51 protein-coding genes, 4 tRNA genes and 1 pseudogene (2 of these 56 only partly in view) are annotated in these 57,671 nt (G+C 62.9%); 30 read left to right on the top strand and 26 right to left on the bottom strand.

Translation table 11 applies throughout. The features are described 5' to 3' along the window. The 14 genes from nuoF to DV027_RS03205 all read left to right on the top strand — a co-directional run. Positions 1-1,143: the 3' portion of an NADH-quinone oxidoreductase subunit NuoF gene (gene nuoF / locus DV027_RS03270; RefSeq protein WP_130730518.1), read on the top strand. Its footprint begins 183 nt before the window's first position; only the last 1,143 of its 1,326 coding nucleotides appear in the window; its start codon lies beyond the left edge, outside the window; it ends in the stop codon at positions 1,141-1,143. A 5-nt stretch (positions 1,144-1,148) separates the two neighbouring features. Then, a complete protein-coding gene (gene nuoG, locus DV027_RS03265) occupies positions 1,149-3,215 on the top strand; it encodes an NADH-quinone oxidoreductase subunit NuoG (RefSeq protein ID WP_130730517.1) in 2,067 nt (688 codons plus the stop codon). Positions 3,216-3,219: 4 nt separating this feature from the next. Next, positions 3,220-4,242 (top strand): NADH-quinone oxidoreductase subunit NuoH, encoded by a 1,023-nt coding sequence (gene nuoH / locus DV027_RS03260; RefSeq protein ID WP_061272199.1) that lies wholly within the window; start codon positions 3,220-3,222, stop codon positions 4,240-4,242. Continuing rightward, positions 4,242-4,730, top strand: coding sequence for an NADH-quinone oxidoreductase subunit NuoI (nuoI, locus tag DV027_RS03255; RefSeq protein ID WP_061272200.1), 489 nt, complete (start codon positions 4,242-4,244; stop codon positions 4,728-4,730). Before nuoH ends, nuoI begins: the two co-directional genes overlap by 1 nt. A 78-nt stretch (positions 4,731-4,808) precedes the next feature. After that, complete coding sequence (locus DV027_RS03250) at positions 4,809-5,582, top strand: NADH-quinone oxidoreductase subunit J (RefSeq protein WP_130730516.1); 774 nt, start codon at positions 4,809-4,811, stop codon at positions 5,580-5,582. Beyond that, entirely contained in the window at positions 5,575-5,898 is a 324-nt protein-coding gene (gene nuoK, locus DV027_RS03245) for an NADH-quinone oxidoreductase subunit NuoK (RefSeq protein WP_078524400.1), read from the top strand. Before DV027_RS03250 ends, nuoK begins: the two co-directional genes overlap by 8 nt. 5 nt (positions 5,899-5,903) lie before the next feature. After that, complete coding sequence (gene nuoL, locus DV027_RS03240) at positions 5,904-7,841, top strand: NADH-quinone oxidoreductase subunit L (protein WP_130730515.1); 1,938 nt, start codon at positions 5,904-5,906, stop codon at positions 7,839-7,841. A 25-nt stretch (positions 7,842-7,866) separates the two neighbouring features. Then, positions 7,867-9,291, top strand: coding sequence for an NADH-quinone oxidoreductase subunit NuoN (gene nuoN / locus DV027_RS03235; protein ID WP_130730514.1), 1,425 nt, complete (start codon positions 7,867-7,869; stop codon positions 9,289-9,291). Positions 9,292-9,294: 3 nt separating this feature from the next. Further along, a complete protein-coding gene (locus DV027_RS03230) occupies positions 9,295-10,086 on the top strand; it encodes a biotin--[acetyl-CoA-carboxylase] ligase (protein ID WP_130730513.1) in 792 nt (263 codons plus the stop codon). 297 nt (positions 10,087-10,383) lie between these two features. Continuing rightward, the gene (locus DV027_RS03225) at positions 10,384-12,027 is read left to right on the top strand and encodes a ribonuclease J (protein ID WP_130730512.1); all 1,644 of its coding nucleotides are present in this window, start codon (positions 10,384-10,386) and stop codon (positions 12,025-12,027) included. A 462-nt stretch (positions 12,028-12,489) separates the two neighbouring features. Further along, positions 12,490-13,812: a proline--tRNA ligase gene (gene proS / locus DV027_RS03220; RefSeq protein ID WP_130730511.1), complete on the top strand. Its 1,323-nt coding sequence runs from the start codon at positions 12,490-12,492 to the stop codon at positions 13,810-13,812. Positions 13,813-13,814: 2 nt separating this feature from the next. After that, complete coding sequence (locus DV027_RS03215) at positions 13,815-15,059, top strand: lipoprotein-releasing ABC transporter permease subunit (RefSeq protein ID WP_130730510.1); 1,245 nt, start codon at positions 13,815-13,817, stop codon at positions 15,057-15,059. Beyond that, the gene (locus DV027_RS03210) at positions 15,052-15,753 is read left to right on the top strand and encodes an ABC transporter ATP-binding protein (protein WP_130730509.1); all 702 of its coding nucleotides are present in this window, start codon (positions 15,052-15,054) and stop codon (positions 15,751-15,753) included. The genes DV027_RS03215 and DV027_RS03210 overlap by 8 nt, the downstream gene beginning before the upstream one ends. Next, positions 15,750-16,349 carry a hypothetical protein gene (locus DV027_RS03205; RefSeq protein ID WP_130730508.1) on the top strand — a complete coding sequence of 200 codons (600 nt, stop codon included), beginning with the start codon at positions 15,750-15,752 and terminating at the stop codon, positions 16,347-16,349. Before DV027_RS03210 ends, DV027_RS03205 begins: the two co-directional genes overlap by 4 nt. 20 nt (positions 16,350-16,369) lie before the next feature. Here DV027_RS03205 and DV027_RS03200 read toward each other — a convergent pair whose 3' ends face one another. The 3 genes from DV027_RS03200 to DV027_RS03190 form a co-directional block, all read right to left on the bottom strand. Then, positions 16,370-16,627, bottom strand: coding sequence for a hypothetical protein (locus DV027_RS03200; RefSeq protein WP_130730507.1), 258 nt, complete (start codon positions 16,625-16,627; stop codon positions 16,370-16,372). Positions 16,628-16,673: 46 nt separating this feature from the next. After that, positions 16,674-16,886, bottom strand: coding sequence for a hypothetical protein (locus DV027_RS03195; protein ID WP_130730506.1), 213 nt, complete (start codon positions 16,884-16,886; stop codon positions 16,674-16,676). Between the two features lie 183 nt (positions 16,887-17,069). After that, complete coding sequence (locus DV027_RS03190; RefSeq protein WP_130730505.1) at positions 17,070-17,309, bottom strand: hypothetical protein; 240 nt, start codon at positions 17,307-17,309, stop codon at positions 17,070-17,072. 93 nt (positions 17,310-17,402) lie between these two features. Between DV027_RS03190 and dnaE the strand changes: the two genes are divergently transcribed. From dnaE to DV027_RS03155, 7 genes are all read left to right on the top strand, one after another. Beyond that, complete coding sequence (dnaE, locus tag DV027_RS03185; protein ID WP_130730504.1) at positions 17,403-20,837, top strand: DNA polymerase III subunit alpha; 3,435 nt, start codon at positions 17,403-17,405, stop codon at positions 20,835-20,837. 158 nt (positions 20,838-20,995) lie between these two features. Beyond that, complete coding sequence (gene metX, locus DV027_RS03180) at positions 20,996-22,165, top strand: homoserine O-acetyltransferase MetX (protein ID WP_130730503.1); 1,170 nt, start codon at positions 20,996-20,998, stop codon at positions 22,163-22,165. Between the two features lie 2 nt (positions 22,166-22,167). Then, on the top strand, positions 22,168-22,782 hold the full coding sequence (gene metW / locus DV027_RS03175; protein ID WP_078524387.1) for a methionine biosynthesis protein MetW: 615 nt from the start codon (positions 22,168-22,170) through the stop codon (positions 22,780-22,782). A gap of 26 nt (positions 22,783-22,808) precedes the next feature. Next, positions 22,809-23,420 (top strand): nitroreductase family protein, encoded by a 612-nt coding sequence (locus tag DV027_RS03170; protein ID WP_130730502.1) that lies wholly within the window; start codon positions 22,809-22,811, stop codon positions 23,418-23,420. 307 nt (positions 23,421-23,727) lie between these two features. Beyond that, entirely contained in the window at positions 23,728-25,071 is a 1,344-nt protein-coding gene (locus tag DV027_RS03165) for a DEAD/DEAH box helicase (RefSeq protein WP_130730501.1), read from the top strand. Between the two features lie 493 nt (positions 25,072-25,564). Further along, complete coding sequence (bcsA, locus tag DV027_RS03160; RefSeq protein ID WP_130730500.1) at positions 25,565-30,157, top strand: UDP-forming cellulose synthase catalytic subunit; 4,593 nt, start codon at positions 25,565-25,567, stop codon at positions 30,155-30,157. A gap of 220 nt (positions 30,158-30,377) precedes the next feature. Next, positions 30,378-30,611: a transposase gene (locus DV027_RS03155; protein WP_130730499.1), complete on the top strand. Its 234-nt coding sequence runs from the start codon at positions 30,378-30,380 to the stop codon at positions 30,609-30,611. A gap of 62 nt (positions 30,612-30,673) precedes the next feature. Here DV027_RS03155 and DV027_RS03150 read toward each other — a convergent pair. Beyond that, a tRNA-Ser gene (locus DV027_RS03150) sits at positions 30,674-30,763 on the bottom strand. A gap of 407 nt (positions 30,764-31,170) precedes the next feature. Here DV027_RS03150 and DV027_RS03145 point away from each other — a divergent pair. After that, a complete protein-coding gene (locus DV027_RS03145; protein ID WP_130730498.1) occupies positions 31,171-31,638 on the top strand; it encodes a barstar family protein in 468 nt (155 codons plus the stop codon). Between the two features lie 41 nt (positions 31,639-31,679). Here DV027_RS03145 and DV027_RS17360 read toward each other — a convergent pair whose 3' ends face one another. From DV027_RS17360 to DV027_RS03135, 3 genes are all read right to left on the bottom strand, one after another. Further along, the gene (locus DV027_RS17360) at positions 31,680-31,850 is read right to left on the bottom strand and encodes a hypothetical protein (protein WP_165399094.1); all 171 of its coding nucleotides are present in this window, start codon (positions 31,848-31,850) and stop codon (positions 31,680-31,682) included. 75 nt (positions 31,851-31,925) lie between these two features. Next, positions 31,926-32,129, bottom strand: coding sequence for a TOBE domain-containing protein (locus DV027_RS03140; protein WP_130730497.1), 204 nt, complete (start codon positions 32,127-32,129; stop codon positions 31,926-31,928). A gap of 75 nt (positions 32,130-32,204) precedes the next feature. After that, positions 32,205-33,182 (bottom strand): ribonucleotide-diphosphate reductase subunit beta, encoded by a 978-nt coding sequence (locus DV027_RS03135; protein ID WP_130730496.1) that lies wholly within the window; start codon positions 33,180-33,182, stop codon positions 32,205-32,207. 480 nt (positions 33,183-33,662) lie between these two features. Here DV027_RS03135 and DV027_RS03125 point away from each other — a divergent pair, with 480 nt between their 5' ends. Then, positions 33,663-34,931 (top strand): O-antigen ligase family protein, encoded by a 1,269-nt coding sequence (locus tag DV027_RS03125; RefSeq protein WP_130730494.1) that lies wholly within the window; start codon positions 33,663-33,665, stop codon positions 34,929-34,931. A gap of 170 nt (positions 34,932-35,101) precedes the next feature. Beyond that, complete coding sequence (locus tag DV027_RS03120) at positions 35,102-36,469, top strand: lipopolysaccharide biosynthesis protein (RefSeq protein ID WP_130730493.1); 1,368 nt, start codon at positions 35,102-35,104, stop codon at positions 36,467-36,469. A gap of 18 nt (positions 36,470-36,487) precedes the next feature. Here the strand turns inward: DV027_RS03120 and DV027_RS03115 are convergent, their stop codons facing one another. The 3 genes from DV027_RS03115 to DV027_RS17820 all read right to left on the bottom strand — a co-directional run bounded on the left by DV027_RS03115 (position 36,488) and on the right by DV027_RS17820 (position 39,750). Continuing rightward, a complete protein-coding gene (locus tag DV027_RS03115) occupies positions 36,488-38,644 on the bottom strand; it encodes a TonB-dependent receptor (protein WP_130730492.1) in 2,157 nt (718 codons plus the stop codon). 67 nt (positions 38,645-38,711) lie between these two features. Beyond that, positions 38,712-39,176 (bottom strand): DUF2946 family protein, encoded by a 465-nt coding sequence (locus tag DV027_RS03110; RefSeq protein ID WP_207303404.1) that lies wholly within the window; start codon positions 39,174-39,176, stop codon positions 38,712-38,714. Between the two features lie 73 nt (positions 39,177-39,249). Further along, positions 39,250-39,750 carry a hypothetical protein gene (locus DV027_RS17820; RefSeq protein WP_242621708.1) on the bottom strand — a complete coding sequence of 167 codons (501 nt, stop codon included), beginning with the start codon at positions 39,748-39,750 and terminating at the stop codon, positions 39,250-39,252. Between DV027_RS17820 and DV027_RS18030 the strand changes: the two genes are divergently transcribed. Further along, positions 39,700-40,146 carry an energy transducer TonB gene (locus DV027_RS18030; RefSeq protein WP_275100967.1) on the top strand — a complete coding sequence of 149 codons (447 nt, stop codon included), beginning with the start codon at positions 39,700-39,702 and terminating at the stop codon, positions 40,144-40,146. The genes DV027_RS17820 and DV027_RS18030 overlap by 51 nt on opposite strands. A 500-nt stretch (positions 40,147-40,646) precedes the next feature. Here DV027_RS18030 and DV027_RS17355 read toward each other — a convergent pair whose 3' ends face one another. The 6 genes from DV027_RS17355 to DV027_RS03075 form a co-directional block, all read right to left on the bottom strand. Next, positions 40,647-41,063, bottom strand: a complete 417-nt coding sequence (locus DV027_RS17355) for a hypothetical protein (RefSeq protein WP_165399093.1) — start codon at positions 41,061-41,063, stop codon at positions 40,647-40,649. Between the two features lie 314 nt (positions 41,064-41,377). Beyond that, positions 41,378-41,454: transfer RNA gene (locus tag DV027_RS03095), tRNA-Arg, on the bottom strand. Positions 41,455-41,480: 26 nt separating this feature from the next. Next, positions 41,481-41,786, bottom strand: a complete 306-nt coding sequence (locus DV027_RS03090; protein ID WP_165399092.1) for an ETC complex I subunit — start codon at positions 41,784-41,786, stop codon at positions 41,481-41,483. Between the two features lie 22 nt (positions 41,787-41,808). Beyond that, a tRNA-Pro gene (locus DV027_RS03085) sits at positions 41,809-41,885 on the bottom strand. 148 nt (positions 41,886-42,033) lie between these two features. Then, positions 42,034-42,516, bottom strand: coding sequence for a xanthine phosphoribosyltransferase (gene gpt / locus DV027_RS03080; RefSeq protein WP_130730490.1), 483 nt, complete (start codon positions 42,514-42,516; stop codon positions 42,034-42,036). After that, positions 42,516-42,881, bottom strand: a complete 366-nt coding sequence (locus tag DV027_RS03075; RefSeq protein WP_130730489.1) for a tRNA-binding protein — start codon at positions 42,879-42,881, stop codon at positions 42,516-42,518. The genes gpt and DV027_RS03075 overlap by 1 nt, the downstream gene beginning before the upstream one ends. A 108-nt stretch (positions 42,882-42,989) precedes the next feature. Between DV027_RS03075 and DV027_RS03070 the strand changes: the two genes are divergently transcribed. Next, positions 42,990-44,258, top strand: a complete 1,269-nt coding sequence (locus DV027_RS03070; RefSeq protein WP_130730488.1) for an MFS transporter — start codon at positions 42,990-42,992, stop codon at positions 44,256-44,258. Positions 44,259-44,311: 53 nt separating this feature from the next. On the opposite strand, the gene DV027_RS03065 is transcribed toward DV027_RS03070, so the two are convergent. Beyond that, positions 44,312-45,376 (bottom strand): SDR family oxidoreductase, encoded by a 1,065-nt coding sequence (locus DV027_RS03065; RefSeq protein ID WP_130730487.1) that lies wholly within the window; start codon positions 45,374-45,376, stop codon positions 44,312-44,314. 110 nt (positions 45,377-45,486) lie between these two features. Here DV027_RS03065 and DV027_RS03060 point away from each other — a divergent pair, with 110 nt between their 5' ends. Next, a complete protein-coding gene (locus DV027_RS03060; protein ID WP_130730486.1) occupies positions 45,487-45,882 on the top strand; it encodes a winged helix-turn-helix transcriptional regulator in 396 nt (131 codons plus the stop codon). A gap of 42 nt (positions 45,883-45,924) precedes the next feature. On the opposite strand, the gene DV027_RS03055 is transcribed toward DV027_RS03060, so the two are convergent. Then, positions 45,925-47,151, bottom strand: a complete 1,227-nt coding sequence (locus tag DV027_RS03055) for a cation:proton antiporter (protein WP_130730485.1) — start codon at positions 47,149-47,151, stop codon at positions 45,925-45,927. Between the two features lie 114 nt (positions 47,152-47,265). Continuing rightward, positions 47,266-47,715: a hypothetical protein gene (locus DV027_RS03050; protein ID WP_130730484.1), complete on the bottom strand. Its 450-nt coding sequence runs from the start codon at positions 47,713-47,715 to the stop codon at positions 47,266-47,268. 83 nt (positions 47,716-47,798) lie between these two features. On the opposite strand from DV027_RS03050, the gene DV027_RS03045 reads away from it, so the two are divergent. Next, complete coding sequence (locus DV027_RS03045; protein ID WP_130730483.1) at positions 47,799-48,755, top strand: alpha/beta hydrolase; 957 nt, start codon at positions 47,799-47,801, stop codon at positions 48,753-48,755. Positions 48,756-48,932: 177 nt separating this feature from the next. Beyond that, positions 48,933-49,410 (top strand): annotated as a pseudogene (locus DV027_RS03040) (GlcG/HbpS family heme-binding protein). A 259-nt stretch (positions 49,411-49,669) separates the two neighbouring features. On the opposite strand, the gene DV027_RS03035 reads toward DV027_RS03040, so the two are convergent. Together DV027_RS03035 and DV027_RS03030 are read right to left on the bottom strand one after the other, a co-directional pair. Beyond that, positions 49,670-50,083, bottom strand: a complete 414-nt coding sequence (locus tag DV027_RS03035) for a hypothetical protein (RefSeq protein WP_242621706.1) — start codon at positions 50,081-50,083, stop codon at positions 49,670-49,672. A gap of 457 nt (positions 50,084-50,540) precedes the next feature. Further along, positions 50,541-50,616 (bottom strand) — tRNA-Asn (locus DV027_RS03030). A gap of 145 nt (positions 50,617-50,761) precedes the next feature. Between DV027_RS03030 and DV027_RS03025 the strand changes: the two genes are divergently transcribed. After that, a complete protein-coding gene (locus tag DV027_RS03025; RefSeq protein WP_130730482.1) occupies positions 50,762-51,844 on the top strand; it encodes an ABC transporter substrate-binding protein in 1,083 nt (360 codons plus the stop codon). Positions 51,845-51,851: 7 nt separating this feature from the next. On the opposite strand, the gene DV027_RS03020 is transcribed toward DV027_RS03025, so the two are convergent. The 5 genes from DV027_RS03020 to ligA all read right to left on the bottom strand — a co-directional run. After that, positions 51,852-52,790 (bottom strand): ABC transporter permease subunit, encoded by a 939-nt coding sequence (locus DV027_RS03020; protein WP_130730481.1) that lies wholly within the window; start codon positions 52,788-52,790, stop codon positions 51,852-51,854. After that, entirely contained in the window at positions 52,790-53,851 is a 1,062-nt protein-coding gene (locus DV027_RS03015) for an ABC transporter permease (protein WP_130730480.1), read from the bottom strand. The genes DV027_RS03020 and DV027_RS03015 overlap by 1 nt, the downstream gene beginning before the upstream one ends. Next, positions 53,851-55,410: an ABC transporter ATP-binding protein gene (locus DV027_RS03010; protein WP_130730598.1), complete on the bottom strand. Its 1,560-nt coding sequence runs from the start codon at positions 55,408-55,410 to the stop codon at positions 53,851-53,853. The genes DV027_RS03015 and DV027_RS03010 overlap by 1 nt, the downstream gene beginning before the upstream one ends. A 28-nt stretch (positions 55,411-55,438) precedes the next feature. Next, positions 55,439-56,566, bottom strand: a complete 1,128-nt coding sequence (locus DV027_RS03005; RefSeq protein WP_130730479.1) for a BMP family ABC transporter substrate-binding protein — start codon at positions 56,564-56,566, stop codon at positions 55,439-55,441. Between the two features lie 351 nt (positions 56,567-56,917). Continuing rightward, positions 56,918-57,671, bottom strand: partial view of an NAD-dependent DNA ligase LigA gene (gene ligA / locus DV027_RS03000; protein WP_130730478.1) — the 3' portion only. Its footprint extends 1,391 nt past the window's final position; 754 of the gene's 2,145 nt are visible here — the last part of the coding sequence; its start codon lies beyond the right edge, outside the window; its stop codon occupies positions 56,918-56,920.

The raw sequence follows: 57,671 nt of genomic DNA, 5'->3' as shown, positions 1-57,671 counted from the left end.
ACCGGGGTCAAGTGGTCGTTCATGCCGCGCAAGAATGACGGGCGGCCGCATTACCTTGTCATCAACGGCGATGAGTCCGAACCCGGTACCTGCAAGGACCGCGAGATCCTGCGCCACGACCCGCACAAGCTGGTGGAAAGCGCGCTGATCGCCTCTTTCGCCATGGGGGCGCATGCGGCCTACATCTACATTCGCGGCGAGTTCTACAACGAGGCCATGCACCTCCAGCACGCCATTGACGAGGCGTATGAGGCGGGCCTGATCGGCCCGAACGCCTGCGGCTCGGGCTGGGATTTCGACTTCTACATCCACCGTGGCGCGGGCGCTTACATATGCGGCGAGGAAACGGCCCTGCTCGAAAGCCTTGAGGGCAAGAAGGGCCAGCCGCGCATGAAGCCGCCTTTCCCCGCCGCCATGGGCCTGTATGGCTGCCCCACCACGGTCAACAACGTGGAGAGCATTGCGGTTTCCGCCACCATCCTGCGGCGCGGGGGAGCCTGGTTTGCGGGGCTGGGGCGGCCCAATAACGCGGGCAGCAAGCTCATGGCCATATCGGGCCACGTCAACACGCCCTGCGTGTTTGAAGAAGAGCTTGGCGTGCCGATGCGCGAGATCATTGAAAAGCATGGCGGCGGCGTGCGCGGCGGGTGGGACAACCTGCTGGCCGTCATCCCCGGTGGCTGCTCGGTGCCCATGCTGCCGCGTGATGTGTGCGAGAGCGTGCTGATGGATTACGACAGCCTGCGCGCCGAAGGCTCCGGCCTTGGCACCGGCTGCATGATCGTGATGGACAAGTCCACCGACATCATCGCGGCCATCGCCCGGTTCTCGAAATTCTTCAAGCATGAGAGCTGTGGCCAGTGCACGCCGTGCCGCGAGGGCACGGGCTGGATGATGCGCATCATGGAACGCATGGTGGAAGGCCGCGCCGAGATCGAGGAAATCGACATGCTCGAGCAGGTCACCCGCCAGGTCGAGGGCCACACCATCTGCGCGCTTGGCGATGCGGCGGCGTGGCCCATACAGGGGCTGATCCGCCGGTTCCGTCCGGTCATGGAGGAACGCATCCACGCCTACAAGGCGGCGCATGGCGGCGGCCGACCGGTGCAGGTGCCCACCGGCCTTGTTGAAGCGGCGGAGTAGGAACAGTGGTCAAAGTAACCGTTGACGGTATTGTGGTCGATGTCGCGCCCGGTTCTTCCGCGTTGCAGGCGTGTGAGGCAGCTGGCAAGGAAATACCGCGCTTTTGCTACCATGAGCGGCTGTCGGTCGCGGGCAACTGCCGCATGTGCCTTGTTGAAGTATCAGGCGGGCGCAAGCCGGTGGCTTCATGCGGCTTTCCCATCAGCAATGGCATGCAGATCTTTACCGACACCGAGGTGGTGCGCCGTGCCCGCCGGGCGGTGATGGAGTTCCTGCTCATCAACCACCCGCTTGACTGCCCCATCTGCGACCAGGGTGGCGAGTGCGACCTGCAGGACCAGGCCTTCGGCTACGGGGCGGATCATTCGCGCTACCGCGAGAACAAGCGCGCGGTGACCGACAAGTATCTCGGCCCGCTGGTCAAGACGGTGATGACGCGCTGCATCCAGTGCACGCGCTGCATCCGCTTTTCCACCGAGGTGGCGGGCGTGCCGGAACTCGGCGGCGTGTCACGCGGCGAGAACCTTGAGATCACCAATTATGTCGAGAAGGCGCTGACATCCGAACTGTCAGGCAACCTGATCGATATCTGCCCCGTGGGCGCGCTGACCTCACAACCCTACGCCTTCAGCGCCCGCCCGTGGGAGCTCAAGCGCACGGACTCGATTGATGTATGCGACGCGGTGGGCACCAACATCGTCATGCAGGCCCGCGGGGCATCGGTGCTGCGCATCGTGCCGCGCATCAATGATGAAGTGAACGAGGAATGGCTGGCCGACAAGGGGCGCTTCGTGGTCGATGGCTTCCGCCGTCGCCGCCTTGACCGGCCCTGGGTGCGGGTGGACGGCAAACTCCAGCCCGCAGGCTGGGCGGATGCGTTCTCGCTCATCGCAACGCGCCTCAAAGGCGTGCCGGGTGCCCGCATCGGCGCAATCGCAGGCGACATGTGCGACGCCGAGAGCCTGATGGCGCTGAAAGACCTGATGGGCATGCTCGGCTCGCCCAATATCGACTGCCGTCAGGATGGCGCGCGTTACGATACATCCCGCCGTGACTTCTACACCTTCAATACCGGTATCGCAGGCATTGACGAGGCGGATGCGCTGCTGATCGTGGGCTCCATCCCCCGGCAGGAAGCCCCGGTGCTCAATGCCCGCATCCGCAGGCGGTTTGTCGATGCGGGACGGGGCAAATTCCCCATCGCCATGATCGGCGCGCCCAATGCCGACCCGACCTATACCGCCACCGTGCTGGGCGAGGGGCCGGACACGCTGGCCAAACTTGCGGCAGGCGAACTGCCTTTTGCCGAGGTGCTGGCCAACGCGAAGAACCCCATGATCATCGTGGGCCATGGCGCGCTGACCCGCCCCGACGGCCAGGCCATTGCAAAGGCCTGCTGGGATCTGGCGGTGCAGATGGATGCCATCCGCCCCGACTGGCATGGCTTCAACGTGCTGCACACGGCGGCGAGCCGCATGGCGGCCCTTGACCTTGGCCTCGTGCCCGGCCCGCAGGGGCGTGATGTGGCGGGCATGCTGGGCGGCGGGGTGGACGTGCTGTGGCTGATGGACGCCGATGAGTTCGCGGTGCATGACATCGGGCCGGACACCTTCGTCATCTATCAGGGCCATCATGGTGATGCGGGGGCCGCGCGGGCGGATGTGATCCTGCCGGGCGCGCTCTATGCCGAAAAACCGGGCACCTACACCAATACCGAAGGCCGCGTGCAACGCGCCTTCCGCGCGGTCATGCCGCCGGGGGATGCGCGCGAGGACTGGCGCATCCTGCGTGCCTTCTCGGAGGTGGCGGGCCGCAAGCTGCCCTATGACACGATCGAGGCCCTGCGCGCGCGGATGGCGCAGGCGCACCCGGCCTATGGGCAGGCGGAACATGCCCGCCTTGGCGCGGCGGACACGACCGCCCCGCAGCCGGGCAGCGTGGCAGTCGCGGCAACGCCCTTTCATCCGGTCATTGCCGATTATTACCTGACCCATGCCGTGTGCCGCGCAAGCCCGACCATGGAAACCTGTTCGGGGATTTACGTGCGCCCCGCAACCGAGGCGGCGGAGTAGGGACATGGCGGATTTCTTCTTTCACACCACGCTTGGCCAGCTTCTGCTGATCGTGCTGGAATCCCTTGCGGTGCTCGTGCCGCTGCTGTTGGGCGTGGCCTACCTTACGCTGGCCGAGCGCAAGGTGATGGCCGCGATGCAGTTGCGCAAGGGGCCGAACGTGAACGGTCCGTTCGGCGTGCTGCAGGCCTTTGCCGATGCCATCAAGATGCTGACCAAGGAGACGGTCATCCCGTCAGGCGCGAACCGGATGCTGTTCCTGTTTGCGCCCTTCCTCACCTTCTCGCTGGCGATGATTGCGTGGGCGGTCATTCCCACCGGCAACGGGCTGGCCATCGCCAACATCAACGTGGGCATCCTCTACCTGCTGGCCATCTCCTCGCTCGGTGTTTACGGCATGCTGATTGCGGGCTGGGCGTCGAACTCCAAATACGCCTTTCTCGGCGGGCTGCGGTCGGCGGCGCAGATGGTGTCGTATGAGGTGTCCATCGGGCTGGTGATCGTGTCGGTGCTGCTGGCGGTGGGCAGCCTCAACCTCAATGACATCGTGCTGGCGCAGCGCCATGTGTGGTTCTGCCTGCCCATGTTTCCGATGTTCATCGTGTTCTTCATCTCGGCCCTGGCCGAGACCAACCGCGCGCCGTTCGACCTGCCCGAGGGCGAGAGCGAACTGGTGGCAGGCTTTTTCGTGGAATATTCGGCGCTCGCCTTCGGCCTGTTCTTCCTGGGTGAATACGCGAACATGTTCCTCATGTCCGGCATGGTCAGCATCCTGTTCCTGGGTGGCTGGCTGCCGCCGCTGGCCATTGCACCCTTTACATGGATACCGGGGCCTCTGTGGCTGATCGCCAAGATCCTGTTCTGCCTGTTCGTGTTCATCTGGGTGCGCGCGACATTTCCCCGCTACCGCTACGACCAGTTGATGCGGCTGGGCTGGAAGGTGTTCCTGCCGTTCTCGCTGGCGTGGATGGTGCTGACTGCGGGGTTCCTGATGGTAACGGGCCTTCTGCCCGGAGGAGCTGGCTGATGAATGCGTTAACCAAAGCCGCCCGCTCCATGCTGCTGGCCGAGCTTGCGGCAGGCATGGGGGCAACGTTGAAGGCATTTTTCAAGCCCAAGGCCACGATCAACTACCCCTATGAGAAAGGCGTGCTTTCGCCGCGCTTTCGCGGCGAGCATGCGCTGCGCCGCTACCCCAATGGCGAAGAACGCTGCATTGCGTGCAAGCTGTGCGAGGCAACGTGCCCTGCCGAGGCGATCACCATCGAGGCCGAACCGCGTGATGACGGCTCGCGCCGCACCACGCGCTACGACATCGACATGACCAAATGCATCTATTGCGGCCTGTGCGAGGAAGCCTGCCCGGTGGATGCGATTGTCGAAGGGCCGAATTATGAGTTCGCGACTGAAACCCGCGAAGAACTGATGTACGACAAGGACAAGCTGCTGGCCAATGGCGACCGCTGGGAAAGCGTGCTGGCCCGCAGGCTCGAGCTTGATGCCCCGTACCGCTGAGCGCGCCCGGCCGCCCCGGCGCGTGCCGGAGTGGCAGAGCCAGCAGGAGGAAACATCCATGCGGCAGGAAACCTACCCATGATGACCCAGATTGTCTTTTACGTTTTTGCTGCGGTTCTGGTCCTGTCCGCCACCATGGTGGTGAGCGCGCGCAACCCCGTGCATTCGGTGCTGTTCCTGATCCTTGCGTTCTTCAACGCAGCCGGCCTGTTCCTGATCGCGGGTGCGGAGTTCCTGGCGATGACGCTGGTCATTGTCTATGTGGGCGCGGTAGCAGTCCTGTTCCTGTTCGTGGTGATGATGCTGGATGTCAACTTCACGCAGATGCGCGAAGGCGTGCAGCGTTATGCGCCCATTGGCGGGGTTGTGGGCGGGGTTTTGTTTATTGAACTGCTCATGGCGTTCATGCACTGGCGCGCGGCGACCAATATCGGGCAGATCGCGCATCTCGTGCCCTCGTCGCCCACGCGCACCAACACGGCGGCGCTGGGGGATGTGATCTACACCCACTACATCTTCCTGTTCCAGGCCTGCGCGCTGGTGCTGCTCGTGGCCATGATCGGGGCCATCGTGCTCACCCTGCGCGAGCGGCCCACAGGACGGCGGCAGAACATCGACCGCCAGCACGACCGCATGGTGGCGGACTCACTTGAAATGCTGCAGGTGCCGCTTGGCGCGGGCGTTGATGCGCAGGGCGGCTTCCTGCGCCCGCGTGAGAGCTATGACATCGCCGCCGTGCCCGGCACCTATGGTACCGCGGCCTGGAGCGAGGCGGAAGCACGTGACGCTGACGGCACCGCGCTGGTGATCAAGACGCCCGCAAATGGCACGAAAGGAGAGGGCGATGAATAGCCCGATTGAGGCCATCGGCCTGACACCCTACCTGAGCATTGGCGCGATCCTGCTGGTGCTGGGCGTGTTCGGCATTTTTCTCAACCGCAAGAACGTCATCATCATCCTGATGTCGATCGAGCTGATCCTGCTTTCGGCCAATATCAATTTCGTGGCGTTCTCGGCTGCGACCGGCGACCTGTCGGGGCAGGTGATGACCCTGTTCGTGTTGACCATCGCGGCGGCGGAATCCGCCATCGGGCTGGCCATTGTCACGGTGTATTTCCGTAATCGCGGCTCGATTGAAGTCGACGATATCACGATGATGAAGGGGTAAGGGACATGCAGGCGGCATCCTTCCTGTTTGAAGTCGCGGTCTTCGCGCCCCTGATCGGGTTTCTCCTCGCCGGTGGCTTTGGCCGCCTGATGGGCGACAGTGCTGCGCGGTTCACCACCATTGCCCTCATGCTGTGCGCGGCGCTGTCCGCCATTGGTGTGCTGGGCTTCGAGATGGGGGGCGTGAACCCGATTGTTGTGCCGGTAGCCGACTGGATCCACGCAGCAGGCTTTGAGGCCGACTGGCAGCTGCGCATGGACATGCTCTCGGTCAGCGTGGTGGCCATGGTCACCACCGTGTCGCTGCTGGTGCATGTGTACAGCGTGGGCTACATGGCGCATGAGGCGCAGCCGGTGTACCGCTTCTTCGCCTATCTCTCGCTGTTCACCTTCGCCATGCTCATGCTGGTCACGTCCGACAACCTGCTCCAGCTCTTCTTCGGCTGGGAAGGGGTGGGGCTCGCGAGCTACCTGCTGATCGGCTACTGGTATGACCGGCCTGCGGCCTGCGCTGCCGCCATCAAGGCGTTCGTGGTCAACCGCATTGCCGACCTGTTCTTCCTTGTCGGTATCTCGCTCATCTACATCCGGCTGGGCAGCGTGTCGTATGATGCGATCTTCGCCGCCATTCCCTACCACGTGCATGACACGTTCCAGCTTTTCGGCACGCATCCGCTGCTGGAGGTGATCGCCACCCTGCTGTTCATCGGCGCCATGGGCAAGTCGGCGCAGCTGTTCCTGCACACCTGGCTGCCTGATGCGATGGAGGGACCAACCCCGGTTTCCGCCCTTATCCATGCGGCCACCATGGTCACGGCGGGGGTATTCCTGATGGTGCGCATGTCGCCGCTGGTGGAACTGGCACCCGTGACGCGCGACCTGATCATTCTCATTGGTGGAACCACCAGCTTCTTTGCCGCAACCGTTGGGCTGGTGCAGCCCGACATCAAGCGCACCATTGCCTATTCCACCTGCTCGCAGCTGGGCTACATGTTCGTGGCCGTTGGCGTGGGGGCCTATCAGGCGTCGATGTTCCACCTCACCACGCATGCCTTCTTCAAGGCGCTTCTGTTCCTTGGGGCGGGCTGCGTGATCCATGCCGTGCATGACGAGCAGGACATGTTCCGCATGGGCGGGCTGTGGCGCAAAATTCCCTATACCTATGCCGCCATGTGGATTGGCAGCCTTGCACTTGCCGGTATCTTCCCGTTCGCGGGCTACTGGTCGAAGGACGCCATTCTGGAGGCGGCGTGGATGTCAGGCTCCTCCATGGGCCATTATGGCTGGGTCATGGGCTGCATCACCGCGTTCCTCACCGCGCTGTATAGCTGGCGGCTGATCTTCCTGGTGTTTCATGGCCAGCCGCGTGATGCGCACCTGCACGAAGGCGCGCATGAAAGCCCGCCGTCCATGATGGTGCCTCTCGCTGTCCTGTCGGTGGGGGCCGTGCTGGCGGGTGTGGTGCTGGCGCCGTTCTATGTGGGGGCCAACCAGGCCGGGTTCTGGGGTGGGACGATTGCCAGCCTGCCGGGGCATGACATCATGGAGCGCCTTGAACAGACACCGGGCCTGATTGCGCTGGTGCCGACCCTTGCTGGCGTTGCGGGCATTGCGGTGGCCTATCTGTGCTACATGGCAAGCCCCGGCATTCCGGCAGCACTCGCCCGCAGCCTGCGCCCGCTTTACCTGTTCCTGCTCAACAAATGGTATTTCGACGAGGTGTACGATGCCGTGTTCGTGCGCCCCTACCGCGCGCTGGCGCGGCTGTTGTGGAAGGGGGCTGACGAAGGGATTGTCGAAGGCATACCCGAAGGGCTGGCCAGGCTTGCCGCAGGCACTGCAGGCCAGGCCGTGCGGGTGCAGACCGGGTCGATGGCGGTCTATGCCTTTTCCATGCTGATCGGGCTGGTGGTGCTGCTGACCACCATCCTGTTCGCCAGCTAACCCCAAGGATGTCAGGGCCAAACCAATGAACTGGACACTTGCTCTGCCCGAAATCGTGCTGGCCCTGTCCGGGCTGGTCATCCTGCTGGCCGGGGTGATGCAAAAGCGCGGTCAGGCTTTCTTTTCATGCACGATGATGACGCTGTTCGCCCTGGTGGTGACGGCGGCGCTGGTGGTGCTCTCGCCCGATGGCACGGGTTACAGCCATGTTTTCATCAATGATGGCTTTGCGCGCTTCATGAAGGTGCTGGCGCTGGCGGGGGCGGCGCTCTCGCTGGTGCTGGGCATCGGCTATGCGCGCGAGATGGAAATCGACAAATTCGAGTTCCCCGTGCTGGTGCTGTTCTCGACCCTTGGCGCCATGATCATGGCCTCATCGGGCAACCTCATGACGCTGTTCGTGGGGCTCGAGCTTTCCTCGCTGTCCATCTACATCCTGTGTGCGTTTGCGCGCGACCAGGTTACGGCGGCGGAGGCGGGGCTGAAATACTTCGTGCTCGGCTCGCTGGCCTCGGGCATCCTGCTTTATGGCATCTCGCTGGCCTATGGCTTTGCGGGCACGCTGGATTATGCCGGGCTGCAGCAGGCCGTGCGCGGCAGCGCCGTGCTGCCCGCGGGGCTTATGGTGGGCATCGTGTTCGTGCTGGTGGGGCTGTGCTTCAAGCTGTCCATGGTGCCGTTCCATATGTGGACACCCGATGTGTACCAGGGTGCCCCCACCTCGGTCACCGCCTATATGGCGGGCGCGCCCAAGATCGCGGCATTCGCCGTGCTGCTGCGGGTCATGGCCGGGCCGTTCGGCTCCATGGCGCACCAGTGGCAGCTGCTGATCGAGGTGGTCTCGGCGGCGTCGATGGTGTTTGGCGCACTCGCCGCCATCCCGCAGGGCAACATCAAGCGGCTCATGGCGTATTCCTCCATCGGGCATATGGGCTACGCCATGATCGGCCTTGCTGCGGGCACGACGGAGGGCACGCGCGGCACGCTGGTCTATCTGGTGACTTATCTGTTCATGAACGTGGGCGCGTTCGCGGGCATCGTGGCCATGCGGCGCAAGGGGCGCGCGGTCAGCCGCATCAGCGACCTTGCGGGGCTGGGCCGCAGCGACCCGGGCATGGCGCTGGCCATGGCGGTGTTCATGTTCTCCATGGCGGGCGCACCGCCGCTGGCGGGCTTCTTTGGCAAGCTTATGGTGTTCTATGCCGCGATCAACGCGCAGCTTTACGGGCTGGCGGCAATCGGTATCATCAGTAGCGTGATCGGGGCGTATTATTATATACGCATCGTCAAGATCATGTTTTTTGATGCCGCTGCCCCCGCACTTGATCGCGCGCCGGTTTCGGTCTCGTTCGTTTCCGCTGGCATGGGGCTGGTCACGGTGTTCTTCATCGTAGCCCTCGGCCCGGTTGCCACGGCGGCACAGGCGGCGGCGGCTGCATTGTTCAGGTAGTCCATGACCCATAGCCCTCCTGCCTTCCGCACCATGAGCATTCCCCGCAGCGGGGGGCGCACGTGGCCATTGCAGGTGCATGACAGGCTGGGCTCCACATCCAACCTGTGCAAGGACATGCTGGCGGCAGGGCACGGGCAGGACGGGCTCGCGGTGCTGGCCCTTGAACAGACGGCGGGGCGCGGCAGCCGGGGGCGCGAATGGCGTGATCCGGGGGGCAATCTGGCGCTGTCGGTCATGCTGGTGGGGCAGGGGGCGGTGGTGCCGGTGGGGGCATGGCCGTTCATCGCGGGTCTTGCGCTGCATGAGGCCGTGGCGGGTTTCCTGCCCGAACCGGACGCGCTGGAACTCAAATGGCCCAATGACCTGCTGCTGCACGGGCGCAAGATGGCGGGCATCCTGATCGAGACCGGGGCGGATGAGGCAGGGCCGTGGCAGGTGATCGGCATGGGGGCCAACCTCAGGGCCGCCCCGCGCATAGAAGGCCGCGAACTGGCCTGTCTGGCCGAATGCGGGGTTACGGTCACCCCGCCCGACATGGCCCGTGCCGTTTTGCAGGCACTCGATACGTGGCTGACGTGCCATGAGGCGCAGGGGTTTGGCGCCATACGCGCGGCGTGGCTGGCGCGTGCGCACCCGCCGGGCACGAAACTGCGTGTAGTGGCGGGCAACCGGGCCTTCAGCGGCACGTTTGCCGGGCTGGCGGATGACGGAATCCTGCTGCTCGACACCCCCACAGGCCCCCGGCAGGTAGTGACGGGCGAGGTGCTGATGGCGGATGGCAGGCAAGAATAATCCGCCCCGATTGCGGAAAGAGATTTAAGTCAGGGGGATTACATGATAATCCCTTGCATGAATTCATCGTGCGTCGTTTTGTTTCGGTGCGGTGTCGAACGCCATTTTCCGGGCGGGAAATGCGCTGGTTCCACCGCCCGCTTCAGGCCGCGCGCACTGCCAGCTTTTGGCGAGAGAACAGGATCTTGGCCCCGACCGGGCTGACAACAGGACAGGCAGACCGGCACGGAACAGGCGTTCCGGGCCCTTTCTTCAAACACATCTTCAACCCATGATATCTTGTAACAGGACCTTTTAATGAATGACATGACAGGCGTTTCTTTCCTTCCGCTGGGCGGAACCGGCGAAATCGGCATGAACCTCAACCTCTACCGCCAGGGCGATACGTGGCTTGCGGTGGATTGCGGCATTGGCTTCAGCGGCAACGACACGCCCGAGGCCGAGATCATCCTGCCCGACCCCGTGTTCATCGCCGAGCGGCGCAAGGCGCTGGCGGGCCTCGTCGTGACCCATGCGCATGAGGACCATCTGGGCGCCATCGCCCATCTGTGGCCGCAGCTTGGCTGCCCGGTCTATGTCACGCCGTTTGCCGCCGCCGTGCTGCGCCGCAAGCTGGGTGAGGCGGGGCTGGTGCAGCAGGTGCCCATCCATGTGATCGCGCCGGGCGGCGCGTTCAACGTGGGGCCGTTTGACCTGCGTTTTGTCTCGGTCACGCATTCGGTGCCGGAATCTCAGTCGCTGGTGCTGCGCACGCCGCAGGGCATCATCATCCATACCGGTGACTGGAAGATCGACCCCGACCCGCAGGTCGGCCCGCCGACCGACCTTGAAACCTTCGCAGCCCTTGGCCGCGAGGGCGTGCTGGCCATGGTGTGCGACAGCACCAATGTGCGCACCGAAGGGCCTTCCGCCTCGGAAGCCGATGTGCGGCGCGAGATGACCCGCCTCATCGCATCGCTGGAAGGGCGCATTGCCGTCACCTGCTTCGCCAGCAACGTGGCGCGCGTGGAAACGCTGGCCAAGGCGGCGCAGGCCGCAGGCCGCCGCGTGGCCGTGGTGGGCCGCAGCCTGCGCAACCTCGAGGTTGCGGCGCGGGAATGCGGCTACCTGTCCGATGTGCCGAACTTCCTGTCCGAGCAGGATGCCAATTCGGTGCCGGACAACCAGATCATGCTGATCGTGACCGGCAGCCAGGGCGAGCCGCGCTCGGCGCTCTCGCGCATCGCATCCGACACGCATCCCAACATCTCGCTGGGCGAGGGGGATACGGTCATCTACAGCAGCCGCATGATTCCCGGTAACGAGCAGGCCGTCATCCAGGTGCAGGACAACCTGACCCGGCGCGGCGTGCATGTCATTACCGACAAGGACCACCTCGTGCACGTGTCCGGCCATGCCACGGGCGGCGACGTGCGCAAGCTGTATGACCTCGTGCGCCCGCGCTTCCTCATTCCCGTGCATGGCGAGTGGCGTCACCTGACCGCCAATGCCGCCATTGCGCAGGAACTCAACATCGAGCCGGTGCTGCTTGAGGATGGCGATATCCTCGACATCCGCAGCGACGGTGTGGAAGTTGGCGACACCGCGCCCACCGGGCGGCTAGTGCTCGATGGCGGCCGCATCCTGCCCATGAATGGTGGCGTGCTGTCGGCGCGGCGGCGCATGCTGTTCAACGGCATGGTGCTGGGCAGCTTTGCCGTGGATGACGAGGGCTACCTGATTGGCGACCCGAAGGTAAGCGCGCCGGGCCTGCTTGATGCCGAGGATCCCGAGACTGCGCGCGTGACGGAAGAGTTCGGCAATGCGCTGGATGAGATTCCCGATGAACTGCGCGAGAACGACGCCACCTTCCGCGAGGCCGCCAAGACCGCGCTGCGCCGCGCGCTGGGCCGCAAGCTGCAAAAGCGCCCGCTGGTGGATGTGCACCTGCTGCGCGTCTGAGAACCTGTTTGAAAACAACTCATTGATAAAAGTTTCTGGGTGCCGCCTTTTTTAAAAAGGCGGTGTTCCGCGAAGCTTTCTGAAAAAAAAGCTTCACCAAAAACTTCCTTATGATCTCTGGATGTTTTTCCGGGCTGACTTTTCAGGCGGTCCCTAAGTCTGGCACCACAGTGCAAACATTTATGGCAGGGAACGGATGGACCGTTTCCTGCCATTTTTTATTGGTACGTTTTCCCTAAACCCGGCGGCTTTCGTGCAACCCGATTTGTGGGGGCACCATACGCCCGCAAGGGGCGCGTGGCCATGCCTGCTCACGCGGATGTTTACGCCCATGCGGGCCAGTTGCATCACGCCTGAGTGTAATGGGAGGGTGCGCGGCGCACATGCCCCATTCCACGGGCGTTGCGATTGGTCTAGGGTCCGCAGCATTATCGGTTCTCATACGTCAAGGTTCATACGGATATGCGTCTGTCCCGCAGTTTTCTGCCGACCCTCAAGGAAAATCCGGCCGAGGCCCAGATCACCTCGCACCGGCTCATGCTGCGCGCGGGCATGATTCGCCAGACATCGGCTGGCATCTACGCCTGGCTGCCCGCGGGCCTGCGCGTGCTCGAGAACATCGCCAACATCGTGCGCGAGGAGCAGGATGCAGCCGGCGCGCAGGAAGTGCTGATGCCCACCATGCAGTCCGCCGAGCTGTGGAAGCGCTCGGGCCGGTATGATGATTACGGCCCCGAGATGCTGCGCATCCGCGACCGCCACGAGCGCGACATGCTGTTCGGCCCGACCAATGAGGAAATGATTACCGATATCTTCGGTCAGGTGGTCAAGTCCTACAAGGAGCTGCCGCAGGTTCTCTACCAGATCCAGTGGAAGTTCCGCGATGAGGTGCGCCCCCGCTTTGGCGTGATGCGTGGCCGCGAGTTCTACATGAAGGATGGCTACAGCTTCGATCTCGATACGGCCTCGGCGGTCGATACCTATCGCCGCATGATGCTGGCCTACCTGCGCACCTTCCAGCGCCTTGGCGTGCGCGCCATCCCCATGCGGGCCGATACCGGACCGATTGGCGGCGAGCTGAGCCATGAATTCCTCATTCTTGCCCCCACGGGCGAGAGCGGCGTGTTCTTTGACAGTGCTCTCGAGGATCAGGACTGGCTGGGTGAGGACGTGGACACCAATGACCGTGCCTCGCTGGAAAAATTCTTCACGCGCATGACCTCGTTCTATGCCGCGACCGACGAGATGCATGATGCGGTAGCCTGGGCCAAGGTGCCCGCCGCGCGCCAGCGCGAGGGGCGCGGCATCGAGGTGGGGCATATCTTCAACTTCGGGCGCAAATACACCCAGTCGATGGATATCGCGGTCAGCGGCCCCGATGGCGCGCCGCTCTATCCCGAGATGGGCTCCTACGGCATTGGCGTCTCGCGCCTTGTCGCGGCCATCATCGAGGCCAGCCATGATGAAAACGGCATCATCTGGCCTCAATCCGTGGCCCCCTTCAAGGCGGTCATCATCAACCTCAAGAATGGTGATGCCCAGTGCGATGCGCTGTGCGAGCAGCTTTACGCCGCAGCGCCCCGCGCCCTGCTGTATGATGACCGCTCCGAGCGCGCAGGCGCCAAGTTTGCCGATGCCGACCTGATGGGCCACCCGTGGCAGCTCATTGTTGGCCCGCGGGGTGCCAAGGAGGGCAAGGTGGAAGTCAAGAACCGCCGCACCGGCGAGCGCACCGAGGAGACGGTAGAAGGCGCGCTGGCCCTTATTGCGAAACTGCAGGGCTGAGCATGTTCGGTCCCTTCGAGCGGATGATCGCCGGGCGCTACCTGCGGGCCCGGCGGGGGGAGCGGTTCGTTTCCATCATCGCGATCTTTTCGCTGGTCGGGATCGCGCTTGGCGTTGCCACGCTGATTATCGTGATGTCGGTCATGAACGGATTCAAGGCCGACCTGCTGGGCCGCATCCTCGGCCTTAATGGTGATCTGAGCGTGTACGGCCTGAGCCGCACCATCAGCGATTATGATGCGGTGGCAGGCCGCGTGCGGAGCGTGCCGGGCGTGGTCTCGGCAGCGCCTCTGGTTGAATCGCAGGTGCTGCTCAATTCAGGCAGCTACAATGCGGGCGGGCTGGTGCGCGGCATGACGCGGCCCGACCTGGTGGGCTTGCATGAGGTGAGCGACAACCTTGTCGCGGGCAGCCTTGATGATTTTGGCGGCGATGACACGATCGTTGTCGGCACCACGCTGGCCGAGCGTGCGGGGCTGACCGTGGGCGGCAGGCTCACCCTTGTCTCGCCACAGGGGGCGGCCACCGCATTCGGCACCATGCCGCGCGTGCGCGCCTACCGCGTGGTGGCGATCTTTGATGCGGGGGTGAGCGACTATAATTCCAGCTACGTGTTCCTGCCGCTGCATGCCGCCCAGGTCTATTTCCAGCTACCGGGGCAGGTGACGCAGGTGCAGGTCATGACGAAGGATGCGGAAAACGTCATCCCCATCCGCACGGCGATTGAAAAGGCGATGAATGGCGAAGTGCGCGTGATGGACTGGACCCAGAGCAACAACGCCTTCTTTGGCGCGGTGCAGGTGGAGCAGAACGTGATGTTCCTGATCCTGACGCTCATCATCCTTGTCGCTGCCTTCAATGTCATTTCCTCGCTGATCATGATGGTCAAGGACAAGAGCGCCGATATTGCCGTGCTGCGCACGCTGGGCGCCACGCGGGGGGCGATCATGCGCATCTTCCTCATGTGCGGGGCCTCGGTGGGGATAACGGGCACGTTTGTCGGCACTGGTCTGGGCATCGTGTTCTGCCTCAACATCGAGCGGATCCGCCAGATGCTCCAGCGCATGACCGGCACCGACCTGTTCAATGCCGAGGTGTATTACCTCGAGCACCTGCCCGCCAAGCTGGTGTGGTCGCAGGTGATCGAGGTGATCGCCATGGCGCTGGTGCTCTCGCTGCTGGCAACACTCTACCCCTCATGGCGGGCGGCCAAGACCGACCCGGTGGAGGCCCTGCGCCATGAATGACACCGTAAACACCGCCCCGCCGCTGCATCTTGATGGCGTGGTGCGCCGCTATATCAGCGGCGAGGAAACGCTCGAGGTGCTGAGCGGAGCCGACCTTACGCTGCGCGGCGGCGAGATTGTGGCACTTGTGGCCCCATCAGGCACCGGCAAGTCGACCCTGCTGCATGTGGCGGGCCTGCTGGAGAAACCCGATGCGGGCTGCGTGCTGCTGGCAGGGCAGGATGCCGGTGCGTTGCCTGACGGCGGGCGCACGGAACTGCGGCGCGACCGGATCGGCTTTGTCTATCAGTTCCATCACCTGCTGGCGGAATTCACCGCGCGCGAGAATGTCATGATCCCGCAGATGATCGCGGGCGTGCCACGCAGGCAGGCACAGGCGCGTGCGGATGAACTGCTGGCCGATTTTGGCCTGGCCCACCGGCTGGACCACCTGCCGGGCAAGCTTTCGGGCGGGGAGAAGCAGCGCGTGGCCATTGCGCGCGCGCTGGCCAACCGCCCGCATGTGCTACTGGCCGATGAGCCGACCGGCAACCTTGATGTGCATACATCCGATGCCGTGTTCGATGCCCTGCTGGTGACCGTGCGCGCGCATGGCGTGGCGGCCCTGATCGCGACCCATAACATGGACCTTGCCCGCCGCATGGACCGCATCGTGACCCTGCGTGACGGAAAGGTGGTGCCGGTGGCAGCTTGAGCCTACGCGCCCGGTTGTTCTGCGGGCGTGGTTTTCCTGGCCGGGAAGCTGGACATGCGCCGCACATGCGATGCGATTCATGGTATCAGGATGATCGGGAAAATGGCTGGGGAAGGGATATGAGTTATTTTGAACGATATAGACATCTCCATATTGAACTGATCAGCCATGATGAGCGTAACCTGCCGCTGAAATGGATCAGGTGTTACGACACGCCCGGCATCTGTGATGACTGTTTCCTGATTGACTGGAACGGTTCCATACTGGCGCATGCGATCTGGTATGAAGATAATAACCTTGCCATTAAAGAATTTACGTCGATTTTATATGAAACATATGTAAACGACCTGTTTCTTCATATGAAGAAAACGCATGAACAGGCACAGTTCTTTGTTTTTACAGATGAATGCACCCGGCAGCATGGCCTGTTCCGGCTGGAGGGTGATCCTCCTTTCGCAAAAGAACCGGGGCTCGATATCAACCGCATTGTAAAATTTGCGAAGGAAAGGCAGAAACGGCAGGAACAGGAAGCCATCGAGAATAAATTCAGGCTCTCGATGATGAATTTCATTCATAGGATTACGACGCTTTTCTGACAGGGCGGCGCATGCCCCGCCTATTGCGCCTGCCAGAAGGTCAGGCACACGCCCAATTCACCTTCCAGGCCATCGGCGGAGATTTCAAATTCGAATTTTCTGTCAGGAAAACACCTGTTCAGTGCCATGCGCCAGTATTTCTCAATCTGGTGGGCGAAGATGACCATCAGTTCGATGTCTTTTTTATACCGTGCGTCTTCATCCGTGAGGGAAGGGGGCCATTCTTCCCATTTCTGGAAATGGCCGGCTATTTCAAATAGATTGAGGAAATGTTCCATCCGCTGTCTTTCCTTGAATCCTCTTGGTTTTCCTTCATCTATTTTTCTATTTTCTTCTATGTATTGTCTGGTTTGTGAGTTTTTCCATAAAATATAGCCGTCTATATTCAAAAAAATCCGGGTTGAGTATGCCGATTGTGGCAAGGGCCTGCTCTACTGTGACAAAATGCGTGGCATGCAGGAAAAAATCATGATCATCGAAAGGAGCAGTGAATAATTCCAAAATATTTTCATCAAGACCATTTTTGCAAACCTTCATATGTCTGTTCCTTATGTATTGAGTATGAATGGAAATATTAAAGAGTTATTTCTGGCAGAATGTGACAACGGAACCATAATCCTGTTCATCATGAAAATATTTCACGGCCAATTCCCGTTCATGTTTTCTTCAACTTTTCTTTTATCATTCTTGTAGTTTTTGCGGGCGTCCAGAAAATTGCTTTCAGTATAATAATATTCCAGAAGGAAGCACCCATCCACCACGATAATGGAGGGGAATAGCAGGGCACAGAAAGCCAGTGATGTGTAAGGGCTGCATATAGGCCAGCTTGTCGTGCGCGCTGCCCTGTTCCATTGCATTCATGATTGAATTGACATTTTCAATGCAGGGCAGGGAATCAATAAGTTCGGTTTTCGTAATATGATTTCTCCGCCAAAGGCATTGTGTAATGGATTGCTGCATGGCCACAACTGCCTTGGCCGTGCACCACCTTCGCTGCCTTGTGGTCGCGTCAGGGGAGTGCACATCGCGCCCTGAGTGGGGTAGAATGGCCGCATGTCCCATGCCGATTTTGTCCATCTGCGCGTCCACTCCGCCTATTCCCTGAGCCAGGGGGCCATCCGCGTGCCTGAACTGGTGGCACTGGCGCATGACATGCGCATGCCCGCCGTTGCAATAACCGATACGGGCAACATGTTTGGCGCGCTCGAATTCTCGCAGTATTGCGGCAAGAAAGGCGTGCAGCCCATCATCGGCTGCCAGCTCGCACTCCCGTCGCGCAGCGACAAGCCCGGCATGCCCGCCGAGCCGCTGGTGCTGCTGGCGCGCAACCCGGAGGGGCTGGCCAATCTGCAATTCCTGTCCTCGGCAGGTTTTTTGCAGCACGAGACGGACGAGCCAACCGTAACGCTCGACCAGTTATGCGAACGCGCGGGCGGGCTGTTCCTGCTCACCGGCGGCAGCCGTGGCCCGCTGTTCCACATGCTGGCCGAAGGGCAGGAAAAGGAAGCCACCCGCTTCATGGACCGCCTGCATGAGGCCTATGGCAGCCACATGGCGGTTGAACTGCACCGCCACGGGCAGGCGGCCGAGCGCGCGGTGGAGCCGGGCATGATCGCCATGGCCGACCGCATGGGCCTGCCGCTGGTGGCCACCAATGAGTGCTTCTTCCCCCGGCCCGACATGTACGAGGCGCATGATGCGCTCTTGTGCATTGCCCAGGGCCGCACCATGGCCGAGCGCGAGCGCTGGCGTGTTACGCCCGAGCACTGGTTCAAGCCGCCGGAGGTCATGCGCGAACTCTTTGCCGACCTGCCCGAGGCCTGTGACAACACGCTCGAGATCGCGCGCTGCTGCGCAGTCCAGGTGGAAACGCGTAAACCCCTGCTGCCCATGTGCCCCAAGGTGCAGCCCGGCAAGACCGAGGATGAAACCCTGCGCGACATGGCCATCACCGGCCTGAAAAACCGCCTGTCGCGCATGGAGGTGGATGACGAGACGCGCACGAAATACGAGGAACGCCTGGCATTCGAGCTCGATATTATCGCGCAGATGGGATTTCCCGGCTACTTCATGATCGTGGCCGACTTCATCCAGTGGGCCAAGGCGCATGACATTCCCGTAGGGCCGGGCCGTGGCTCGGGCGCAGGGTCGCTTGCCGCCTGGGCACTGACCATTACCGATATCGACCCCATTCCCTTCAACCTGCTGTTCGAGCGCTTCCTCAACCCCGAACGCGTGTCGATGCCGGATTTCGATATCGATTTCTGTCAGGACCGGCGTGATGAGGTCATCAGCTACGTCCGCAGTGAATACGGCCCGGACCGGGTGGCCCAGATCATCACGTTCGGTAAGCTGCAGGCGCGTGCCGCCGTGCGCGACGTGGGGCGCGTGCTGGGCCTGCCATTCGGCATGGTCAACCGCGTGGCCGAACTCATCCCCAACAACCCCGCCCAGCCGGTCACACTCAAGCAGGCGATCGAGGGCGAACCGCGCCTGCAGGAAATGCGCGACGAGGACGAGGCCATCCGCCGCCTGCTGGAAATTGGCCAGCAGCTCGAGGGCCTGTTCCGCCACGCCAGCACGCATGCCGCGGGTGTCGTGATTGGTGACCGCGAACTCGTGGAACTGGTGCCGCTTTACCGCGACCCCAAGAGCGAGATGCTGGTCACGCAGTATAACATGAAGTTCGTGGAGCAGGCGGGGCTGGTCAAATTCGACTTCCTCGGCCTGACCACGCTCACCATCCTGCAACGCGCGGTGCAGTTCCTGCACGGCATGGGCATCAAGGTTGACCTGTCCGCCCTGCCGCTGGATGACGCACTGACCTATGACATGCTGGCGCGAGGCGATACGGCGGGCGTGTTCCAGTTTGAAGGCGCTGGCATGCGCGACGTGCTCAAGCAGATGCGCCCGACCCGGCTGGAAGACCTGATCGCCGCCGTGGCCCTGTACCGCCCCGGCCCGATGGCCAACATCCCTGATTACTGCCGGCGCAAGCATGGCGAGGCATGGGAGCCGCCGCACGAGGAAATCCGCGACATTCTTGAAGAGACCTATGGCATCATGGTCTATCAGGAGCAGGTCATGCAGATTGCCCAGAAGATGGCGGGCTACAGCCTTGGCGGGGCCGACCTGCTGCGCCGCGCCATGGGCAAGAAGATCCGCGCCGAGATGGACCGCCAGCGCGAGATCTTTACCGAAGGGGCGATGAAGCGCGGCATCGAGCAGGACAAGGCTGCCGAGGTGTTCGACCTCATGGCCAAGTTTGCTGATTACGGCTTCAACAAATCGCACGCCGCAGCCTATGCGCTGGTATCGTACCAGACCGCGTGGATGAAGGCGAACCACCCCGTGGCCTTTATTGCGGCCTGCATGTCGCTTGCGCGTGAAAAGACCGACAAGCTGGCTGGCCTGCGGCAGGAGGCTGACCGGCTGGGCATTGCGCTCCTGCCGCCCGACATCAATGCGTCCGGCGCCGACTTTACGGTGGAAAAACTGCCCGATGGCGCGACATACGGCATCCGCTACGCGCTGGCGGCAATAAAAAAAGTGGGGCTGGGGGCCATGCAGTCGCTGGTGGCGGTGCGTGGCAACAAGCCCTTTACCGACCTTGAGGATCTGGCCGCCCGCCTTGACCCCAGGCAGGTCAACAAGATGCAGCTTGAAAACCTGGCCCGCGCGGGCGCGTTCGACACCATCCTGCCCAACCGCGCGCAGGCCTGTGGCGCGGCCGAGACCGTGATGCGCCGCGCGCAGGCCAACGCGCAGGAGGCGGCAAGCGGGCAGATCGGCCTGTTTGGCGGCGGCGGTGGGGCACCCGCCCAGCGCGAGCCGCTGCGCCTGCCGCGCTGTGCGGACTGGCCGGAATTCGAGCGGCTGAACATGGAGGCGGACGCCATCGGCTTTCACCTGACCGGCCACCCGCTGGATTCCTACGGCCCGCTCATGCGCAGGCTGGGCGCAATCCGCGCCACGGGGCTGGAGGCTGCGGCACAGGCCGGGATCGGGCGCGTCAAGATCGCGGGCTGCGTGGTCGACCGCAAGGAGCGCCCCACGCGCACGGGCAACAAGATGGCGTGGGTGCGCCTGTCAGATGCATCGGGCGGGTGCGAGGTCACGTTCTTTTCCGAGGTGCTGTCGCGCGCGCGTGAAATTCTGGTGGCAGGCAATGCCGTGGTGGTCACGGCCGACCTCAAGCTGGAAGGCGAGGCGCTGCGCATTACCGCATCCGACGTGATGGAGCTTGAACAGGCGGCGGCGGAGGCGGCGGCGGAACTGCGCATCTGGTTCGATCAGGCCGAGGCCATCGAGCCGATCCGCGACGTGCTGCTTGGCCATGGCAGCGGGCGGGGGCGGGTGATCCTGATGCCCTCGGTCGCCGCAACACAGGATGTGGAACTGACCCTGGCCGAGCGCTACCGCGTGACCCCGCGCGTGGCGCAGATGATCAAGGCCATTGAAGGGGTGGGCAAGGTCGAGCAGTTTTAAATGTTACTCATTGATAACGTATAAATAAATGCAGAATGCTCCGGGGCGGCCCATTGCCTTGTCGTGTGGGCATGAACCTTGCAAGCTCAGGGCAGGGGTGCCATACGCAGGGGCTGCCTTTTGCGCATCATCCCTGTTCATGCAACGCCGGATACAGAATGGACAACGCCATTCCCGCCACCAGCCTGTCGCACCAGAGCGTGACCTTTGCCGAGGGCCTGCCGCTTGACTGCGGCTTCCATCTCGCCCCGGTTGATGTGGCCTACCGCACCTATGGCACGCTCTCGCCCGCGCGCGACAATGCCATCGTGGTCTGCCACGCGCTGACGGGAGACCAGTACGTGGCCGACCCGCATCCGCTCACCGGCAAGCCCGGCTGGTGGAGCCGCATGGTCGGCCCCGGCCTGCCAATCGATACCGACCGCTTCTTTGTCATCTGTAGCAACGTGCTGGGCGGCTGCATGGGCACCACCGGGCCGCGCAGCCCGCGCACGCTGCCCGATGGCACGCAGGAGCCGTGGGGCACCGACTTCCCCCCCATCACCATCCGCGACATGGTGCGCGCGCAGAAGCTGCTGGTCGACCACTTGGGCATTACCCGCCTGCTGGCGGTCGTAGGCGGCTCGATGGGCGGCATGCAGGTGCTCGAATGGGCCGCGACCTACCCCGGATGCGTGTTCGCGGCCATGCCCATCGCCACAAGCCCGTTCCATTCGGCCCAGAACATCGCGTTCAACGAGGTCAGCCGCCAGGCCATCTTCGCTGACCCGCAATGGCATGGCGGGCGGTATTGGGAATGCGGCGAGATCCCGGCGCGCGGGCTGGCGGTGGCGCGGATGATGGCGCACATCACCTATCTTTCCGAGGCGGCGCTGACCCGCAAATTCGGCCGCCGCGTGCGCCATGAGCCGGGCAAGGGCGGGGCAGGGGGACCGGGCTCGCTGTTTGGCGAGATGTTCGAGGTGGAAAGCTACCTGCGCCACCAGGGCTCGACCTTCGTGCGGCGGTTTGACGCCAATTCCTACCTCACCATCACCCGCGCCATGGATTATTTCGACCTCGGCGCCGAGCATGATGGCGATATGTCGCACCCGTTTGCGGGCACGCGCACGCGCTTTTGCATCGTGTCGTTTTCATCCGACTGGCTGTTCCCCACCTCGCAGTCGCGGCTGCTGGCCCGCGCGCTCAACCGGGTGGCCGCCAACGTGTCGTTTGTCGAGATCGAGAGCGACAAGGGCCATGATGCGTTTTTGCTTGATGAGCCGGATTTTGACCGTACCATCCGTGGCTTCCTGTGCGGAGCCGCCGAACATGCCGGGATTGCCTGACCATGCGCCTTGACCAGCGACTCATCGCCGGCATGATCCGCCCCCGCACCCGCGTGCTTGACGTGGGCAGCGGCGATGGCGCGCTGCTGGACTACCTGTTCCGCAACAGCGGCTGTGATGCGCGTGGCATCGAGATCGACATGAAGGAAGTCACCCGCTCCGTCGCCCACGGCCTGCCGGTCATGCATGGCGATGCGGATCATGACCTGGCCCATTACCCCGATAACGCCTTTGACTACGTGGTGCTGCAGCGCACGCTCCAGGCCGTCGAGCGCCCGCGTGAGGTGCTGCGCCAGATGCTGCGCATCGGGCGGTATGCCATCGTCTCCTTCCCCAATTTCGGGCACTGGCGGCTGCGCCTGCAACTGCTCACGCGCGGGCGCATGCCCATGACCAGCGTGTGGAGCAGGCCGTGGTATGACACGCCCAACATCCACCCGTGCACCATTCTCGACTTTTTGACGCTGTGCCGCGATGAGGGTTATGGTGTGCAGCAATGGATGGCCGTTGATGAGGACGGCGAGCGCGCACCGTGGCGGCGCTCGATCCGGCTGGCCAACCTGTTTGGCGAACAGGCGCTGTTCCTGCTGCGGCGCAAGGACGGCCCACGCCCCTGAACGCGCCACGATGGGGAGACCCGACCATGGACACACTCGAAGCCATTCGCACCCGGCGCGCCATCCGCGCCTATGATCCCGACCACCGGATCAGCGATGCCGAACTGCGCACCCTGCTCTCGGCGGCCCGCATGGCGCCCTCGGCGTTCAATGTCCAGCACTGCCGTTTCGTGGTGGTGAAAGACCCCGCCCTGCGGCGCGAACTGCGCAAGGTGGCATGGGACCAGCCGCACGTGACCGACGCTTCGGTGCTGATCGTGCTGTGCGCCGACCGCGATGCGTGGAAGGAAGACCCCGCCCGCTACTTCAGCGGCGCGCCCGATGCGGTCAGGCAGCAGATGGCGGACACGATTACCCGCTATTATGAAGGCCGCGAATGGGTGCAGCAGGACGAGACCATGCGCAGCTGCGGCCTTGCCGCCCAGACGCTCATGCTCGCCGCCACCGCCATGGGCTACCAGTCCTGCCCCATGGATGGCTTTGATTACGAGGCCGTGGGCAAACTGGTCAACCTGCCGCCCAACCATGTGGTGGCGATGTTCGTGGTCATTGGCAAAGGTACGCAGGAGGCGCGCCCCCGCGTGGGCAAGCTGCCCGACAGCGAGGTCATCCTGACCGACCGCTTTCCCCCGCGCTGAAGCCGGACGCAGGCCACGCGCATTAAAAGCTTGCGGTCGGGCCCGCAACGCGATACAGCATCACGCTCGGGAACGGGCCGCGCCTGTTCCCCGTGCTGGCTAGATTGCACGTGTCCTTGACGCGGGGGACACGACCATAAGCAGACTGGACCGGCCTTTATCCCTTACATGATATCCTTGCGACGACAGAACGAGCGCCTCCATGCACATGGGGCCGGTTTCGGATTCACCTGTCGGTTCGCCACCCGGGCACGCAGCGCCCCCAGTGGGTCGCTGCCCCGTTTTTTTGCGCCAGGAGGCGCCATTCATGACAACGACGTTTGCCGATCTTCATCTTGCAGAGCCCCTGCTGCGGGCACTGGACGAGGAAGGCTACGCCACGCCCACCCCCATCCAGGCCGGCGCCATTCCCTACCTGCTTGAAGGGCGCGACCTGCTTGGGCTGGCCCAGACCGGCACGGGCAAGACCGCAGCCTTCGCGCTGCCCATCCTTGACCGTCTTTTCCGTGAGAAGGGCCGTGCGCACCCCAAGGGCGCGCGCGCCCTGGTGCTGGCCCCCACGCGTGAGCTGGCCTCCCAGATCGGGGAGAGCTTCGCATCCTATGCCCGCCACATGCGCTTCAGCCATGCTGTCGTGTTCGGTGGCGTGGGGCAGGGGCGCCAGATCGAGGCGCTGCGCCGTGGCGTGGACGTGCTCGTCGCCGCCCCCGGCCGCCTGCTTGACCTGATGGGCCAGGGCCATGTCGATCTGTCCGGCCTTGAAGTGCTGGTGCTCGATGAAGCCGACCGCATGCTCGACATGGGCTTCGTGCGCGATATCCGCAAGATTGTTGCCGCCCTGCCCACCGACCGCCAGACCCTGCTGTTCTCGGCCACCATGCCCAAGACCATATCGGACCTGGCGCACGGCCTGCTGCGCGACCCGGCCACCGTGCAGGTGACCCCGCCGTCGAGCACGGTGGACCGCATCCGCCAGGCTGTGATGTTTGTCGATACCGGCAACAAGCGCGAGGCGCTGAAGCTGCTGGTTGACTCGCCCAAGGTCGAGCGCGCCGTGGTGTTCACGCTGATGAAGCACGAGGCCAACAAGGTTGCGACCTTCCTCAACGAGCACGGCATCACCGCCGAGGCCATTCATGGCAACAAGTCGCAGGGTGCACGTGAACGCGCCATGTCGGGCTTCCGTTCGGGCAATGTGAAGGTGCTGGTGGCGACCGATATCGCGGCCCGTGGCATCGACGTGGATGACGTGACCCACGTGTTCAACTACGACCTGCCCAACGTGCCCGAGAGCTATGTGCACCGCATCGGGCGCACGGCGCGCGCGGGGCGCGAGGGCTGGGCGGTCTCGCTGTGCGATGCCGAGCAGCGTGCCTGGCTGCGTGATATTGAAAAGAATATCGGCAAGAAGATCCCCGTCGTGTCCGAGCATCCGTACCATTCGGAAGCCGCCGAGAACTCGACCATGCGTCCGCCCGTGCTTGGTGGTGGTGGCCGTGGCCGTGGCGGTGGCGGTGGTCGTCCCGGTGGCGGTCGCCCCGGTGGCGGCGGTCGTCCGGCCGGTGGTGGTCGTCCGCCTGCAGGTGGCCGGGGTGGTCGCCCCGGTGGCAACCGCTCCGGTGGTGGTGGTGGCGGCCGCCGCGCGGTCTGACCCGGCCTTGGCCCGCCTTGCATGTGCAGGTGGGCCACGGCAGCCGGCATGATTGAAAAAGGGCGCCCGGCCTCTGGTCGGGCGCCTTTTTGCATGATGTGGTACAGGTCTGGATGTGTATTATTTAGAATTAATTAATGTGAAATAATTAAATAAAGTTATAAATCGGGCCCAATGCAGACATGTCTTCCGCATGTTGCAATATTTGTACTGGCAAAATAAACAGCGCGGCGTGTCTGTGCCATCCGCTTGTGAAATAAGTGGAAAAACCAGATAATATCTTGCAGTGATGTGGGCGGCTCATTTACTGTTCCGGCTCGTTAAGAAAAACCTAACAGGCACATCCTTTTTTTGTGGAGCCATCGATTATAGGGAACAGGGCGCAGCCATGGCGCAGGGGGGGCAACCTGTTGCCCGCAGGGGCTCCGGCGCGCCCCTGGGCATGCATATACGTATTGTAGGGCTTTATGTTCGGGTAATCTGGTTGTTAATCATGTTCAGGGAATTATGGCTGAAGTGGGGCGGGGCGGCATTGATGGCCACGCCCGCCGTGCAGAGGGGGCTGATCTTCCTGCTCATGGCAGGTGGTGCGCTCATCTGCGGCTCGGTAGGCGGCGTTAGCGTCACGCCCATGCAGCAGGGCTGTATTTCCATTGGCACGGTTGGGCTGTTCTTTTTTCTCAACCGCAGGCCGGGGCGGCATATTACCTGCATCCTCATGATGCTGTCGCTGTTTGTCTCCTTCCGTTACCTGATCTGGCGGCTGGGCAGCACCGTGCAGTTTGGCAGCGTGCTCCAGAGCGTGCTGTCAGTCGCACTCCTGCTGGCGGAGGGGTATGCGCTCTCGACCCTGTGCCTGAGCTATTTCCAGATGTCGTGGCCGCTCCACCGCAAGCCTCACCGCCTGCCTGACAACCTTGATGACTGGCCGATGGTCGATGTGTACGTCCCCTCCTATAACGAGGATCTGGAACTAGTGCGTTCCACCGTGCTCGGCGCCATGGACCTGCACTGGCCCGAGGGCAAGCTCAACGTCTATATTCTCGATGACGGGCGGCGCAAGGCGTTCCATGACTTCGCCAAGGAATCCGGGGCAGGCTACATCATCCGCTCCGAGAACAATCATGCCAAGGCGGGCAATCTCAACCATGCGATGAAGATCACGAAAGGCGAATTCGTGGTCATTTTCGATTGTGACCACGTGCCCACGCGTTCGTTCCTGCTCAAGACTATTGGCTGGATGGTGGCCGACCCCAAGCTGGCCCTGCTCCAGACACCGCATCACTTCTATTCCCCCGATCCGTTCCAGCGCAATCTGGCCGCAGGCTATGACGTGCCGCCCGAGGGCAACATGTTCTATGGCCTGGTGCAGGACGGCAATGATTTCTGGGATGCCACCTTCTTCTGTGGTTCATGCGCCGCCATCCGCCGCTCGGCCCTGCTCAGCGTGGGCGGGTTCGCAACCGAGACGGTCACGGAAGATGCGCACACCGCGCTGAAGATGCAGCGCAAGGGGTGGGGCACCGCCTATCTGCGCCAGCCGCTGGCAGGCGGCCTGGCTACCGAGCGGCTGATCCTGCATATCGGCCAGCGCGTGCGCTGGGCGCGCGGCATGCTCCAGATCATGCGGCTTGACAACCCCATGCTCGGCCGCGGCCTGCGGTGGGAGCAGCGGCTCTGCTACCTGTCGGCCATGTCGCACTTCCTGTTTGCCATACCAAGGGTGACCTTTCTGGTCTCGCCGCTGGCGTTCCTGTTCCTGGGGCAGAACATCATCGCGGCCTCCCCGTTTGGCATTACGGTTTATGCGCTGCCGCATATCTTTCATTCCATCATGACGCTCTCGCGCATCGAGGGGCGGTGGCGCTACTCCTTCTGGAGCGAGATTTACGAGACCTCGCTCGCGCTGTTCCTGGTGCGCATCACCATCGTGACCCTGCTCCAGCCGCACAAGGGCCAGTTCAACGTGACCGACAAGGGCGGCCTGCTGGCGCGCGGCTACTTTGATTTCAGCGCGGTGTACCCCAATGTCATCATGGCGCTGGTCCTGTTTGGCGGCATGGTGCGCGGCCTGTTCGGCATGGTGTTCGACTATCACGAGAAACTGGCGTTCCAGTCCTTCGCGCTCAATACGCTGTGGATCACCATCAGCCTGATCGTGGTGCTGGCCTCCATTGCGGTGGGGCGTGAAACCCGGCAGATCCGGCATGCGCCGCGCGTGCGGGTCAAGCTGCCGGTTGATATCTGTTTTGAAAATGGCGATGTCTTCCATGCCCACACAACCGATATCTCGCTTGGCGGGGCGGGCGTTACGCTCAACCTGCCCACCAAGCTTGAAACGCCCGTCGATATCGAATTGCGCTATACCCACCCCGAGGATGGCATTGAAGTGTCCGTGCCCACCCGCATCCTGGGCCAGCGCGGCGCGTGGCTGCACCTGCAATGGAAGATCGAGACGCTGGAAGAGGAACGGCAGGTTGTGAGCATGGTATTCGGGCGCAGTGATGCATGGGATAACTGGGCCGACTTCAAGGAAGACCGGCCGCTTAACAGTATCTATCAGGTTATCAAGAGCATCGGGGGGCTGCTTGCGCCGCCATATCTGTGGAATATCAGCCCTTCAGGCGATAGCGGGGATGAGGAGGAAGCAGGAGGGAAGAAAGAGGAAGAAAAGCTGGAAAAGAAAAGCCTGATCGTGCCCCCCACCCATGCCAGCAGCATACGTGGCACCGCGGGCGCGCTGATCGCATCCCTCATGCTGGCGGTCCTTCCCGCCATGGCGGCTGAACCCGTGCACCCCACGGTTTTTGACCGTACGGGCGTCTCATCCGCAACGCCGTGGGGCGACAGCAATTCCGGTGACCTGCCGCCGGTGCCGCAGCCGGTGGATGCCGCCGCCGCCGGGCGCATAGCCGATACCGAGGTCACGCGCACCATTGCATTTCGCGACCTGGGGCTGGTCAACGGGCCGCTGAGCCTGACCGGTATCTCCCCGCTCCAGGGGCTTGATGTGGTGGTGCCGGCCAACCGCGTGGTCACGCACGCGACGCTGAGCCTGTCCGGCGCGATTTCACCTTCGCTTCTGCCAGAAGCCTCTGCCGTCAACATTACGCTGAACGAGCAGTATGTCGGCACGATCCGGGTCGACCCCACGCACCCGAGCTTCGGGCCGGTCGAGTTCCCCATAGACCCGCTCTACTTTACCGAGGACAGCAAGCTCAACTTCCGCTTCGCGGGTGAATACCGGCGCGACTGTAACGACCTGTATAATGATGTGCTGTGGGCCAAGATATCGGACCAGTCCACCATTACCCTCACCACCGCGCGCATCACGCCCGAACGCACGCTTGCCCGCCTGCCCGCGCCTTTCTTTGACCCCGCGCTGCGGGTGGCGATGCGCGTGCCGGTTGTCCTGCCCGCGGCAACGCCAGCGCCGGAGGTTCTGCGCGGGGCGGGGCTCGTGGCCTCGTGGCTGGGCCGGATGGCGGGTTCGCACCAGATTTCCTTCCCCGTATCATCCGCATTGCCCGATACCGGGAACGCCATCGAGATTGGCGAGAACCTTGCGGTTGATGAGCAGGGCCACCCGCCCGCGGGACCCACGCTGCTGGAGATTGCCAACCCGGCCGACAAATGGGGCACCATCCTTGTCGTGACCGGGCGCAATGCGAAGGAAGTCGAGATCGCGGCGCGCAAGCTGGTGTTCTCGCCTGATACGCTGGGCGATGTTTCATCCATCGTGGTGCAGGATGTCAGCCTGCGCCCGCGCCAGCCTTATGACGCGCCCGCGTTCATTCCCACCGACCGCCCGGTGCGGCTGGGCGAACTCGTGGCCGCAAGTGACCTGCAGACCTCGGGTTTTGTGGGCGCCCCCCTGCATGTGCCCTTTCACCTGCCGCCAGACCTGTATACCTGGCACCAGCTGCCTTTCCTGATGGATCTGTGGTTCCGTGCGCCTGACGGGGCGGTAATGGACCTCAATGCATCGCGGCTCGATATCCATCTCAACCACAATTATATCCAGAGCTATTCGCTCCGTCCCAACAGCCTGTGGCGGGCCTGGTCGGAGCGGATGGTGACCCAGCATGCCGGGGCCGTGGGGCATGTCACCGCCATGCCGCCGTGGCTTCTGTTCGGGCAGAATGACCTTCAGTTCAGCTTCAATACCCGCCCGGTGGATTTTGGCGCATGCCGCCGCACCCCCGGTGACGTGCAGATGGCGGTTGATTCGGATTCCATACTCGACTTCCGGCGTGGGGTGCATTTCACCATGCTGCCCAACCTGTCCTATTTTGCCGAGATCGGTTTCCCGTTCTCGCGCATGGCCGATCTGGGCGAGACCACGGTGGTGCTGCCCCGCGCCCCTGACCACGACACGCTTGGCGCCTATCTGGACCTGATGGGCTTTTTCGGGTCGCTTACGGGCTATCCGGTTGCGGGCGTGCAACTGGCCACCACGGATCAGGTTGCGCAGAAACCACCCTCGGGCGATGTGATCCTGCTGGCGCCGGTGCAGCAGATGGGCGGAGCCGCGGCACTGCTGTCGCGTTCGGCCTACCATATCGATGACAGTCATCTTGCCGTTGGGCAGAGCATGGGGCTGCAGGGTATCTGGTACCTGTTCCAGGACCGCGATAGTGCCGGCCTGCGCAATGGTGTTACGGCCAATCTTGATGCCCCCGTCAAGGGAGCGGCTTTCATGATCGGGGCGGAATCGCCCTATGCGGCGCATCGCTCGGTCCTGGCGCTGATAGGTGATGATGGCGGCCGGATCGAGGAGCTGGTGACCAGCCTGCATGACAGCAAGGTGCTGCCGCAGATACAGGGCGATCTGGTGCTGAAAAACGGCAGCCAGCTCACGACCTACCGCACCTCGCCCACCTATAGCGTGGGGCACCTGCCGTTCTGGATGTGGGTGGACTGGTTCCTCTCGCGTCATCCGCTGCTGATGTATCTATGCGGCGTAACGGGGGCGGTCATGCTGGGCACGGGCGCGTGGATGTGGCTGCGCGCACGGGCGCGACGCCGGGTGCGCGAACAGGCAAAAGCCGATGAAGAAGCCCGCATGCGGGGGGAGGGGCACTAACAGGCCCGTTTGGGTGTAGTTTGTATGGCAGCACGCCGTTTGCCACGCGTGCTGCCATGATGACAGATGGGAAAAGCCTGGCTTCGTGCGATACAGATTCTTCTGGATGCATGGCGTTTTGAGTGGGGATAAAGCGTTACGGGTTGATTACGCCACAATGGTAGCTTGTTGCGCCCCTTCTGCCCGGCAGATTCAGTGATGCGGAAGCGGATACCCGCCTGTGCGTGAATGGCTGCCTGTTGATCCTGCGCGTTCAGGTGCGTATTGGCAGCACCTGCCTGAGCGGGATGGCCAATGGCAGACGGTGTATCGCCGCTTTCACTGCTGGTGCCATGCAGGGATGGTAAAAGGTTTTGAGACGCCGGTTGCCGATCCGGACAATCAGCCTCTGATGTTTGATTCAGACATCCTGCATGCCCATCAGGTTTCAGGCGCTCAGGCGTGCATCATGTGATCTGACGGCCAGCCAAAGCCCGACCAGTATGAAACAGATTGATGTGGTGTGAATAGCTAGGATGGCGGAGAGGGTGGGATTCGAACCCACGGTACGCTCACACGCACGGCGGTTTTCAAGACCGCTGCCTTCAACCGCTCGGCCACCTCTCCATAAGGTCTGTTTAGCTAGGTCTGCTGCCGCCGTCTAGAGGTTACGCCGCACAAAAACCGCGCCGTGCATGCCGGTGCGCAACCATTGCTGCCATGAAAGGCGTTAGTGCTGATCGAAAAGGGAAACCGGACCAGCAAGCCGATGTGCATTGCTGATCGTGGGATAACTGACCAGTGCAGCGCTTAGAATGGCCAGCGCCAGGAAAACGGCCTTCTTGATCATGTACAGTTCCCCTTGAATGAGAGGAAATATTAACGGGGGCATGTGTCGCCTGTATGTCTGGTGCATGTCATTTTGTATCAGATTTTTTATGGTATTGAGTGGCTACTTTATTTAAAGACAGGATTTCGTAAGGTTATCTGGAAAAAACCGTGTCAAAAATGTTCTTGTAATTTTAGAAATTGAAATGTTTAAAAAAGATACATTGAACAATATTGAGGCCCCGTGGCTTTTCCAAACAGACCATCAGGCGGATGTTTATAATAGCTATGATCCAATCATTTTATCTGGATCGTTAATGCAGACGCCTGATGCATTCTACAACGAAATTTACAAACAATTCCACGCACCGCCCTATGCAGGCAAAAACTTCAATGCACTTCGGGACATCCTGACGGACCTGTCATGGATCATGAACAGAAGCCAATATGTTGTCTTTTGCCAAAATGCAGAAAAAATACTTATCAAAGCAAAAGAAAACGCCTTACAGGGCTTTCTGGAAATATTGGAGGCCGTAGGCAGGGAATGGAGCCAGCCCGTGCAGCAGGGTGAAGCATGGGATCGGCCCGCCGTGCCGTTTCATTCAATTCTACAGGTTCAGGCGCTTTGCGCATCCTGCTTCCCGTGCAAGGTTCCTGTTATCGGGTCCGTTTAATCTGACCTGAACAGCCGCAGTGCGCAGCAATTCAAACCGACCTAATACGGATGCGGGTTTGATAACTGTTCATGGGCCAGGATGCGGAAGCGTTCCTGCTCTTCCAGCGTGGCGGCGTGGGCATCGGTTCCGATGGTCCATTGCCGGTCCGGGTAGTGTAACTGAAAGATCTTGCTGGCCAGTCGTTCAATATCTTCAGGTGTATAGGACATGAACCCGTTTCCCGCGCATGTTCAGGAACGATAACCGGGCCACCCTGCGGATGGCCCGGAAACAGGGCAGGAGGGTCAGACGCCCACCATCACATCGGATGCCTTGATGATGGCGGTCGCCTTTTCACCCACCTTCAGGTTCAGGTCGGCCACGGCTTCATTCGTAATCGAGGCGGTAATGGTGTTGCCGCCCACATCAATCGTGACATGCGACGTGGTCGCACCCTTGGTAATGCCGCTAATCGTGCCTGCAATCTGGTTGCGTGCGCTGATTTTCATCGTTTCAGTCTCCTTGCTGGCTTCACGGGTGGGTGTAGGCCCATAAGCCGTGTCAATCAAATGGCTGCTGGCGGCTCAGGCGAAGGCTTCATCCCATGTGCCCTGCGTAGCACCGCGGCTGTATTCGGTCGCACGGTTTTCAAAGAAGTTGGTGTGCTCCACCGCGTTCATCATCTCGTCAATCCATGGCAGCGGATTGCTCGGCACGTCATAGATCGGGGCCAGTTCAAGCCCGATCAGGCGGCGGTTGGCGATGAAGCGGATATACTGCTTGACCTCATCGGCACTCAGCCCCTGCACCGGCCCCATGCGGAAGGCGAGGTCGATGAAACGGTCCTCGTTGGTCACGATCTCGCGGCAGGCGGTGTGGATGGCGGCAGCCACGGCGGGCTTGTCGATCTGGTGGCCGAATTCCTGCATGTAGGTCTTGAACAGGCGCGTGATGGATTCAACGTGCAGGCTCTCGTCGCGCACCGACCATGTCACGACCTGGCCCATGCCCTTCATCAGGTTATGGCGCGGGAAGTTGAGCAGCATGGCGAACGAGGCGAAAAGCTGAAGCCCCTCGGTAAAGCCCGCGAACACGGCCATGGACAGCGCCGTGTTGTAATGGTCGTCCATATTGAAGCGCTTGAGGAACTCGTGCTTGGCTGCCATTTCCTCATATTCGAGGAAGGCGGCATATTCCGTCTCCGGCATGCCGATGGTGTCGAGCAGGTGGCTGTAGGCCGCCTGATGGATGCTTTCCATGTTCGTAAATGCCGAGAGCATCATGCGCACTTCGGTCGGCTTGAAGCGCGGCATGTACAGGTCGATATAGGCGTTCTCGACCTCGGTATCCTGCTGGGTGAACAGCCGGAAAATCTGGGTGACCAGATAGCGCTCGGTTTCGGACAGGTTGTTGTTCCAGTCCTTCACGTCATCGCCGAGGGGAATTTCCTCGGGCAGCCAGTGCAACTGCTGCTGGGTCTGCCATGCCTCATACGCCCAGGGGTAGCGGAAGGGCTTGTAGACCGGGCTGGGCGAGAGAAGATTCGGTGTGTCTTTGCTCATGAGTCGTCCCTTTGCCACAACATGAATTTTGATGGGTCTACGGTTTAGAGGGCGGTTGCCTTTCATGCCAACAGCCATCTGTCCGTTTGAAAAAGTTTTTGGTGAAGTTTTTTTCAAAAAGCTTCAAAGAACGCCACTTTTTTAAGAAAAGACGACACTTAAAAAATTTTTATCAGGATCTGCTGTCCGTGTGCACCGAGGGGCCGGCGCCGGGGGGCGGTCCCTGTATGCCCCCATCATTATGGTGGCTCGGCTCGGGGCCATAACAGCCGGCAAGCAGCAGGGTCAGGAGCAGAATGGCGAGGGGGCAGGGGATCAGGCGCATCGTGACCTCCGGTGAATACCGCCTGAACGCGGCGGGGCAGCAGGAGTTTGGGCCACCATCATGCCCCGTGGCGCGGCGGGGGCATGCAATCCATTTTGTTTCCGCATGCCGGTGCGATAGACCGGCACGGACACAGGGCACGATGGGCAGGGTGAATGCAGCAGGTTGAGCAATGGATGCGCAGGATCGCAACCGGGCTGGTCATCCCCATGCCGCTACTGCTGCTTTATGCCCTGGCACCTGCGGAAATTGTCATGACCGCCGTGGCAGTCCTGTTCGTGGCCCACTGCCTGCTGCGGCGGGACTGGACCTGGCTGCGGCAGGGCTGGGTGGTGGCGGCGGCACTGCTCTGGGCGCAGATCGTGCTCGCCTCCCTTCTGGCCGGACATGGTGTTATGCAGGCCGTGGCGTTCATGCGGTATTTTGTCTTTGTCGCCGCCCTTCAGCACTGGGTTCTGCCCGATCCGCGCACGCGCCGGGTGCTGGCCCGGGCTTATGGGGCCGTGGCCATATGGCTGGTGGCGGGGTGCTGGCAGCAATATCTGTGCGGGCGCAATTTTATGGGGTACGGACGGTGGGCGGATGGCGCGCTGCTCGGCCCGTTATGGGCGCCGCGCGCGGGGCACGCGCTGGTCATGACGGCGTTGCCGGGCCTGTTCCCGCTGGCCATTGACCTTGCGCGGCGCGATGGGGCGCGGGGGCGGCTTATGGCCGGGGCGCTGCTGCTGGGGCTGGTGGTGACCATGGTGCTGATTGCCCAGCGCATGCCGCTTTTGCACCTGCTGCTGGCCATGGGGCTGTGCGGCCTGCTGGTGCCCCGCCTGCGGGCCGTGGTGGGCGCGGCGGTGGCGCTGGGGGCGGGGGCCGTGGCCCTGTCGCCGCTGCTGGCGCCCCAGGCCTACCACAAGCTGGTGCTCAACTTTGTCGCGCACATGCAGGGCTTTGCCGATAGCCCGTATGGCATGCTGTTCATCCGCGCGGGCGTGATGATCGCGCGGCATCCATGGTTCGGGCTGGGGTTTGACGGGTTCCGCCATGCCTGCCCTGATCCGGCGTATTTTCATGGCCTGCCCGGGCTTGGCGTGCGCGAAGGCGTGCATGGCGCGGCGGTGGGGTGCAACCTGCATCCGCATAATTTCTACCTGCTCATGGGCACCATGGGCGGCGTGCCGGCCATGGTGCTGTTTGCAGCCTTCGCCGCCTGCGTGCTGGCGCGGGCGTGGCGGGGGGGGGCTGCCACGGCCCCGTGCGATCCGCAACGGCTGATGCTGGCGGTGGCGTGCGTGGTGGTGCTGTGGCCGTTGCAGTCGACGAGTTCGTTGCTGACCCAGCCCACGGCGGGGTGGCTGTTCATGGCCATAGGCTGGGCGCTGGCCCGTGTTCCGCCTGCCTCTCATTTGCAACCCTTGCGCGGCAGGGACTAGCCCCGGCGCCCTCGGCGCACTAGAGTGCCCCGCGCGGTCGGCCCGTATGCCCTTTCCGGCCCGCGACCGTTCTTGAACCAAGGGAGCCTGCGCCATCGTTTCCCCCTGTTGTTCTGTAGGAACGTGTCCGGCTTTGCGCCGGGCGCGGGTATCTGTGCGTGTGGTGACCCATGGCGAGTGAATCGGGCGATGCGCTCAAGCGTATTTTTGGCAATACGGGCTTCCTGATTGCAGGGCGCGCGACCAATGCCATATGCAGCTTCCTCTACATCGCCTGGGCGGTGCGGGCGTTAGGGCTGTCGCGCTTTGGCGTGCTCATGCTCGTCACGACCTTCGGCACCGCGATCTCGACCGCAACCCACCTGCAGTCATGGCAGCCGCTGCTGCATTATGGCACCGATCCCTTCACCAATGGCAGGCGCGCGCAGTTCTCGCGCGTGCTGGCGTTCTGTGTGCGGGCCGATTACCTCAGTGGCGGGGTTGGCTGGCTGGTGGGCACGCTGGGGGTGGCGCTGTTCGGCACCGCCATGGGCTGGCCCGCGGCCGACCAGGGGGCGGCGATGGTGTATATGACCACCATCGCGTTCATGAATTTTTCATGGTCGGCAGGGGTGTTCCGGCTGTGCAATACCTTCTGGCTGAACATGCTGGTTGACCTGTCGGGCACGCTGGTGCGCACCGTGGGGTCGGGTCTGGGCTTCATGTACCATATGGGGCTGGATTATTACCTGCTGGTGTGGAGCATGACGCAACTGGCCATGTTCACCACCAGCACCGTGCTGGGCCTTTTGCAGCTGCGGCTGGCGGGGGGCATCCGCTTCAACCCGTTTGCCCGCCTGGCGGAGGGCGATGCGCCGGGCATCTGGCGCTTCACCCTTTCCACCAGTGGCAACCATGTGCTGAGTTCGGTTTTCAACCAGTTCGGCACGCTGCTCGTAGGCGGCCTGCTTGGGCCGGCCGATGCCGCCGTCTATCGCGTCTCGCGCCAGATTGGCGAAGGGATCGCCAAGCCGGCCCAACTTATGGTGCCCGCCCTTTACCCCGAATTCATCCGCCTGCGTGACAAACAGGACTGGTACGGCATCAAGCGCGTGACCGTGCAGCTTTTCCTGACGATTGGCGGTTTTTCCATCGCTCTCATGGGGGTGGCGATGCTGATGGGCAACATCCTGCTGACATGGATGCTGCATGTACACTGGCATGGCGGCCGCCACCTGATCATGCTCATGCTGGGCAGCGCCGTGCTCGGCCTGGGCATCGTGCCGCTCGAGCCGCTGCTGACCGTGATCGGGCAGGTCTCGCGCGTGCTCCGTGCCCGCATCATCGTCACCGTGACCTACCTGCCACTGGTGTATGGCATGACCCGGCTGTGGCGGCTTGAGGGGGCGGCGGCGGCAGGCGTCGTGGCGGGGCTGATCATGTTTGGCATCTGCCTGCGCCCGGTGCTGGCGTGGTTTGGCCAGATGGCCCCGGGGCGCGCGCCTGCCCGGCCCGCCACGGCGGAAACGCCGGGCGGGAAAGGCGGGACGGGGGCGTGATGACCCGTCCCGATCCCGTCAGAAGCTTGCCGTCAGGCTCACATTGAACGACCGGCCCATGCCGGGCAGGGCACGCAGGCTGCCGGTGGCGGCGTAATCGGCCAGCGACCAGCCGCCCAGCGGCAGTTCGTATTTCTGGTTCAAGACGTTGTCGATGCTGGCATCGAGCGTCATGTAGCGCCAGTGATACTGCCCGCCCAGCCCCAGCAGGGCATAGCCGGGGGTGCGGGGTTCGTTGCGCACCCAGTCCACCGTGTCCTTGGCCTTGACGAAGGTCATCTCGACCCGGCCGCTCCAGTTCTTCCACCGTTCGTTCAGCGTGACGCTGCCATTGGTGGGCATCTGGTGGTACAGCCCCGCGCCATTGGTCAGGTCCTGCCCGCGCACCCAGTTGAGGTTGGCCACGATCTCGCCCCGGCCAAAGCGGGCATTCTGCCACAGCCGGTAATTGCCCGAGCCGTTGATGCCATAGCTCTGGGCATTATGGTTGGCAAAGCCCAGCGTGTAGAACTGCCCCGCGCTGGCAAGCCGGTAGGCGTTTATGTAGTCGTGGGTGTAGGTGTAGTAGGGCTGGACTTTCAGGTCCCACCGGTCGCCATCGGGGTCGTGCCAGTCGGCGGTGATGGAGGCGGTATTGGCCACCTCGGGCTTGAGGTCGGGGTTGCCCACGTAGCCGTTGCCATCGCCAAACCAGTTGATCATGCTCGTGACCATGGCCGAGCGCCCCCAGGCATAGCGCTCATACAGGTTGGGCGAGCGGGTCTTGCGGGCATAGCCGCCCTCGATGGTCAGGTCGCGGCGTGGTTTCCAGCGCACAAGGGCCGTGACATCGAAGTTCACGTCCGTCCGGCCCCGGTCGGTGGTGTTGAACGCATTGGCCGCGTTGATGTTGGCCATGTTCATCATGCTCATGGTCGATGAATAGCCTGATACCGGGCCGGTATTCATCATGACCAGATCATTGCGAAAGCCCAGCAGCGTGGTCACGCGCGGGGTCCAGGCGGCCTCCCACTCCACAAAATGGCCCAACCGGTCGCGGTGGCCGTTATTGATGCTGTGATAGGTGTCCGGCCCCATCATCATGCTGCCCGCAACCGGCGGCCACCAGTCATTGAGCCCGGAATGGTCGAACGAACTGCCCAGCCGCAGGGTCTGGCCTTCCGCTAGGGGGATGGTGGCCTTGATGCTGTAGCCTGCCATGCGGGCGTTGGTGTTCATGGGCATGTGGGTGGTCTTGGCGCGGTCGGGCAGGAAGTCCATGGCGTGGTCCTCGCGCTGCCAGTAGCCACGCGCCTCGAGCTCGCCCCAGTTGAACGTGCCGAGATACTTGCCGTTGACGAAGGTGGAGCGGTTGTTCGTCATGTCCATGTACTGGTTGGCGAAGCCCTCATGCGGGGTGTCCTGCTGGCCGAAGGTCAGGGCAAGCAGATGGTTGCCCTTGTGCACGCCAAAGGTCACGGCATGGTTGTAGGTCAGGTAGCTGGTCGAGCGCACAAGCCCCGCATCCCCGCCGCCCTCATAGTCGCCCGCCTGCGCGTAGGAGGCATTGTAGCGCAGGCTGAACGTGTCATTCGCCACCGTCAGGCTGCCCGAGGCGCCATAGCCGCCGCCATTGCTGCGATAGGTGCCGGTGACATGCCCGGTCACGAGCACCTTGCCATGCTTCGCGAATTGCGGGTCCTTGCGCTCGACATCGATCGTGCCGCCGGTGCTGTCGCCGCCCATGCTCACGGGCGTTATGCCCGCGATGGCGGTGGCGGTATCCACGCTGTCGGGGTCGATGAAGGACAGGGCGGGGTTCATGTGGTTGGGGCAGCCCGAGGCGATGCGCACGCCATCGACCACGGTGGCCACACGGTCATCGGCCATGCCGTTGAGCACGGGCAGCGCGGCGAGGCCGCCTGCGGAATACGTGCTGACACCGGGCTGGTTGCGAAACAGGCTGGCGGCATCGGGGCTGCTCAGGCTGGCCGCCGTGCGCTGCGCGGCGGAAGGGGACGCCGCCGAAAGCAGGCGGTCGCCCATGGGCGCGCTGTCCGCCGTATCCTCGATCGAGAGGCCGGGCAGGGTTACGGTTGTCTGGGCGCGCGCGCCCAGCGGGTGCAGGGAGGCTGCCAGCATGCAGCCGCCTGCGGCCACCACGATGGGGGTGGCCGTTTTTTTCATGGAAGTCACTTTTCATGTCCTGAACGGAAAAACGAAAGACGCGCGCGCCCATGAGGGCCCGCGGCAGCGTGTGAGTTCAGGAGATGGAAGGTGGCCCGCAGGCCGGGGGCAGCCCCAGCGGAACAGGAGGGGGCGCGCGGGGCTGGCGGGGTTCATGCCGGTGGGCCGCCCATGCCATGGGCGGCAGGGGCAGGAAGGGCAGAACCACCAGCGCAAGGGCAGGCAGGTGCAGGAGCGGGCAGAGCGGGCAGCCTTCGGCATGGTCGTGGCCATGGGGGGGCGTGTTGCCATGCTCATGGGGGGCGGGCGCGTTCGCCATCATCATATGATGATGTGGCAGCGCGGCCTGCCGGTCCGCCTGCGTGGTGCCGGGGGCGATATCGATCCCGGTCAGCCGCATGATGGTGCCGCGCGGCAGTTCGCCGGGCAGGCTGCGGCTTTCAACCAGCAACTGGCCCCATAGCCCCAGGCACGCGCACAGCACCATGACCCAGCGGATCACAGGCATGTCATGCAGGAAGGGGTGGCGGGCTTGGCCCATGATGGACAGGTTCTTTGCGGTTGTAAGATAAGGCGGTAACAGGAGAGTGTTCTCGGAGGTCGGGGGCTTTTTGTCAAATGACAAGGCAGCCCGCGCCCATGCCCCAATGGATGGAAGCGTGCAGCAGCAGGACAGAACGGCAGGCCGGATTCTTGTCACGCCAACCGGCCCCACCGGCTGGCGGCGGGGCCGGCTGCTTGCGGGCTGGGCCATCGTGGCCGCCGTGCTGGGCCACGGCGTGATTGCCGCGTGGCTGCTGCCCGCCCGCGCGCCCGTGCCTGCCGCGCCTGCTGAAAAAAACACCGTTCAGGTCTTTTTCGACCGGCCAGGGGTTGCGCCACCCCCCATGGCGGCTACGCCACAGCCACAGCCACAGCCACAGCCACAGCCACAGCCACAGCCACAGCCACAGCCACAGCCACAGCCACAGCCACAGCCACAGCCACAGCCACAGCCACAGCCACAGCCACAGCCACAGCCACAGCCACAGCCACAGCCACAGCCACAGCCACAGCCAAAAGCCGTGGCCACGCCGCCCGCTGCCGCGCGGCCTGCCGGAGCGCCGGTCGTGCATCCTGCCACGCGGCCCCGGGCATCGTCTGCCCCGCCCCCAGCCCGGCCCGGCGCTGCCGCACCGGCGGGGTCGGCCCCTGTGGCAACGCAGAATAGGCCTGGTGCACCCAGCACGGCGCAGGCAGCGGCTGTCGCGCCAGCGGCACCGCATTGCACGCCTCCGGCCTGGCGTTATCCCGCCCTGGCCCGCCACATGCATGAGGAAGGCAATGCAATGGTTGATGTCGTTCTGGGCAGCGAGGGGCAGGTAACGCAGGTCAGCCTGAAATCCAGCACCGGCTATGATGATCTGGACAGCACGGCCCTTGCTGCTGCGCGCAAGGTGCAGTGCACCGGGCAGGGGCGCTCGCTTGAGGGTACACATGTCCTGCTGCCGGTTACATTTCACCTGCATTGAAGTTTAAAGCGGGAGGGGCAGAGCCCGTGCAGGCGGCTGCCCGCGCCGCTGCAGGGCGTCTGGAGCAATGCTTTTTTTTGACGGCTTTGAAGTCATTCGCCCTTCTTGAAAAAACGAGCGCCTTTTTCAGGCAGGTCGTTTGATTATCAGTTTTTTAGGAATATTTTCCGCATAAAGACCTGTCGCCGGAACGTACGTGGTCTGGCGATGGCAGCTCCGATCACGATCGACCATCCATCCTGACGGTCGGGGCTGCCGCATCAGTCTGCCGGATTGGTTAATGCCAGGAAATATTTAATGGAATTGAAATATATGCCGTGTGTAACGGAATATTACATCGTGATGTTTCGATAGTCGTGAATATATTGCAGATATTTATATCAGACATGCAGGAATGATGAAAACAATCATGCAAGATATATTTTCAGGGCTTAAATAATTTTGAATTCCCCAAACGGGGATTTTGATTCTCTTTGTTACACGGCCTTCCCTTTTATTTATCACGGAGAAGTCCAATCTCTTGAGGGTCGATATGTTGATATGAAGGAATGATTATGAAACGCGCATTTGTGCTGGCCCTTGCTCTTGGTGCTGCCCTGCCGGTTGCGGCTCACGCCCAGTTCGATGGTTCGAACCAGAATGGAAGCGGCGAGCATCGTGGTGGCTGGGGCGGTCACGGTGGCGGCGAAGGTCGCGGTGGTGAGCAGGGCGGCCAGAATGGTGGCTGGGGTGGCCACGGCGGCGGTGAAGGCCGTGGTGGTGAGCAGGGCGGCCAGAATGGCGGCTGGGGTGGCCACGGCGGCGGTGAAGGTCGCGGTGGTGAGCAGGGCGGCCAGAATGGCGGCTGGGGTGGTCACGGTGGCGGTGAAGGCCGTGGTGGCGAACATGGCGGCCAGAATGGCGGCTGGGGCGGTCATGGTGGCGAAGGCCGCGGCGACCAGGGTAGCTCCAACTGATCCAGGCGTAATGGTAGAAAGGCCCGGGTTATTCCCGGGCCTTTTTATTTGCCTGCGCCTGCGGCGTATGGAAGCTCCGAAAAATCGGCCGCACGGAAGTGACGGTTACGGGCATACCGTTGTGGGAACAGCATCAGGAGCAGGAGACCAGCAAGGTGGTCTCGATCGCTACGACACGGGGTCATCTGGGGGGCATAGCTAGCTTGGTGAGCCATAGTGCACTGCAAACCATCTGCAAACCGTGCAAACTTTTAAGCCGCCAAGTCATTGAAATCTGGCGCGCCCTGCTGGATTCGAACCAGCGACCCACAGCTTAGAAGGCTGTTGCTCTATCCAACTGAGCTAAGGGCGCGAGCCTGCCCTTGTGCCAGATCGCGCCTAATGCGTCCAGTTCTGTATCCGGTCATACCGGAAATTATCGGCATAGGCCTTTGGCCTGCGGTGGCGCGGGGCAGGGATCTCGATGTCATATGCAATGCCCTGCGCGGTGGCATAGGCAATGGCGCTGTCCTGGTCAGGAAACTGGAGTTGCAGTTGCGATGGCGTGTCGGTGCTGCCGGTCCAGCCCATGAGGGAATCGACATGGCGGGGGCGGTTCTGCCCGTAATCCAGCACCCATGTATGGGTCATGGCCTGGCCCGACTGGCCAGCGGGCTTTGACTGCCTGTAAATCCGGGCTCGCATGAGCATTGTCACTCCCAGGATATGGTCGGGGCGCCCGGACTCGAACCGGGGGCCTCGTGTACCCAAAACACGCGCGCTACCAGGCTGCGCCACGCCCCGCGACCACGAGCGGGAAACTATGGGGCAACGGCTGTTCTGGCAAGCACATTCTTGCAAAAAAATACCGCGCCAGCCCGCCCCGGGCAAGCGGGGCAGGCTGGTGCGGCGAACAACACGTCGTGTAATGGGGGCAGGCGCGCAGAAGGGGTCAGGCCTTCTCGACCGATTTGCTGGCCAGCGGCGGAATGAACAGCGGCGCCGTATCCCACGGGAAGAGCACCCACGTATCCTGCGGCACCTCGACCACGAACAGGTCGGTAACGGGGCGGCCGGCGGGCTTGGCGTAAAGGCAGGCAAACACCGCCTTGGGCAGCAGCTTGCGCACGAGCTGGGCGGTCACGCCCGAATCCACCAGGTCATCGATGATCACGAAGCCCTCGCCATCACCGGCGGCCTCGGCTTTCTTGATCACGTTGGCCTCGCCCATCTTCTCCTCGTCATAGGTCACGACGGAGATGGTCTCGATCAGGCGGCAGTCGAGTTCACGGGCGATGATCGCGGCGGGGATCATGCCCCCGCGCGTGATGGCCACAATGCCCTTGAAGGGGCCACGGTTCATCAGCGTGCTGGCTAGCTGGCGGGCATCGCGGTGCAGCTGGTCCCATGTTACGGTTGCGTAGCTCTTGGCCATCAGAAAAGTTTTCCTCCATCGGGAACACGGCCATCCGGGCGGATCAGGACGGCTTCTCCATTACTGTCGGGCATGCCCAGCGTCAGCACTTCACTGCGGAAGGGACCGACCTGCCGGGGCGGCACGTTGATCACCGCGCAGATCTGGCGGCCCACCAGCCGGGCCGGCACATAGCGGTGATTGACCTGCACCACCGATGACCGCACCCCGATATGGGGCCCGAAATCAATCGTGAGCCAGAAGGCGTGCGGCCGCATCTCGCGCAGGGGCCGTGCCTCCACGACCGTGCCGGCCCGGATATCGAGCCATTCACGGGCTTCCCCTTGTGTGCCGGGCACGGTGGCATGCTCTACAGGGTCTGTCATGCAACCGCTTTTGCCCGTGTTGGGGCGGATTTGCAAACGGGGGAATGCGTTTTTTTGATGGGGAAAGCGTAGGATATCCACGAGTGCTGCTGTTAGGATACAGCCATCATGCCTCCTGCTTCCGCTCCATCCGGCGCGCAAGGCCCCACGCCTTGCGCAACATCCCTGCCGCTGCACCGTCATCCGGGGCTTCTGGCTTTCCTTGCCGCCCGCACGGCATCCTCCTTTTCGGCCTGCGTGCAGGCCGTGGCCGTGGGGTGGCAGATCTATGCGCTCACCCACAGCACCACGGCGCTGGCGCTGGTGGGGCTGGCGCAGTTCCTGCCCATGGCCGGGCTTCTGCTGCCCGCTGGCCACGCGGCGGACCATTTCAACCGCCGGGTGATCGTGGTCACATGCCAGGCCATCGAGGCGCTCTCGGCGCTGTTCATGGCCATTGCCGCGTTTGGCGGCTGGACCACGCCGTGGATGATCTATGCCATGGTGATGATCTTCGGCGCGGCCCGCGCATTCGAGATGCCCTGCCAGCAGACCTTCCTGCCATCGCTGGTGCCCGCCCATGTGTTTCCGCGCGCGGCGGCGGTGTCCTCCTCGCTGTTCCAGGCGGCGGCGGTGACGGGGCCATCGGTGGGCGGGCTGCTTTACGGGGCGGGGGCAGGGGTGTGCTACCTTGTGTGCGCGCTGGGGTTTGCGTGTGCGTGCATCGGCACGCTGTGCATCCGGCTGGTGTTTGCGCCAAGGCCGCGGGTGCCGCTCTCGCTGGCCACGTTTGTCGAGGTGGCGCATTTCATGCGCGCGCGGCCCGACATGCTGGGCGCCATATCGCTTGACCTGTTTGCCGTGCTGCTTGGCGGCGCCACCGCCATGCTGCCGGTCTATGCCAGTGACATCCTGCATGCCGGCCCGGTGGGGCTGGGGCTTTTGCGCGGCGCGCCCGCCATCGGGGCGGTGGCGTGTTCCGTCTTCATGGTGTGGAAACCGCTCAACCACCGGGCCGGGGCGCGCATGTTCATGGCCGTGGCCATATTCGGGCTGGCCACGGTGGTGTTCGCCTTTTCGCGCTCCATGGCCGTGTCCATTATCGCGCTGGCGGTGCTGGGGGCGGCGGATGTGGTGAGTGTTGTGGTGCGCGGCGCGCTGGTGCAGCTGCGCACGCCCGACAGCATGCGCGGGCGGGTCTCGGCGGTGAACATGCTGTTCATCGGCTCATCCAACCAGCTTGGCGAGTTCGAGAGCGGCATGCTGGCCACGCTGATCGGCCCGGTCGGGGCCGTGGCGCTGGGCGGTGTTGGCACGCTGGTCATAACCGGGTTGTGGATACGGATGTTCCCCACCCTGTGGCGCGTGGACCGGCTGGATGACATCACCCCGCAATAGGTCGGCGGGAGTGATGTCATGTGCCGTGCCGGCATCCCGGCCTTTTTGTGTTATCAGGGAATGTAGCGTCCGGTCCGCAGGCGTTCGAACAGGTCAAAGAATGAATCGGGCGTATATTGGTAGCCGGTAAAGCCGAGCCTGCGGCTGAGGCTCATGTCGGTCACGCATTCGACCGGCCGCCCCAGATCGGCATCGGTGTGCCACGGCGAGGCCAGTCGCCCGAGGGCCGGCTCGCGCAGTCCGTGCCTGTCCGCAATGCTGGCCCATTGTGCTTCCCTGCCTGCAAGCATCTGTTCAAGCGATGTGGCATGGCCGGGATAGGGTGCGGCTTCGATGCCAAACCAGGCGGCCAGTTCAGGCCAGAGCCAGTTCCAGCGGAATACATCGCCATTGACCACATTGAACGCCCTGTTGCGCCCGGCAGGGCAGGTGGCGGCCCATAGGATCTGGCTGGCAAGCTGGCGTGCATCCGTAACATCCGTCAGGCTCTGCCACTGCGCAGGCGAGCCGGGAAAGACAAAGGGCAGCCCCGCCTCACGGCACAGCGTGGCATAGACCGCAAGCGTGGTGCCCATGTTCATGAGGTTGCCGATGGCATGGCCGATAACCGTGTGCGGACGATGGACCGTCCATGCAAAGCCGTGCCGGTCGGCTGCCTCGAACAGCACGTCTTCCTGCGCGTAATAGAAGTTTTCCACGTCCAGCCGGGGCATGCTCTCGCGAAACGGGGTCTGTGGCGCCGCGCCCTGCGCATAGGCCTCGAACGGGCCCAGATAATGTTTCAGCCCCGTAACAAGACTGGCATGCACAAGAGCCTGTGGCCTGGGCAGGGCCGTGAATACGTTGCGGATCATGGCGCTGTTGGCAACGCAGTTTTCCGCCTCGGTGGCGCGGCGGGTCCATGTGGTGAAAAACACATGGGTGGGCATGACACCGGCCAGCGCCGCACGCAGGGAGGCCGGGTCGAGCGCATCGGCCGCAACCGGCATGACGGTTGCAGGCAGGTTCCCGACCCGCCTTGCAAGGCCGTAAACGCTCCATCCTTCCGCCACCAGGCGGTTGGCAAGGTTCTGGCCAACAATGCCGCTTGCCCCGACAACGAGTGCTTTGTGAGACATCTGTTCCTCCATGAATGCCGTGGGTTTCACACGCTGTTGGCAAACGCTACAAAAGGCAATCCGGCACCTTTTCGTGCCCTGGTTACCCAAAGGTTCCCGGGAGTCTGTACATGAACCTCGCCCCGCTGCCCGATCAGTATCGACATGCTCCCTTTGTGGAGGACTGTGCACCGCGCCGCCTGCTACGCCTGTTCAGCGGCAAATGGACCACCATGATCCTGCATACCCTGCACCTGCTTGGCGGGGCATCCCGCCCCGGCCAACTCCAGCGCGCCATTCCCGGCCTGTCAAAAAAGATGATGACCCAGACCCTGCGCGAGCTTGAACAGATGGGGCTGGTTGCACGAGAAGTCATGCAGGTCATGCCGCCCGCTGTTGAATACGGCCTGACCCCTCTGGGCCAGCACTTTGTCACCCCGCTGGAAATGCTCTATCGCTGGGGCGCCGAGCACGCGGAACTGCTCGATTGCGTGGAACGCAACAGGCACATGGCGCTGAAGCCGTAGCAGGTCAGGGGGAATGCCTGTGACTGTCGGCTATGCCAGCCCCTAGCGCAATTGCCCGCCCGCCCCCGTGCGCGGTGCGAACAGGCGAAAGAGCGGGCCGGTCAGCGCGGTGGAGATGACCGCCAGCACCATGAGCGAGGCGAAGGCGAAGTCCGACAGCATGCCCTGCGCGTGCAGGATGGTGGCGGCCACGATTTCCATCAGCCCCTTGCATTGCAGCAGCGCGCCCACGCTCAGCGCCTGCCGCCGTGACAGGCCGGGCGCGGGCGGGAAGGCATAGACCGAGGCCATCTTGGCCAGCACGGAAATCACCACCAGCATGAGCGACGCCACGACCGAGGGCCAGGTCAGCGCATCGCCATTGATGTGCAGCCCGCTATGGCCAAAGAACATGGGGGCAAGCCAGATGAGCGAGAACGTGCCCACCTGTTCCACCGGCAGGCGCGCCACCCAGCGCGGCGGCATGAGCGCGCCCGCGAAATAGGCCCCGATCAGCTCATGCAGCCCCAGCTGCATGCTGGCCCATGAGCCAGCGGCCAGATAGATGGGCACCGCCAGCCAGATGACGGGGGCAGGCGGGTTGGGCATGTTGCGCGTGGCCCAGTTGCCCGCAAGGGCCAGCAGCGCCAGCAGGGCCACGGCCACGGCTTCCAGCCCGGTCCAGCCATGCAGGGCGGCAGGGCCGCGGGCGGCGAATTGCAGCACTACCAGCCCTATCCAGAGAGCCGCGTCATCCACCACCGCCAGCTTGAGCGCAAGCTGGCCGATGGAACGCTGGGTGGGGTCAAGCTCGCGCACGATGCCGATCAGCACCGGCAGGGCACTGACCGCGATGCACAGCCCGATGGCCATGGCGCCGACCACCGGCCCCACATGCGGCGGCTGCCAGCCATGCAGCGGCAGGAAAAAGCAAAAGACCAGAAGTGAGCCAACCACGAACGGCCCGCCCAGCGCCACGGCCGCCCCGCCCAGCAGGCGGCCCAGCGGCGGGGCAGGGATGGTGTGGGCCGAGACATGGGCATCGGGCGGCTGCCACATTTCCAGCCCGGCGGTAAAGGCCAGCACCAGAACGGCCAGCCAGCCAAGGTTGTCGCCATAGACGGAGGGAATGCCAAAGCGCTGCACCGGGGCATGCATGACGGCCAGGATGATGCCGAGCAGGATGGGCAGGACAACAATCGGTATTGTCCGCCCCAGCAGCCGCCACAGCCCCCATGGGAGAAGAACAAAGAGACCGGCATCAAGAACAAGGGCCGTAATGTCTGACAATGGCTATCCTTTCCCATTTATAAACAGGCATATGTTATATGCATAAAAAAATCATTTGGGATTTATTTTTTTTAAGTTGCGCAGAATAATGAATATATGCAAGATTAGTTCTTATTATGTTCTTTTTGATCTTGCAGCGAACCATGCCCGGCAAAGCGGCAGGCAAATTCCGGCATTGGCATCAAACGCGGTGCAGGCATGGTGGTTCGGAACGGGTCTGACATATTTGATGGTATGACGGCGATTGCCGCCACCTCCGGGTGTTGAAGAGAACGGCAGACCCGTCACCCGATCAAAGTGTCGGAAAAGGTCTTTCCGGTGAGCCTTCTGATGCGGATGGTCTGTCCATGACGTGGAAAACCAGTTCAGGATTGTCCCGACAGGCAGGAATGAAGGTTGATTTGAATATTGTTTTGAAATCGTATGGAGAATATTCATATTCGTTATCTCTATATGATCTAGGTATTTTGAAAATGAGTTATTTTTAAAATATAATAGATAAAAGAATCCTATATTTTTATATTTTATATTCAGATGTCGCCATTTTTGTTTGATCCTGATCATGGTTGCTCACGCTGCCGTGCGTGACGCTACCCGCATCGAGGCCGCCCCCAAAGGGGAGCCTGTGATGAAAGAGGACCTTCACCATGCCCAAAAATGTCGTCAATCCCGAATTCCTGCCCATTCTGGAGAAGATGCCGTCCTTCGATGGCCTGTCCGGCCGCTCCCTGCCCGAAGTGCGCGAAATCTTCATGACATCGGTGCGCCTGATCGAAGGCAGGCCCCTGCCGGATGTGGAAGTGCAGGAAGAATACATTCCCGGCCCCGCAGGCGCGCCGGATGTGCGCGTGCTGGTCTATCGCCCCCGCACGCGGCGGCCCAATGCCCCGGCCATGGTCTATATCCACGGTGGCGGCCTGGTGTCCGGTCACCCGGAGGTCGACGACCCCAAATGCCAGGTGCTGGCCAGCAAGATGGGCTTCGTGATCGTATCGGTCGATTACCGCCTTGCGCCGGAGGTGAAATACCCCGCTGCGATCGAGGATTGCTACGCCGCCCTCAAATGGGTGCATGACAACGCGGCACAGCTTGGCATCAACCGCGACAAGGTGGCCGTGGCGGGCGAAAGCGCGGGCGGGGGCCTGAGTGCGGCCCTGTCGCTCATGGCGCGCGACCGCCAGGAGTACAAGCTGACCTACCAGTTGCTCATCTACCCCATGCTTGATGACCGCACGGCCACCAAGGTCGATCCGGCGCCTGATTTTGGCGAGTTTGTCTGGACCCGCTCGGCCAATAAATACGCATGGGAAGCCTATCTGGGGGCTGCGGCAGGTGGTGATGATACCCCGGCCTATGCCGCTGCCGCGCGGGCAAAGGACCTGACCGGCCTGCCGCCCACCTTCATTGGCGTGGGGTCGATGGATCTGTTCCTGTGCGAGGATCTGGAATACAGCCGCCGCCTCATGGCCGCGGGCGTGCCGACCGAGGTGATGGTGGTGCCCGGCGCCTATCATGTATTCGACATGTTCGTGCCCGAGGCCGAACTGTCGCGCCGGTTCATGGAGGCGTATTGCGCGGGGCTCAAGCGCACGCTGGGCCTGTAAGGGTAAGGCCCGCCCCGGTCGCTGCCCGGGGCAGGCACCATTGCGTGTACGACCGCTTTTGTGGTTGCAGGCCGCAGGCCCGGCTTTGCATCATGCTGCCCGTGTGTGAGGGGAATGCGCCAGATGATGCAATTACGCCAATGCGCGTGCCGTGGCGGCCTTGTGGCGGCCTTCATCATGGCGGCTCCTGCCGCCCATGCGCAAGGCCATGTTGTCCTGACCCCCAAGCTTGACTGGCAGCTTGCCGCCCAATTGGCGCAGGAGGCGGTCAGGGCCTGTGCCGCGCAGGGCTATTCCGTCACGGCCACGGTGGTTGATACGAGCGGGCAGCAGCAGGCCGTCATCAAGGGGGATAGCGTGCCGCTGCAATCGCTGTCCGTTTCCTATCGCAAGGCCTATACCGCCTTTGCCTACGGCCTGGCCTTCAACATGAACACCACCAGCGAACTGATTGCCGCCAAGGTAACGGGGCCTGCCAATGGCGCGCTCAATACCATTCCCGAAGTATTGTTCGTGCCCGGCGGGGTGACGTTGCGGCGGGGGGGCCGATAACGCGGCCCTTGGCGGCATTGGCGTATCCGGTGCGCCGGGCGGCGAGAAGGATGAAGCCTGCGCGCAGGCGGCGGTGGCAAAATACCGGGCGGAATTCCGTTAAAATGCAGAAAGGTTGCTGGGCGCCGCCTTTTTTCAAAAAGGCAGTATTCTTCGAAGCTTTTTGAAAAAAGCCTCACCAGAAACTTCCTTATGATTTCTGGATGTTTGCCGGGCTAACTTTTCAAACAGTCTTTTATGGTCTTTACGGCATTATCGGGCCGCACCGTGGCGGAGGTTACTGCAGCTTCTCGCTATCCTCATCCATGTCATGCAAAAGTGCCTGCGTCAGCGCCCGGTGGGACTGGATGAGCCGCACGTTATCACGGTTCAGTCGGGGGGGCGTTTTTCCTGTCTGCCGGGGGGGCGTCGCTCATGGTTGCCGTCATTTCAAAAGTGGTGAGGCTCATGACAAAATCCCGTGCCGACATGTCATGTTCCTGCAGGATCGCCTGAAGTTCCGGCATGGCCTCGGTGCGGCGGATCGTGACGGCAAGCGGCATGTTTCTGGTCTGCATGGGCGGCGTGAGATGCGCCTGCCGGATGGCCCGGATGAGGGGCAGCATGCGGGCAAAAAAATCCTTGGGGAGTTTGTACTCGGCAGCGCTCTGAATATCATGCTGCATGGCCTCGTGCACGGCCCGTTCAATCTCGGCCTTCTGCTCGGCCGAGGGACCGTGCGTCTCCGCGCCCTGCGCCCGCGCCTCCTGCAGCCCGAGGGAAGGGGATACAAGCACGCAGGCGCAGGCAAAAAGAATTCTGCACGGAATAAAAGCATTCATGCACGCGCCCCCATCATGCCTCTCGTACTGCTGGCCCACAGGCTATCGTGTTCATTCAGGACTGTTGTACCAATTGTGCGGCAGATCGTGCCCCAGTCAATATGGCTTGGCAATTGACGCATATCTTGGGTGTTTAGACCCATGCACCAAGGCACAGTCATCCACGGCAAGGCTTCCTTACAATTTTCAACCAGAGCAAAGAAGCTGTCGCCTGTAGGCTGGTGACTGCAGGCATGACCGCTTGGGATGTGAAAATGATGGGGGTGATTATGAGGGTTTGGAACAGGCCCAAACCGCGATCAAAACCGGTCTGGACGTGTCGAAACGTCCCCGGAAAGCGCATTGCTCATCATGGGCTCAGATTTAAATAAATCCGTAACCTACTGATTTAACACTAATTTTTAAGGAAAGGTGGCTCCCGAAGTAGGACTCGAACCTACGACCCAGCGATTAACAGTCGCTTGCTCTACCAACTGAGCTATTCGGGATCAGCGTTGGTGAGCAGCTTATAGCCACACAGATGGGGGAGCGTAAACCCCCCTTTTGAACTTTTTTTAAAAAAGGGGAAAAAAGGGAACCCCGGCAGGCTAAAAGAAGGGTAATGCCTTCGCATCTCAGGAGAAACCGCAGCTAATGGTCGAACAGAACAGGGAAGGAAAGCCACGCCAGCTGCTCCGCCGGGCATTCGTGCCCATGCTGGTGGCGGGAGGGTGCGCCGTGGTGGGCTCGCAATGGGTACAGAGCCGCCAGCAGGCACGGATCGTGCGCCGCGATGATGCCCTGCTCGATGGCCAGCCCCATGACATGACGCTGGCATGGCCCTACGCGCAGTCTTCCACCCTGTATAATGTTGCCCTGCGGCAGGATTTCTTTTTGCAGTACCGCCTGAACGTGCAACTGCGCGATGGCGTAGCCAACGGGCGTGACGCCATTGCCGACCTGCAGGCAGGCCGCGCCATGGCGGCCGTGGCCCCCGTGCTGTCATGGCTGCAGGCGTGGCAGGCCAGTCCCGACCTGCCGGTGCGGCTGGTCATGGGGTTGCAGGCGGGCACCTTTCGCCTGCTGGTGCGGCGCAAACTGCGTATTGCCAAAATCGAGGATCTGATCGGCCGCCGCATTGCCGTGCTCAATGCCGATATGGCCGACCGGCTGTTCTTCTCCATCATCCTGCGCCGCAAGGGGCTGAACCCTGACACCGCGCCCAACTGGGTCATCCTGCCGCCCGATGAAATTGACGACGCGCTTGCCGCTGGCACGGTCGATGCCGTGGCCCTGCACGACCCGCTCGCCTGGCGGCTGCTGCGCAACCCGGCGCTTGATGTGGTGGAACTGGTCAATAGCGTAAACGGGTTATATGCCGGGCGCACCAATCTGGCGCTGGGCCTGTCCACCGATGTGCTGCGTGATGCGCCCGGGGCGGCCGTGGCCCTCGTGCTCGCGCTCTATAATGCCGCCCACTGGCTCCCCGCCCACATGGCCGAGGCGGCCAGCCTGCTTGATGGCCGCGTTGATGGCATGCAGCAGGACGCCATATTGCAGATGATGCGCCACGAGGTGCTGGGCATCAGCCCCGTGGGCAATGACCTGAAAACCCAGATCGCGCGTTATGTCGATGAACTCAAGCTGCTCGGCCAGTTCCCCGACAGTCTCAATTCCGCCAGCTACGCCCGCCGCATCTCAGCCGATATCCTGCACCCTGCCCAGCCGCGGCCATAAGGCGGGCCTAGCGCACGTCGCGGTAATAGGGCTGGGCCAGGGCGGCGGGCGCTGCCATGACCCGGCGCATGCGGTGCCACACCACCACCGGCACGATGATGAAAGCCATGGTGCCAATATAGGGCAGCATGTTGAGGAAGGCGGGGTCAATCGGCCAGTTATGCGCCTGCCCCACAAAGGACAGCGCGGTGACCAGGCCGAACAGCAGGGCGGAGAGAGTGACGATAACGGGCCGGTAGCCCGCAAAGATCACCAGCGCCAGCGCAATCCATCCACGCCCCGCCACCATGCCCTCCGACCAGACCGGCACATAGGTCAGCGTCAGATAGCCACCCGCCATGCCCGCCATGGCGCCGCCAAGGGTGACGTACCAAAAGCGCATGGCCATGACCGGAATGCCCGCCGCATCCGCCGCCGCCGGGTTCTCGCCCACCGCGCGCATGTTCAGCCCGTGCCGGGTGCGGAACATGATGAAATGCACCGCCAGCGGCAGCAGCACGTAAATCGGTATGATGAGGATATTCTGCCCGAACAGCGCCGGGCCGATGATGGGGAGGGACGACAGCAGCGGAATGCTGACATGCCCGAAGGTCGTCTCCACCGGCTGGCCCGCGTAGCTGTGGCCCAGCGCGGTTGACAGCCCCAGCCCCATGAAGGTCGTGGCCAGCCCGCACAGCACCTGGTTGGCCCGCATCACCACCGCGCCAAAGGCGAACACCATGCCGCCCACGGCACCCACCATGATGGCCACCAGCAGTCCGACCCATGGCGAATGCACCGAGGAGACGGTCATCACCGCCGTCACCGCCCCCAGCGCCATGAGGCCTTCCACCCCAAGGTTGGTCACGCCCACGCGCTCGGCCAGCACTTCGCCAAGGGCCGCCAGCGCCAGCACGCCACCGGCCAGCACGGCGGTGGCCAGCATGCCTGTCAGCAGCATGATCATTAGGCTTTTCCCTTCGCTGGCGTGGTGGCGACAGGCCGGTAATGGGCCAGTTCATCGCCGATGGCGATCATGAACAGGATCAGCCCGGTAATGGCGAGGATGACCGAGGCCGAAAGCTGCTGCGTCTGCATGACAATGCCCGAATCAAGGATCAGCGCCATCAGAAGCGCCGCCGGGATCACGTTCAGGCATGACCCGCGCGCCAGCACCGCCACCACAATGCCCAGATAGCCAAAGTTGTTGGCCATGCCGCCCTGCAGCCGGTGTACCGTGCCCGCGACCTCGAACATGCCCGCCAGCCCCGCCAGGCCGCCAGAAAGCAGCATGACCGAGATGATGCGCAGCCGCACCGGAATACCCGCATAGCGCGCGGCCTCCGGGTTGGCCCCGCCCATGCGGATCTCATAGCCCCACCGCGTGCGCGACAGCACCAGCGCCAGCCCCACCACGATCATGATGGCGACCGGAAAGCCCCAGTGCACGATGCCCCACATCTCGGGCATGGAAACCGAAAGCCGCTGCGTCGAGACCTGCGCCCCGCTGATCCGGTCACGCCACGGCCCCGTGGTCAGGTAATAGGTGAGGAGCGATGCGATGAAGTTGAGCAGCAGCGTGGTGATGATCTCGTTCACCCCGGCATAGGCGCGGGCCAGCGTGGGCACGGTAATCCACGCCATGCCGCCCAGTATGCCCGCAATGGTCATGAGTGGTAGCACGACCAGAACCGGGCCATGCAGGCCAAGGGCCACGCCGGTCGCGGCAATGGCGCCAGCATAGAACTGGCCCTCCGCCCCGATATTCCACAGCCCGATGGTGCCGCACACCGTAACCGCCGCCCCCGTGAGCAGCAGCGGGCACATGAACAGCATCAGGTCCTCCAGCCCGAAGCGCGAGCCAAGGGTGGAGCGCAGGATCAGTTCCGCCAGCATGGCAGGGCTGTGGCCAGACAGGGCCAGCACGCCCGCGATGATGCAAAGCGAGACCGCGATGGCCACCAGCCGCAGGGCCAGGATGCGGCCCGCAGGCGCGGTGGGCAGGCGCTGGAAGGCACGTGTCGCCATTACCGTGGCCCTCCCGGCTGGAGGTCGGTGGGTTCCCGGCCGCCCATCAGCATGCCGATGGTGGCGATATCCGCATTTTCCGCATCAATCACATCCATCATGCGCCCGTGAAACATGACCCCGATGCGGTCGGACACGTTCAGCAGGTCTTCCAGATCTTCAGAAATGAATACCACGGCCACCCCCTGGTCGCGCAGGTCGGTCAGGTAGCCCAGCATGGTGGCAATGGCCCCGATATCGAGCCCGCGCGCGGGGTAGGCGGCCACCAGCACCCGGCTTGCAATGCGGATCTCGCGCCGTGCCACCAGCCGCTGCTGGTTGCCACCCGAGAGGTTGCGGATGGGCATGCCAAAATCGGGGATGCGCACCTGTGCCAGTTCCGCAATGTCATGCGCCAGCACGCCCGCGGCCCCCGCATCATACAGGCCATGGCGGCCAATCGGGGGGTGGGCATATTCACGCAATGCCATGTTGGTGGTGATGGACAGCGAGGGTGCCAGGGCGCTGCGCAGCCGGTCCTCGGGGATGTGGCCTACGCCCGCATGGGCAAACAGGGCCGGGTCGGCGCGGTCCACCACGCTGCCATCAAGCACGATCTCGCCTGATGTGCGGGCCATAAGCCCGGTCAGCACATGGGTCAGTTCGCGCTGGCCGTTACCCGCAACGCCCGCAATGCCCAGGATCTCGCCGCCATGCAGGTCAAGGCTGACATCGCGCAGCGTGTCCACGCCGCGGTCGTCGCGTACGCTCACGTTGCGGAGCTGCATGATGGGTTGTGGGGCAATGGGGGCGGCGCCTTCGGGCCGGGCGCGCATGTTGCGCCGCACGATGTCGCGCCCCACCATGGTGGCCGCCAGCATGGAGGGATTGCAGTCCGCCGTGCGGAACGTGCCCACCTTGCGCCCGCCGCGCAGGATGCTGACACGGTCGGAAATCTCCATCACCTCGTCAAGCTTATGGCTGATGATGATGACCGCATTGCCCTGCGCGCGGAAGGCCCGCAGGGCGCGGAACAGCTCGCCCGTCTCCTCCGGCGTCAGCACGGCGGTGGGCTCGTCCATGATCAGCAGCCGTGCCCGGCGCGCCAGCACGCGCAGGATTTCAACGCGCTGCTGCTCGCCCGCCGAAAGGTCGCACACCCGCGCGGCGGGATCGACAGGAAAGCCGAAGCGCTCGGAAATCTCGCGCGTGCGGGCTTCCATCACGGCAGGCGAGGCGAGGCGGGGGGCCTCGTCCCAGCCCAGATGGATGTTCTCGGCCACCGTAAAGGCCTGCACCAGCTTGAAGTGCTGGTGTACCATGCCAATACCCGCGCGAATGGCCTCTTGCGGGGAGGTGAAGGTCTGGCCGTAGCCATCGAGGATGATCTCGCCTTCCTCGGGCTGGTAGATGCCGGTCACCACGTTCATGAGCGTGGACTTGCCAGCCCCGTTCTCGCCCAGCAGGGCATGGATCTCGCCCGGCCACACATCAAGGTCCACGTCCTTGTTGGCGATCACGCCGGGGAAGAACTTGCCAATGCCGCGCAACTGCAGCACCGGCGGCGTGCCCGGCGCCATGCCGGAGGGACCAGCGGGGGAGACTGGGTTATTCAAGGCCCGATACTCCCGCCACCGCCCAGTCGGAGTGATAGATTTCAAGGTCGCTCAGCGCCGTGCCCGCAGGCACGCGCAGGCGGCCATGATTATCGTATATGGGGCCGACAAAGGGATTGTGGCCCGCCAGCATGCGCGTGCGCATGTCATCGGCGCGGGCGGCGGCCTCGGGCGGCACGGTCGGCCCCCAGGCATCGCGGTCCACGCCGTGGCCCAGGGTCAGGAAATGCCCCTCGGGCTGCCATGTGCCCGCCAGCAGGTTGCGCACCTGGCTGATGTAATAGTCATTGAAGTCGAGGCATACGGAACTGACATAGGCCTGCGGCCCGTAATCGAGCATGCCGGTGTTCCACATGGCTGCCTTCAGCCCGCGTTGCAGGGCCACGCGCAGGTAGGCGGGCTCATCCATGATGCCGCACAGGAAATCACACCCGTTATCGGCCAGCGCGGTTGCCGCCTGCGTTGCCGCCTGCGGGTCGAACCAGGCATTGATGGTGATGCTCTGCAGCGTGATGGCCGGGTTGACCGACTGCGCGCCCAGCAATGTTGCATTGGCTGAGGCATAGACCGAGGGAATGGGAAACGCGCCCAGAAAGCCGATCTTGTTGGTCTTGGTCATGAGGGCTGCGACAATGCCGATGATGTAGCTGGCATACCAGTGCGCCACGTAATACCAGCCCAGGTTGCCGGTTACATTGGTGCCATCGCATTCCATGAACGCGACATCAGGCGCGCGGTCCGACACATCTTTTATGAAGTCGCCATATTCCGATGTGGCCATGACCATCTGTGCGCCTTCGGCCACGAACTGGCGGAACAGCCGCGTGGCATCGGCGGAGTAGGGCACGCTCTCCACATAGATGGTGCGCAGTTTGGGGAAGGTGCGGCGCACGGCCTGCACGCCCCGGTCATGCACCATCGACCAGCCGCCATCGGTAATGGGGCCGGTATGGCCAAAGGCCACGATCGCGTCGGATTCAGCCAGCGGCCTGCGCCATGCGGGCTGGGCCTGCGCCCGTGCGTGGCGGGGCAGCAGCAGGCTGGAGCCCGCGCCGCCTGCAAGGCCCAGCATCTCGCGGCGCGTTGTCAGCAGCCGCCCCCGCGACCCTGAAACTGTCATAAGATGTCATCCCCCTGAAAATCCATGCCGCACCCCGCTGCGGCGGCCTGGCGTGCTGGTCGGTCTGGTGCTCCCGCGCGTGTAAGCCCGTGTTTGGTTCCAGCCCAAATGTTACGCGACAGGACCATGCAAGACCACAGTTATGTTGTGCACCAGGGTGTTGCCTTTTTTCAAAAAGGCGGTGGCTGGCGCAGCTTTGCGTATAATTCCACGACCAGCGCGGGATTATCAAAATCCCCCCATGCCCGAGCAGGAGCGCGATCGTGGCCCGGTCCTCAAACGTCAGCGCCACGTCCCTTTCCGTCACGGCGGCATGAAAGGCTTTTCCGCCCGTGCGGGCGGCAAGGCGTGTCAGCCCTCGGGCTGCGGGGCAGGGGGCATGCCCGCAAGCACGCGCCAGTTGGCCTCATCCATCGTTTCAATGCTCAGTTCGGTGGCCTTGCGGGCCTTGGAGCCCGCTTTTTCGCCCAGCACCACAAGATCGGTCTTTTTTGACACGCTATCCGATACCCGCGCCCCCAGCCGCTCGGCCACGGCGCGGGCCTCGGGGCGGGTCATGGTGGTGAGCGTGCCGGTAAACACGATGGTCTTGCCCGAAAGGCTGCCTGCCTCTGGCGCTTCCTCATCAAGCACGCGGGTCAGTTGGCCGGTCAGGTCATCAAGGGTGGCGCGGTTATGGGCCTCGGCAAAGAAGGCGACGAGTTCATCGGCAATGGTCGTGCCGATGCCGGTGATCGAGCCGAGTTCCAGCCGCTCGTCCGACCCCACGATGGCGGCCTTTTCCATCTGCGTGCGCCAGTTGGCCAGCGAGCCGTAATGCCGCGCCAGCAGGCGGGCATTGCTGGTGCCGATGCGGCGGATGCCCAGCGCATAGATCAGGCGCGAGAGTTCGATGGTGCGCCGGGCCTCGATCGCGTTGACCAGATTGCGCGCCGAGACCTTGCCCCAGCCATCACGGGCGGCAATCTCGTCCTCATGCGCGCCAAGGCGGAAGATGTCGGCAGGCGTACGCAGCCAGCCCAGTTCATGGAACTCGACAATGGTGCGGTCGCCCAGGCCATCAATATCGAACGCATCACGCGAGACGAAATGGATCAGTCGCTCC

The sequence above is a fragment of the Komagataeibacter xylinus genome (genome assembly GCF_004302915.1).
Lineage (GTDB): Bacteria > Pseudomonadota > Alphaproteobacteria > Acetobacterales > Acetobacteraceae > Komagataeibacter > Komagataeibacter xylinus_C.
The sequence above is the reverse complement of the archived record's forward strand: the minus strand, read 5'-3'. Positions and strand labels throughout refer to the sequence as shown.

Excerpts from the sequence above, each read along its gene's own strand:
- metW (WP_078524387.1), top strand. The coding sequence starts at position 22,168 with ATGCGCCTTGACCAGCGACTCATCGCCGGCATGATCCGCCCCCGCACC.
- DV027_RS03215 (WP_130730510.1), top strand. The coding sequence starts at position 13,815 with ATGTTCGGTCCCTTCGAGCGGATGATCGCCGGGCGCTACCTGCGGGCC.
- nuoL (WP_130730515.1), top strand. The coding sequence starts at position 5,904 with ATGCAGGCGGCATCCTTCCTGTTTGAAGTCGCGGTCTTCGCGCCCCTG.
- DV027_RS03135 (WP_130730496.1), bottom strand. The coding sequence starts at position 33,182 with ATGAGCAAAGACACACCGAATCTTCTCTCGCCCAGCCCGGTCTACAAG.
- nuoK (WP_078524400.1), top strand. The coding sequence starts at position 5,575 with ATGAATAGCCCGATTGAGGCCATCGGCCTGACACCCTACCTGAGCATT.
- DV027_RS03015 (WP_130730480.1), bottom strand. The coding sequence starts at position 53,851 with ATGGCGACACGTGCCTTCCAGCGCCTGCCCACCGCGCCTGCGGGCCGC.
- DV027_RS17360 (WP_165399094.1), bottom strand. The coding sequence starts at position 31,850 with ATGTCCTATACACCTGAAGATATTGAACGACTGGCCAGCAAGATCTTT.
- DV027_RS03250 (WP_130730516.1), top strand. The coding sequence starts at position 4,809 with ATGATGACCCAGATTGTCTTTTACGTTTTTGCTGCGGTTCTGGTCCTG.
- DV027_RS03050 (WP_130730484.1), bottom strand. The coding sequence starts at position 47,715 with ATGATCAGGATCAAACAAAAATGGCGACATCTGAATATAAAATATAAA.
- DV027_RS03025 (WP_130730482.1), top strand. The coding sequence starts at position 50,762 with ATGGTCGAACAGAACAGGGAAGGAAAGCCACGCCAGCTGCTCCGCCGG.
- DV027_RS03020 (WP_130730481.1), bottom strand. The coding sequence starts at position 52,790 with ATGATCATGCTGCTGACAGGCATGCTGGCCACCGCCGTGCTGGCCGGT.
- DV027_RS03165 (WP_130730501.1), top strand. The coding sequence starts at position 23,728 with ATGACAACGACGTTTGCCGATCTTCATCTTGCAGAGCCCCTGCTGCGG.
- bcsA (WP_130730500.1), top strand. The coding sequence starts at position 25,565 with ATGTTCAGGGAATTATGGCTGAAGTGGGGCGGGGCGGCATTGATGGCC.
- DV027_RS17820 (WP_242621708.1), bottom strand. The coding sequence starts at position 39,750 with ATGCACGACCGGCGCTCCGGCAGGCCGCGCGGCAGCGGGCGGCGTGGC.
- proS (WP_130730511.1), top strand. The coding sequence starts at position 12,490 with ATGCGTCTGTCCCGCAGTTTTCTGCCGACCCTCAAGGAAAATCCGGCC.
- DV027_RS03230 (WP_130730513.1), top strand. The coding sequence starts at position 9,295 with ATGACCCATAGCCCTCCTGCCTTCCGCACCATGAGCATTCCCCGCAGC.
- DV027_RS03225 (WP_130730512.1), top strand. The coding sequence starts at position 10,384 with ATGAATGACATGACAGGCGTTTCTTTCCTTCCGCTGGGCGGAACCGGC.
- DV027_RS03090 (WP_165399092.1), bottom strand. The coding sequence starts at position 41,786 with ATGCGAGCCCGGATTTACAGGCAGTCAAAGCCCGCTGGCCAGTCGGGC.
- DV027_RS03070 (WP_130730488.1), top strand. The coding sequence starts at position 42,990 with ATGCCTCCTGCTTCCGCTCCATCCGGCGCGCAAGGCCCCACGCCTTGC.
- DV027_RS03195 (WP_130730506.1), bottom strand. The coding sequence starts at position 16,886 with ATGAAGGTTTGCAAAAATGGTCTTGATGAAAATATTTTGGAATTATTC.
- nuoI (WP_061272200.1), top strand. The coding sequence starts at position 4,242 with ATGAATGCGTTAACCAAAGCCGCCCGCTCCATGCTGCTGGCCGAGCTT.
- DV027_RS03210 (WP_130730509.1), top strand. The coding sequence starts at position 15,052 with ATGAATGACACCGTAAACACCGCCCCGCCGCTGCATCTTGATGGCGTG.
- DV027_RS03140 (WP_130730497.1), bottom strand. The coding sequence starts at position 32,129 with ATGAAAATCAGCGCACGCAACCAGATTGCAGGCACGATTAGCGGCATT.
- DV027_RS03145 (WP_130730498.1), top strand. The coding sequence starts at position 31,171 with ATGTTTAAAAAAGATACATTGAACAATATTGAGGCCCCGTGGCTTTTC.
- DV027_RS03125 (WP_130730494.1), top strand. The coding sequence starts at position 33,663 with ATGCAGCAGGTTGAGCAATGGATGCGCAGGATCGCAACCGGGCTGGTC.
- DV027_RS03110 (WP_207303404.1), bottom strand. The coding sequence starts at position 39,176 with ATGGGCCAAGCCCGCCACCCCTTCCTGCATGACATGCCTGTGATCCGC.
- DV027_RS03060 (WP_130730486.1), top strand. The coding sequence starts at position 45,487 with ATGAACCTCGCCCCGCTGCCCGATCAGTATCGACATGCTCCCTTTGTG.
- DV027_RS03045 (WP_130730483.1), top strand. The coding sequence starts at position 47,799 with ATGCCCAAAAATGTCGTCAATCCCGAATTCCTGCCCATTCTGGAGAAG.
- DV027_RS03120 (WP_130730493.1), top strand. The coding sequence starts at position 35,102 with ATGGCGAGTGAATCGGGCGATGCGCTCAAGCGTATTTTTGGCAATACG.
- DV027_RS03010 (WP_130730598.1), bottom strand. The coding sequence starts at position 55,410 with ATGGCGCCGGGCACGCCGCCGGTGCTGCAGTTGCGCGGCATTGGCAAG.
- metX (WP_130730503.1), top strand. The coding sequence starts at position 20,996 with ATGGACAACGCCATTCCCGCCACCAGCCTGTCGCACCAGAGCGTGACC.
- nuoH (WP_061272199.1), top strand. The coding sequence starts at position 3,220 with ATGGCGGATTTCTTCTTTCACACCACGCTTGGCCAGCTTCTGCTGATC.
- DV027_RS03065 (WP_130730487.1), bottom strand. The coding sequence starts at position 45,376 with ATGTCTCACAAAGCACTCGTTGTCGGGGCAAGCGGCATTGTTGGCCAG.
- dnaE (WP_130730504.1), top strand. The coding sequence starts at position 17,403 with ATGTCCCATGCCGATTTTGTCCATCTGCGCGTCCACTCCGCCTATTCC.
- DV027_RS03170 (WP_130730502.1), top strand. The coding sequence starts at position 22,809 with ATGGACACACTCGAAGCCATTCGCACCCGGCGCGCCATCCGCGCCTAT.
- DV027_RS03005 (WP_130730479.1), bottom strand. The coding sequence starts at position 56,566 with ATGACAGTTTCAGGGTCGCGGGGGCGGCTGCTGACAACGCGCCGCGAG.
- DV027_RS03190 (WP_130730505.1), bottom strand. The coding sequence starts at position 17,309 with ATGCAGCAATCCATTACACAATGCCTTTGGCGGAGAAATCATATTACG.
- DV027_RS03075 (WP_130730489.1), bottom strand. The coding sequence starts at position 42,881 with ATGACAGACCCTGTAGAGCATGCCACCGTGCCCGGCACACAAGGGGAA.
- gpt (WP_130730490.1), bottom strand. The coding sequence starts at position 42,516 with ATGGCCAAGAGCTACGCAACCGTAACATGGGACCAGCTGCACCGCGAT.
- DV027_RS03200 (WP_130730507.1), bottom strand. The coding sequence starts at position 16,627 with ATGGAACATTTCCTCAATCTATTTGAAATAGCCGGCCATTTCCAGAAA.
- nuoN (WP_130730514.1), top strand. The coding sequence starts at position 7,867 with ATGAACTGGACACTTGCTCTGCCCGAAATCGTGCTGGCCCTGTCCGGG.
- DV027_RS17355 (WP_165399093.1), bottom strand. The coding sequence starts at position 41,063 with ATGACCGCCCCAGCCGCCATTCTGGCCGCCATGTTCGCCACCACGGCC.